This is a genomic window from Gordonia araii NBRC 100433 (assembly GCF_000241265.1).
GTDB lineage: Bacteria > Actinomycetota > Actinomycetes > Mycobacteriales > Mycobacteriaceae > Gordonia > Gordonia araii.
Genome location: NZ_BAEE01000064.1, coordinates 56,797 through 114,467, shown reverse-complemented (window position 1 = coordinate 114,467; position 57,671 = coordinate 56,797). Strand labels below are relative to the sequence as shown.

The window sequence follows — 57,671 nt, the reverse complement described above, 5'->3', positions numbered from 1 at the left end:
TCGGCGTGAGCCGGGTCGCGATCGTCGGCGCCGGTCTGTCGGGGCTGGTCGCGGCGCACGATCTTCGGCGCCTGCTGGGGGCCGACTCGGCAATCGACCTGTACGACAGCGCCGACCGTGTCGGCGGCCTGCTGCACGGGGTCGACGTGGCGGGCCGCACGACCGATGTGGGCGCCGAAGCGTTCGTGCTCCGCCGACCCGAAGCGCATGACCTCGTGGTCGAACTGGGCCTGGCCGACGAGCTGGTCGTTCCGACCGGGGCCCGGCCCGCGGTGTGGGCGGGAGGACGTCGTCATCGGCTGCCCGCGCCGGCGTGGATGGGGATCCCGGCCTCGGCGGAGGCGGTGCGCGGTCTTGCCGACGATGCCGATGTCGCGCGGATGGAATCCGAGCCGACCCGTCCACTGCACTGGACCCGGGGGAGCGATTGTTCGCTGGGGGAGTTGGTGGCCGATCGATTCGGGCCGTCAGTCGTCGCCCGCAGCGTCGATCCGATGATCGGCGGCGTGTACGCGTGCTTGGCGGCCGACACCGGCGTGCGCGCGGCGATGCCGGCGCTGGCCGCGCGGCTCGACGACGGGGCGCCCAGTCTCACCGCGGCGGTCGAGGCGCTGCTGCCGCCGGCGGGCGCCGAACAACCTCCGGTGTTCGGCGCGCTGCGCGGGGGCTACGGCCGTCTTGTGGCCGCACTCGTCGAATCGGGCGCGCCCACCCTCAACCTGAACACACCGGTGGGACCGATCGCCCGCATCGCCGGCGTCTGGGCGGTCGGCGCCGAGACCTACGACGCGGTCGTGGTGGCGACACCCGCACCGGTGGCCGCGACGCAGCTCGAGCAGATCGCGCCGGCCAGTGCGGAGTCGTTGGCGCAGATCGAGACCGCCTCGTCGGCCGTGGTGGCGCTCGCCGTCGATGCTTCCGTACCGGTGCCCGACCTCTCCGGTGTGCTCGCTGCCACCGGCGACGAGCTGGCCCGTGGCGTGTGCGCCAACCCCGCGAAGGCCATCACCCTCAGCTCGCGCAAGTGGCCCCACTACCGAGACTCCGCCGCGCTGAGAATGCGCGTGTCCTTCGGACGGCTCGGCGAGCCGGTAATCGCCTCAGATGAGGAGTTGGTGACCGCGGCCGTCGCAGCCGTCGGCCAGGTGTGCGGTGAAGAGATCGGCGAACGACTCATCGATGCCGCCGTCCAGCACTGGCCGGGCGGCCTGCCCTGCTATGCGCCCGGCCACCAAGCACGCGCCCGCGCCGTGATCGACGGGCTGCCGCCGGGGATCGTCGTCGCCGGGTCGGCCTACAACGGGGTCGGCGTTCCGGCGTGCATCGCCCAGGCGCGGTCGGCGGCTGCCGCCGTCGATGCGCGAATCGCGGCGCGGTAGGTTTGGAGCCATGGCACGCTTGAACTACGAGGAACTCAACGCCACCGTCCGCTATCTGATGTTCTCGGTGTTCACCGTGCGACCGGGAGAACTGTCCGACCGCGACGCCGCGGCGGCGGAGTTCGGCGCCTTCCTCGACGAGATCCAGCGCGACGGCCTCGTAGTGCGCGGCGTCTACGACGTCGCCGGGATGCGCGGCGACTCGGATTTCATGATTTGGTGGCACGCGGAGACGATCGAAGAACTCCAGGCCGCCTACCAGCGGTTCCGCCGCGAGACGGCGCTCGGACGCGGCAGCGACGCCTTTTGGAGCGCGGCCGCACTGCATCGACCGGCCGAGTTCAACAAGAGCCACATCCCCGCTTTCCTCGCGGGCGAGGACCCGGGTGCCTACGTGTGCGTGTACCCGTTCGTCCGGTCTCTCGACTGGTACCTGCTGCCGGATGAGGAACGGCGCACGATGCTCGCCGATCACGGCAAGGCCGCGCGCGGCTACAAGGATGTGCGCGCAAACACGGTCCCGGCGTTCGCGCTGGGCGACTACGAGTGGATCCTCGCCTTCGAGGCGCCGGAGCTGCACCGCATCGTCGACCTGATGCGCGACTTGCGGGCGACCGAAGCGCGCCGGCACGTGCGCGTCGAGATCCCGTTCTTCACCGGCCCGCGCGTCGAACCGGCCGCGCTCGTCGCGCGACTGCCCTGACGCCGCTACTCGTCGGGTTCGAGCGTGAGGCTGATCGAGTTGATGCAGTAGCGCAGATCGGTCGGGGTGTCGTACCCCTCGCCCGCGAAGACGTGGCCCAGGTGGCTGTGGCAGTTCGCGCACAGCACCTCGGTGCGGACCATACCTGCCGACGTGTCGCGGCGCTCGATGATCTTCTCGCCGGCCAAAGGTGAGAAGAACGACGGCCAGCCGCAATGCGAGTCGAACTTGGCGTCGCTGCGGAACAGCTCGGCGCCGCAGGCCCGACAGCGGTACACGCCCGTCGTCTTCGTATCGGTGTACTCGCCGACGAAAGGCGCTTCGGTGCCCGCGCGGCGCAGCACGCGGAACTCCGGCGGCGTGAGCCGCTGCGCCCACTCCTCGTCGGTGAGCTCGGAGAAATCGGTGTTGTCGTCGGTCACGCTTCCACAGTAGCCACGGTTGACCGCGGCAAGGCCGGTTCGCGCTGGGCGGCGCGCAGGTCGAGATAGCGCCACAGCAGGGAGAAGAACACCGCGATCATCAGCAGCGACCAGCCCCAGGTCACGGTGAGGTATTCCATGTTGCGGCCGAATCCCTCCCAGCCGAGAGGCAGATGCTCGAGGTTCGGATTGCGGATCGTGTAGTAGATGTCGAAGGTCATGCAGCCGTAGACACCCAGCCAGGCCGGCCAGTTGCGCATCGGCGAGCCCGGCCGGATCACCGTCAGCACCAGCGGGAACAACAGCATCGAGTAGTAGCCCTGGCCGAGCGGACCGACCAGGAAGGAGGTCGTGAGCAGGATGCCGGAGGACGCCGAGAGCCACAGCACCTCGTCGGAGTCGCGGTAGTAGCGCCACAGGAACCAGACGCCGAACGCCGCCATCCCGACGAACATCACGCGCAACGCGAGAATGAGCCAGGGCTCCAGTCCGTAGAAGGTGCCGAGACCGCTGATCGAGCTGTTGTAGTAGTCGCGCGTCTCCCGCAGGTACGGGAACGTGTTCTCCATGAAGTTGTCGGTGTCGACGATCATCCGCCACGCGACGACGTTGAGCAGCAGCGGAAGGCCCAGCGCCGGGACGAGTGCCCGCCACATGCCCTTCTTGAGCAGTGGCAGCAGCAGGACCGGCAGCAGCACCGGTTTGACCGCGATCGTCAGCCCGATCGCGATGCCCGCCAGCCACGGCCGGTTCCGGTGCAGCAACCAGAGGAAGACCACCAGGCTCAGCAGGACGAACGAGTTGAAGTTCGTGTAGACGAGGGTGTTGATCACCGACTCGCTGATGAAGAAGAAGAAAATGACCGTCGGAAACACCCAGGAAGACGCGGCATAGCCGAACAGACGGGTCAGCAGGTACGCCGACACGAGCAGTGCGATCACCGACAGAACGATGAAGATCCAGCGCGAGCGTTCTTCGTCGATATAGGCGATCGGCGACATCAGCAGGGTGCCCGACGGCGGGTAGAGGTAGTGGGGTTCCACCGTGAGGTAGCTCTCCCCGTACACCGTGTCACCCCGGACGAAGCGCAAAGCCGCGGCGTAGACGGGCTTGAAATCGTCGGTGCGGTCACCGTTGATGGCCAACACCACGCTGCGGTGGAAGATCATCATGATGTTGACCGGCCACAGGATCGCCTTGACGATCTGTTCGGTGGAGATGCGCGGGAATAGGTAACGGTCTGCAATCGTCACGAGCGAACCGTACTACATGCGGTCGTGCTAACCCGCAGGGCAGGCCCGGGTTCGGTCACCGCTCAGGGCTTCCGGATCCAGGTAGTCGTTGACGAGGTCGGCCGCGCAATCGCTGTGCGCTAGGACCGAGTAGCCGACGCCGTCCCAACTGACCGTTGTGGGGGAGGTCCGCGCTTCGAGGAACAGCTTGTTCAACGCCGCCGGGTCGCTGCCGTTGACCGGATCGGCCCCCGTGCCGAACACGAGCGGCGCCACCGCGAACCCGGTGGGCGCCGACACCGGTGACGCCGTGCTCCAGCCGCTGCAGCGCGCCAACGAGATGGCCGCCGTCTGGCCGGTCAGCGGATACTGCTTCGGCCAGGAGTCGACCAGGCCTTCGATCTCGTTGAGTCCGGCCGTGCCCGTGACGTTGTTGCAGCGGCTCACCTGCATGCCGTCCGAGTTCTGCACCGCGCTGTTGCGGCGCACCATCGCCGCCAGCGCGCCGGTGTTTCCCTTGTCGGCGGCCGCCAGGGCCGCGATGAGTTCCCGGCTCCGGGACGGGTCGGTCGCGAGTCCGATCTCGATCATCACCGTCTGGGTCAGCTCAGCGTCGTTGATGCCGCTGAGCGCGCCCGCGGAGGCCTTGCGCAGCACCGACGCCAGGACCGCACCGGGATCGGCCTCCCGGCCGCGGCAGGCGGGATTGGTGGTGCAGCGGCGCGTGAAGGTCTCCAGCGCCTGCTCGACGCCGCGGACGCGGGTGGTCGCCCGCTCTTTGGCGGTACCGGCGAACGGCGTGGGGGAATCGACGATGATCCGCCCGACGCGGTTGGCGTACTGCGCGGCGTAGGACAGCGCGACCTCCGCACCGCTCCCGGCGCCGAGAACGGCGACCTTCTCCACGCCCCATTTCGTTCGCAGCGCCTCGATATCGGTGGCGGCCAGCGCGTAGGTGAAGGCCAGCGAGTTGTCGTCGAGCGTGTCGTTGCAGGAGTCGGCCGCGCTGCGAGCCGCCCGCGCGACGCGGTCGACCCGCTCGACGGGATCGGAGTCGCGGCCGACGAGGCCGTTGTCGGCGATGACGGTTCGGTCGGCTCGTGTCATGCAGTCGATGTCGGCCAGTCCCCGTTGCTCGACGGCGACGATCGCGTGCTTGCTCAGCAGCGCCTTGCCCGACGGTCCGTTCGCCAGGGCGAGGGCGAACTGGCCGGCAGGCAGGTCGGCACCGGTCACCGTGACCAGGGGAGCGGCTCCGGGCGGCGTGTCGGCGCGACTGACGCGCATCAGGGGAACGGTGACCCGGTCGCCGCCGGGCGTCGCCGGATTGGCCCGGTTGACCATGGTCGCGCACTGCACCTTGATCGCGGCGTCGGGCCGAACGCCGTACTGCGCGGTCGTGGCGGGCGGGCAGTCGCGCCAGTCGAGATCCGATTTGACGCCGCCGAGCGCGGGAACCTCCGGCTTCGCGGATTCGCTGGTCGGAATCCCCTTCGAGCCGCCGTCGCGCACCACGCCCGGCCCGGTGTTGGGTCCGATGGCGCAACCGGCCGCCAGCATGCCGGCGAACGGGATGAGCAAAAGCCGGGCAGCGGTGCCCATGTGCGTGCCGTGCGAATGCATGAAACCGAGACTAGTCGGGCGTTGGGTAGTCGTCGTCGTGCGCGTCGCGCGTTCGGTCGAGCGATCGGGTCCAGCGCGCATAGAGGTATCCGTCGTCATCGGTGAGCAGGAGTTCGCACCGGAAGGCGTGTGCACGTTCCTCGTCGAGGTCGACCGGCCGAGCAGCCGAGCCGCCGAGGATCACCGGGCTGGTGGACAGACACAACTCGTCGAGCGCATCGGCGGCGAGAAACGATCCGAGAAGCCGCGGTCCACCCTCCAGCAGGATGCGGGGCCAGCCGCGAACAGCGCATTCGGCGACGACGCGTTCGGGCTCGACGGCGTCGGCACCGCAATCGACGACGGTCGCGCCGGCGGCGGTCAGGGCCGCCCGGCGGTCCGCGGGCGCGGCGGTACAGGTCAGCACGATCGTCCGGGGATCGGCCAGCGGCGGGTAGCCGTCGGGGAGATCGAGAGACCGGGACGCGATCATGAGGGCCGGGCCGTCGGGCTGCCGATAGCCTTCGGTGACGGCGGTATGGGCGCCCACGACGACCACGTCGGCGAGCGACCGCAGGACGCCGAAGATCGTCTTGTCCCCGTCTGCGGCTAGATCGCCCGATCGGCCCTGCAGCCCCGCGGCGCCGTCGATGCTCGCGATCATGTTCGCCCGCACGTAGGGCGCGGTGCCGGGATAGGCGTACAACGCGGTCAGGTCGTCGGATGTGACTTGGCTCGCTTTGCGGAGAATCTGCACCACACCATTGTGGCCCGGCCGGTTAGGCTGCGATGGTCATGACGCTGCATTTATGTGATCGCAACCCGATCGTCGCACCGGAGACCCTGATCGCCGAGATGGTTCCGCCGTCGACGTTCGACGACGTCAGCTTCGACACGTACATCCCCAGCCCGGACGAGCCCAGCCAGGCCGCGGCGCTCGCCAAGGCGCGGGATTTCGTGGAGCGGGCCCGCAAGGTGCGCGGCGGCAAGCGGGGCCTGTTCGCCCGAAAGAACGGAGCCGGCCAGGGCATCGGGCTCTACCTCGACGGCGGGTTCGGCGTCGGCAAGACCCACCTGCTGGCGTCGATCTATCACGCCATGCCGGGGCCGAAAGCGTTCGCGACCTTCGTCGAACTCACCCAGCTGGTCGGCGCGCTGGGCTTCATCAACACCGTCGAGCGACTCGGCGAGCACACGGTGATCTGCATCGACGAGTTCGAGCTCGACGACCCGGGCGACACGATGCTCGTTTCCCGCCTGCTGACCGAGTTGAGTGCGAAGGGCGTCTCGATCGCCACCACGTCCAACACGCTGCCCGGCCAGCTCGGCGAGGGCCGTTTCGCGGCCCAGGACTTCCTGCGCGAAATTCGCAAGCTCTCCTCGATCTTCGAATCGGTGCGCGTCGACGGCCCGGACTACCGGCACCGCGATCTTCCGCCCGCACCCGAGCCGCGCTCGGACGAGGCTCTCACGGAGCTGGCCGAATCGACGCCGACGGCCAGCCTCGACGATTTCACCGCCCTGTGCGAGCACCTGAGCACGCTGCACCCGTCGAAGTACAAAGCACTCGTCGACGGTGTCTCCCTCGTCTGCGTCTCGGACGTGTCTCCGGCGACCGATCAGTCGGTGGCCCTGCGCCTGGTGGTGCTGGCCGACCGGCTCTACGACGCCGGGATCCCGCTGACGACCTCCGGCTGCAAACTCGACGAGATCTTCACCGAGGAGATGCTCAACGGGGGTTACCGCAAGAAGTACCTGCGCGCGACGTCGCGACTACTGGCACTGTCACGCTTCGCCGAGGCCAACGCGGCCTGACGGCGGCGATCAACCGCGCAACCGCTTGACGAGCACGAAGTCGTGCTCCGTCCGGCCGTTGAGGTCGAAGGTCTTGGTTCCCACCCGGAGGAAGCCGGCCTTCTCGTAGAAGCGCTGGGCGCGGGCGTTCTCCTGGTTCACGCCCAGCCAGACGATCTCGCTGTGCCGTTCGGCGGCCGTGCCGACCGCAGCCGCGATGAGCGCGGCTGCCGGCGGGTCGTCGCGTCGTAGGCGGTGTGCGTGGTGGTCGGGCAGTACGTAGACCTTGGAGATCTCCGACGACGGACCGTCCGGGAGCAGTGCGGCGACTGCCGTATCCGCCGGTGGCCGGTGGTGGACGAGGCTGTAGCCGACAATCGCGCCGCCGGCGTGCGGGCGTGCGACGAGCACGTCGGACTCGGGATCGGCGATGTGCGCCGCGAAGCGCGTCGCCGAGAGGTGAGCGTCGATGTAGGCGGCGATATCGGCGGGCGCCGAATGCGGGGGACAGGCCAGCGGGAAGGTCGCGGCCGCTACCGCCGCGACATCGTCGGCCAGTGCCGGGTCGGTAACCCCTTCGACGACGGACATGACTCCATTTGTACCGGTGCCCTCGATGACGAGTGGACGCCCACCTCGTCGGGCGCCAGCGGCACCGTCGTGAATCCGATCGATGTGATTTGTTTGCGCTCCTTTGACCTGCTGATTTGGCAATGGCTCCGATGGTCGGCTAGTGTTTCCACTCGCACCGCAAGCACGAGGGAAACCGAGTGAGAGCGGGGCGAGAATGCGGATGTAGCGCAGCTGGTAGCGCATCACCTTGCCAAGGTGAGGGTCGCGGGTTCGAATCCCGTCATCCGCTCGAGGCGAGTTCCTCGCATGGTGGTGTGGCCGAGTGGTGAGGCAACGGCCTGCAAAGCCGTGTACACGGGTTCGATTCCCGTCGCCACCTCCAGTTCGGCGTTCCACCATCAATTCCATAGACTCGCGCGATTAGCTCAGCGGGAGAGCGCTTCCCTGACACGGAAGAGGTCACTGGTTCAATCCCAGTATCGCGCACCACGGCCACTCTGCGGCCTCGCCGGCGGCAGGGCCCGCGGTCCCATAGCTCAGCGGAAGAGCGCTCGCCTCACACGCGAGAGGTCGCTGGTTCGAACCCAGCTGGGACCACCGTGACATCCTTGCCGGCCTCCGGCCGGGGTGGGCCACTGAGTCCACAGCGGATATCGGAGGCCCACCACGCCTCACCTCCACGCACCACGGATACGATCTAGGGCGAACTGTCGCATCGCCGCCATCCGGCCCAACGCTCGAGGAGTCTGTCCGTGTCGTCGCAACCCCATGCCGCCGTGCCCGCCACCATTCGGGTGCCGGCTGGGACGACCGCCGGTGCGGCGTTGCGCGAGGTCGACGCCCCCAACAAGGGACCGCAGGCCATCGTCGTGGTGCGCGATCCGGACGGGCAGTTGCGCGACCTCGCCTGGGCGCCGGATATCGACACCGACGTCACGCCGGTCGCCGCCGACACCGAGGACGGGCGCAGCGTCATCCGGCACTCGGCCGCCCACGTGCTGGCGCAGGCGGTCCAGGAGCATTTCCCCGACGCCAAGCTGGGCATCGGCCCGCCGATCAAGGACGGCTTCTACTACGACTTCGACGTCAACGAGCCGTTCACGCCCGACGATCTCGCGACGCTCGAGCGCTCGATGCGCAAGATCATCAAGTCCGGCCAGCGCTTCTCGCGGCGGGTGTACTCGTCGCTCGACGAGGCAAAGGCCGAACTCGCCGACGAGCCGTTCAAGCTCGAACTCGTCGACGACAAGGGTGCCGGCGACGACCCGGAGGTCATGGAGGTCGGCGGCGGCGAGCTGACCGCCTACGACAACCTGAATCCCCGTACGGGAGAACGGATTTGGGGTGACCTGTGTCGCGGACCCCACGTTCCGACGACGAAGTACATCCCGGCCTTCAAGCTGACCCGCAGCTCCGCGGCGTACTGGCGGGGCAATCAGGACAACGCCGATCTGCAGCGCATCTACGGCACCGCCTGGGAGAGCACCGAGGCGATGGACCACTACCTCGATCTGCTCGCCGAGGCGGAGAAGCGCGACCACCGACGGCTGGGCGCCGAACTGGACCTGTTCAGCTTTCCCGACGAGCTCGGTTCCGGCCTGCCGGTCTTTCACCCGAAGGGCGGCATCATCCGGCGCGAGATGGAGGACTACTCGCGCGAACAGCACGCCGCCGCCGGCTACGAGTTCGTCAACACCCCCCATGTGACCAAGGGGCAGCTGTTCGAGACCTCCAAGCACCTCGAGTGGTACGCCGACGGCATGTTCCCGCCGATGCACCTCGACGCCGAGTACAACGACGACGGCACCGTGCGCAAACCCGGCCAGGACTACTACGTCAAGCCGATGAACTGCCCGATGCACAATCTGATCTTCAATTCGCGCGGGCGCAGCTACCGGGAGTTGCCGCTGCGGCTGTTCGAGTTCGGTTCGGTCTACCGGTACGAGAAGTCCGGTGTCATCCACGGCCTGACCCGCGCGCGCGGCTTCACCCAGGACGACGCGCACATCTACTGCGCGCAGGACCAGGTGGTCGAAGAGCTGGGCACGACGCTGAACTTCGTCCTGCAGCTCCTCAAGGACTATGGGCTCGACGACTTCTACCTGGAGCTTTCGACCAGGGATCCCGAGAAGTACGTCGGCACCGAGGAAGTCTGGGAGGAGGCGACGGAGACGCTGCGCACCGTCGCCGAGGCCTCCGGTCTGGAACTCGTCCCCGATCCCGGGGGAGCCGCCTTCTACGGCCCCAAGATCTCCGTCCAGGTCAAGGACGCGCTGGGCCGGACGTGGCAGATGTCGACGATCCAGCTGGACTTTTTCCTGCCGGAACTGTTCGACCTCTCCTACACCGCCCCCGACGGGACCAAACAGCGTCCGGTGATGATTCACCGCGCCCTGTTCGGCTCGATCGAGCGTTTCTTCGGCGTTCTCACCGAGCACTACGGCGGTGCGTTCCCCGTGTGGCTGGCGCCGGTGCAGGTGATGGGCATCCCCGTCGCCGATACGTTCGCGCCCCACCTGCAGACGGTGGTCAACCGGCTCAAGAATCGTCGCGTCCGGGCCGAGGTCGACCACTCCGACGACCGGATGCAGAGGAAGATCCGCACCCACACGACCGCGAAGGTGCCGTTCATGCTGCTCGCCGGGGAGCGTGACGTGGAGGCCGACGCGGTCAGCTTCCGCTTCCGCGACGGCACCCAGCTCAACGGCGTGCCGGTCGACGACGCCGTGGTGGCCATCGACGAGTGGGAGGAGTCGCGTCGCAACGACTCGCCCACCGCGGAGACGATGAGCGTCGTCCTCGAGGCGGCCAGGAAACGCCGATGAGCGACCATTTGCAGCGACTGTGGAGTCCGCACCGGATGTCCTACATCACCGCCGAACCGCGTCCGGCCGACGCGACCGGACACCCGTTTCTCGACATTCCGCGGATGTCGGACGAGGACGGTCTCATCATCGCGCGCGGTGACTCCGTGTACGCGGTGCTCAACCTGTACCCGTACAACCCCGGCCACACGATGATCGTGCCGTATCGGCAGGTCGCCGACCTGGAGGATCTCACCAATGCGGAAGCGGCCGAACTCATGGCTTTCACCCAGCGGACGATCCGCGTCATCAAAGACGTGTCGTCCCCGGATGCTTTCAACGTCGGGCTGAACTTGGGCGCGGCGGCGGGCGGTTCCCTCTCGGAACACATCCACCAGCACATCGTCCCGCGCTGGACCGGCGACGTGAACTTCATCACCGTCGTCGGCGACACCAAGGTGCTGCCTCAGCTGTTGCGCGATACCCGCAGTCTGTTGGCCGAGAAGTGGCAGGAGCTGTCATGATCAGCACGCCGGGTTTCCGACGGTTGCGGGGAGGCATCAGCCGGTGTTGAGCATCAAGGGCCGCGGGGCGGTCTCCAAGGTGACGCTGCCGATCGGTCGCGCGTTGTTGCGCACCGGGCTCACGCCGGACGCGATGACGCTGATCGGTACCGCGGCCACCGTTGCCGCGGCGCTCACCCTGTTCCCGCTGGGCCACCTGTTCGTCGGCACCCTGGTCATCTGGCTGTTCGTCATGTTCGACATGCTCGACGGTGCCATGGCGCGCGCACGCGGTGGCGGCAGCCGCTGGGGCGCGGTGCTCGACGCCACCTGCGATCGGGTCGCCGACGGGGCGATCTTCGCGGGTCTGGCCTGGTGGGCCATCGTCACCGAGCCCCACCGGTGGCTCTTCGCCGCCACGCTGATCTGTCTGGTGACCTCCCAGGTCATCTCGTATGCGAAGGCGCGCGCCGAAGCCAGCGGCCTCAACGGCGACGGCGGGCTCATCGAACGTCCCGACCGTCTGGTCATCGTGCTCGTCGGAGCCGGACTGACCGGGATGGGCCTGGCGTGGGCGATCCACATCGCGATGTGGGTGCTCGCGGTGGCCAGCGTCATCACCGTCGGTCAGCGCATGTGGTCGATCTCGCGCTCGCCGGGAGCCCGCGACCTGATCCCGACGGCGCCGGCCGAGGCCACCGAGCGCGCCGCCGACGAGGATTAGCACAGTGGTCAACCTCGCCGAACTGCGCTCGGGCATCATCGAGCGCGTTGCCGACGTCGGCTACGCGGCCGGTTGGACGGCCCTGCGGTATGCGCCGGATCCGGTCGCCCGTGGATTGTTCGACCAGATCGGGTCGGTCATCGGGCGCCGGGGCGGTGGGCCGGATCAACTGCGCGCCAACCTCGCCCGGGTGCTGGCCACCACGCCGGAGCAGGTCCCCGACGAGATCGTCGTCGACGCGATGACCTCCTACATGCGCTACTGGTGCGAAGCCTTTCGGCTACCGACGATGAATCCGGCCGACGTGGCCGAGAACTTCCTCCTGCCGGAGGCCGACCGCGGCCGGCTCGACGCCGCGGTCGACCGCGGCCGCGGCGTCGTGCTCGCTCTTCCGCACACCGGGAACTGGGATATGGCCGGAGCGTGGCTCGTGCAGCACTACGGCACGCTGTCGACCGTTGCCGAGCGCCTCAAGCCGGAGTCGCTGTTCCGGCGCTTCGTCGAGTACCGCGAATCGCTCGGATTCGAGATCTTTCCCCTGTCAGGCGGCGAACAGCCGCCGTTCGGGGAATTGGCCGCACGCCTGCGCGCCGGCGGGATCGTCTGCCTGCTGGGGGAGCGCGACCTGGCACGGCACGGTGTGCCGGTCACCTTCTTCGGCGAGCGGACGCGGATGCCCGCCGGTCCCGCGAAACTGGCGATCGAAACCGGCGCCGCTCTCATACCGGTGCACCACTGGTTCCTCGAGGAACCGCACTCGCAGGCGTCGTGTGGCGAGGAGATCGACGTCAGCGGGGGCGTCGCGGCGGCCACCCAGGCGCTGGCCACCGTCTTCGAGCGCAACATCGCCGCGCACCCCGCCGATTGGCACATGCTGCAACCGCTGTGGGAAGCCGACTGGAGCGAGGACCGGCGCCGGCGGCTGGAGGGAACGGCATGAGAATCGGCATGGTGTGCCCGTACTCCTTCGACGTCCCGGGCGGTGTGCAGGCGCACGTCGTCGAGCTGGCGCAGGTGTTCATCGAGCGCGGCCACGAGGTGAGCGTCCTCGCGCCGGCCGGCGACGGCGTCGAACTGCCCGACTACGTCGTCTCCGCCGGTTCGGCGCTGGCCATCCCGTACAACGGGTCCGTCTCACGCGTCACCTTCTCGCCGCACGCCTACCGCGAGATGCGCAGATGGCTCACCGCCGGCCGGTTCGACGTCTTGCACGTGCACGAGCCCAACGCGCCGTCGATCTCCATGCTTTCGCTGATGGTCGCCGACGGACCCATCGTCACGACCTTCCACACGTCGACGACGAAATCGTTGGTGCTGAGCATCTTCCAGGGCGTGTTGCGGCCCTACCACGAACGCATCAAAGGCAAGATCGCCGTCTCCGAGCTCGCGCGTCGCTGGCAGATGGAGTCGCTCGGCTCCGACGCCGTGGAGATTCCGAACGGCATCGACGTACCGTTCTTCGCGGAGGCCCAGCCGCTCGACGGGTATCCGCGCCCCGGGCGGACCGTCCTGTTCCTCGGCCGCTACGGCGAACCCCGCAAAGGGGTCGACATCCTGATGCGGGCGCTGCCGGCGATCGTCGAGGCGTTCCCCGACGTCACCGTGCTGATCGTCGGAGGCGGAAACGAGGCGGCCCTGCGGCGCCGGGCCGGCGACCTCGCCGATCACCTGGTCTTCCTCGGGCTGGTCGACGACGCGACCAAGGCGCGGGCCCTGAGGTCGGCGGACGTGTACTGCGCACCGAATCTCGGCGGCGAGAGTTTCGGCATCGTGCTGGTCGAGGCGATGGCCGCGGGTGCGGCCGTCATCGCGAGCGATCTCAACGCGTTTCGCCGTGTCCTGGACAACGGACGCGCCGGGCGGCTCGTGGAGGTCGGCTCGGCCGAGGATCTGGCAACCGGCGTCATCGAACTGCTGTCGGACGACGAAGCGCGCGCCGAGCAGGTGCGCATCGGGGCGGAACACGCGTGGCGCTACGACTGGTCGCGGGTCGCCGACGAGATCATGCGGGTCTACGAGACGGTCACGGTGGCATCCGGTCCGGTCGTCCTCGCCGACTGAGAGGAGTGACGCGGTGGAGTGGTTTACGATCACGCTGATTGTGGCCGGGGCGGTGCTCGCGCTGGCTCTGCTGTGGGCCTACCGCGTCGCGAATAGGCTCGACCGGCTGCACGTGCGGACCGACCTGGCACGCCAGGCGCTGACGGCGACGCTGGACCGTCGCGCCGTTGTCGCGCGGGCGATCGCCGCGGCCCTGCGGGCGCGTGGCGAGGACGACCTGGAGCGGATGGGCGCCGAGCTCGCCGCCGACGCCGACCGCGCCGAAGCTGCACCGTTCGCCGAGCGGGAGAACCCGGAGAACGAGATGTCGATTCTGCTGGGCAAGGTGGCCGCGGCCACCAAGGGGATCGAGCCGCATCCCACCGAGCTGATCTCCGAGATCGCCGACGCCCAGACCAGGGTGATGATGGCGCGCAGGTTCTACAACGACGCGGTGCGCGATACGCGGACGCTGGCGTTGCGGCGGCCGGTACGCTGGCTGCGGCTCGGCGGCCGGGCGCCGCTACCGGACTATTTCGAGATCATCGAGCGCGTGAGCGCCTGAACGGTCCGCCCGGGCGGTGGCCGGGGTGACCGCCCTGAACCGCTCGGTGACCTGCGCCTGGCCTAGACTGGTCGGGTACTGGCGAGAAAGAACTTTCAGGAGTGGGATTCAGTGAGTGAGAACGTCGGCACCGCGCGCGTGAAGCGCGGCATGGCCGAAATGCTCAAGGGTGGCGTGATCATGGACGTCGTCACCCCGGAGCAGGCGAAGATCGCCGAGGACGCCGGCGCCGTCGCGGTGATGGCGCTGGAGCGCGTGCCCGCCGATATCCGCGCGCAGGGCGGCGTTTCGCGGATGAGCGATCCGGACATGATCGACGGGATCATCAGCGCCGTCTCCATCCCGGTGATGGCCAAGGCTCGGATCGGTCATTTCGTGGAGGCCCAGATCCTGGAGAGCCTCGGCGTCGACTACGTCGACGAGTCCGAGGTGCTCACGCCGGCCGACTACGCCAACCACATCGACAAGTGGGCCTTCACGGTGCCGTTCGTCTGCGGTGCCACCAACCTCGGCGAGGCGCTGCGGCGGATCACCGAGGGTGCCGCGATGATCCGCTCGAAGGGCGAGGCGGGCACCGGCGACGTGTCCAACGCGACCACCCACATGCGCAAGATCCGCGACGAGATCCGCCGGCTGACCTCGCTGCCTGAGGACGAGCTCTACGTCGCGGCCAAGGAGCTGCAGGCACCGTACGAACTCGTCGTCGAGGTCGCCCGCGCCGGGAAACTGCCGGTGACCCTCTTCACCGCGGGCGGCATCGCCACCCCGGCCGACGCTGCCATGATGATGCAGCTCGGCGCGGAGGGCGTGTTCGTCGGGTCGGGCATCTTCAAGTCCGGCAACCCGGCGCAGCGCGCGGCCGCGATCGTGAAGGCGACCACTTTCCACGACGACCCCGGAATGCTTGCCAAGGTCTCGCGCGGCCTGGGGGAGGCGATGGTCGGCATCAACGTCGACGACATTCCCCAGCCTCACCGGCTCGCCGAGCGGGGCTGGTGATACCCCAGGTGGGAGCACCGGGGATCGTCCGCGACGATGTGGCCGCCGGCCACGACGACGTCGACAGTCTGCGCCTGGAGTGGGCGGCGGCCTGCAACGTCGGCAGCGTTCGCGAGGCGAACGAGGATGCGGCACTGGTCCGGCCGGGCCTGTTCCTGCTCGCCGACGGAATGGGCGGGCACGACTGCGGCGAGGTCGCCAGCGCGAAGGCACTCGACGTCCTCGCGCACATCGCCGTCGGCGGCGGCCAGGACGAAACCCGTGACGAGATCGACCGCCTGCTCGCTCAGGCGCAGGACGAGATCAGTGAGATCGATACCTCCAGCGAGCGCCGTGCCGGGACGACGGCCACCGGCGCCGTGCTGGTGAACCACGAGGACGCCCCGCACTGGCTGGTGTTCAACATCGGCGATTCCCGGACCTACTGTGTGCGCGACGGCGTGCTCGAGCAGGTGACAGTCGACCATTCCCAGGTCCAGGAATTCGTCGATGCCGGGATGATGACCGCGGAGGAAGCACGGGTCGATCCCCGCCGCAACGTGATCACGCGGGCCCTGGGCGCCGGGATGGTGACGCCGCGGGCCGACTACTTCGCTTTCGAGACACAGCCGGGTGATCAGCTGATGCTCTGCTCGGACGGTCTCACCGGCGAGCTGCCCGACGCCGAGATCGCCGCGATCCTCGCCGACACCGACAGCGCGCAGGACGCCGCCGACGCGCTGGTGGAGGGGGCGCTCGCGCTCGGAGCCCACGACAACGTGACGGTCGTCGTCGTGCGGGTCGGCTCGGGAGCCGGGGTCGACGACGAAGCGGCGACCGACGACGACTCTGACGCCGAGCCGGCCGACCAGGACGATGCCTGATTCGTCGGCCGACCTGTATGTCGAATACTGCGGCGAGCGGTTCGACATCGATCCCACCGACCGTTTCACCGTCGGGCGGGAAGGCGACCTCGCCCTCGACGACAATCTCTTCCTGCATCGCCGTTTTCTGCTGATCCATCGCGGCGCTCGCGACCTCTGGTACCTGTCGAACGTCGGATCGCATCTCTCGGCCAAGGTCGTCGCCCCCGAGGCCGGCTTCTCCGGGCAGATCGCCCCCGGGGCGACGCTGCCGCTCGTCTTCGGACGCAGCGTCGTCGTCTTCACCGCCGGCCCCACCACCTACGAGTTCGAGATCCACGCGTCGCCCGGCGAGGCGGCCGCCACGGTCACCGATGCCACCCAGACCGGCGACACCACCGTTGGCGTGCCGACGCTGACCGAGAGCCAGCGCCTGCTGATCGTCGTCCTGGCCGAACAGATCCTCCGTCGCGAGGGGAGTGGGACGAGCGCGATCCCGTCCTCCGCCCAAGCGGCCGCCCGGCTGGGGTGGTCGTTGACCAAGTTCAACCGCAAGCTCGACAACGTCTGCGACAAACTCGACCAGATGGGTGTGCCCGGCATGCGTGCGGGCGGTGGCAAGCTCGCCACCAACCGTCGGGCCCGCCTCGTCGAGTTCGCGCTCGCCTCCCAAATCGTCTCCCGGGCCGACCTGCCGCTGCTCGATGCGGAAGCCGAGCGCAACAAGCAACAGCACGACGGCAGCTAAATTGCGCTGACCTGCGCATACGGTATGGGTAGTTCTCCCCATTTCCCGATTGCCCGATCGGCCATACGGTCATTGTCAACACCGCGAGACAACCTCGTGAGTCACACGAGACAGGAGTTGACGATGACTGCAACCGCCCCGTGGAACCCGCAGTACCGCGCGCAGGAGGAGGCTCGCAGAGTCGAAGAGGCCGCACGCCGCCGCGCGGCCGAATCCGCCCGGCGCCGCCAGGAGGCGCTCGCCAATCTCGCCGCGCGCCGCATGGCCGTGCCCGGCCAGCACCGCGCGACCGCCGACCTCGAGTTCGCCGCCCGGCCGATCGGCCGTCTCCCCGGCGGTGTCGTCATCTTCGAGCGGCCGCAGACCGTCGAGGCCGATGTGATCGAGGCCGAAACCGCCCGCCTGGGCGAGTCCGCCGACCTGGAGCTGCCGCGCCCCTCGCTGACCGCTCGTGAGGTCGAGGTGCTGCGGACGTGGCTGCTGCTCGACTCCAAGCCGGCCGTCGCGGCGGATCTCGGCATCTCGTTGGGCACGGTGAACACCCACCTGACCCGGATCCGCGCGAAGTACGCGGACCTGGGCCGGCCGGCACCGACCAAAGCCGGACTGGTCGCCCGCGCCGTCCAGGACGAGCTGATTTCGCTCGAAGAACTCTAGAAAGCCGCCCCGGGGAACAACCGGCGGTCTCCTCCCAACGTGGGGGAGGCCGCCGGTTGACGTTGGGCGATCGGCGATAATCGAATTCATGCCGACCATCGACGAGATCTTGCGCGTAGAGCAGATCGAGACCGACATCTACCGAGGACCGTCGTACCCGAGCGTGCTGCGCCGCACTTTCGGCGGGCAGGTGGCCGGCCAGGCGCTGGTGTCGGCTACCAGGACGGTGCCCGCCGAGTATGGGGTTCACTCGCTGCACGGGTATTTTCTGCGGCCGGGCAACCCGGATATGCCGACGGTCTTTCTCGTCGACCGCATCCGCGACGGACGGTCGTTCGTCACCCGGCGCGTGACCGGGGTCCAGAACGGCGAGGCGATCTTCTCGATGTCGGCCTCGTTCCACGTGGGCAGCGACGCCGGGATCGAGCACCAGGACCGGATGCCGCCGGTCGTCGGGCCCGACGATCTGGCGGACCGGCGCGAGGCAGCCTCCGAATCCGACCGCAAACTCTTCGCCGAGTGGGACAACTTCGACATCCGGATCGTTCCGCGCGACCAGTTGAAGCTGTCCGAGTACATCGCAGCGCAACAGCGGGTCTGGTTCCGCTACCGGCATCGGCTCCCCGACGATCACGTGTCGCACGTCTGCGTGCTGGCCTACATGAGCGACATGACGCTGCTCGGTTCGGCCTCGTCTATCCACCGCGACGAACGGGTCCAATCGGCTTCACTCGACCACGCCATGTGGTTCCTGCGCCCCTTCCGCGCCGACGAGTGGCTGCTCTACGACCAGACGTCCCCATCGGCCGGCCACGGCCGCGCGCTCACCCAGGGGCGGTTGTTCGACCAGCAGGGGAGGATGGTGGCCGCGGTGACCCAGGAGGGCCTCGCGCGGATCATCTCCGACCCGGACGTGCAGGGCATCCCCATGCGCGGCGACGAATCGTGAGCGCACCGACGATCGGTGTGCTCGCCGTCCAGGGCGACGTGCGCGAACACGCCGCGGCACTCACCGCGGTCGGCGCCCGCCCCCGGCCGGTGCGCCGGACCGCCGAACTCGACGGGCTCGACGGGATCGTGCTCCCGGGAGGCGAGTCGACCACCATCTCGAAGCTTCTCGACGTCTTCGAACTCTTCGATCCGCTGCGCGAAGCGCTCGCGCAGGGCCTTCCGGCGTACGGATCCTGCGCCGGGATGATCATGCTCGCCAACCGCATCCTCGACACCAGGCCGGACGCGCGGCACCTCGACGCCCTCGACATCACCGTGCGTCGCAACGCCTTCGGCCGTCAGGTCGAGTCCTTCGAGGCCGACCTCGAGTTCGCGGGAATCACCGACGCACCCGGTGCGGCCCCGGTGCGCGGGGTCTTCATCCGGGCGCCGTGGGTGGAGGAGGTCGGCGACGGGGTGACCGTACTGGCCACGGTGCCCCCCGGCGCGGCAGCCGATCCGCGCGCGGACGGGCGGGTCGTCGCCGTGGCGCAAGGCTCGGTGGTCGCGACATCGTTCCATCCCGAGGTCACCGGCGACCTGCGGGTGCACGAGTACTTCGTCGATCTGGTGCGACGCTAGTCGCGCTCGGTGGGCAGCATTCTGGCCCGCTCGCCGAGTGGGCACCTCAACCCCGCCGAGTGGGCACCCCACCTGCACCGAGTGGGCACGCTCGCCGCGCGCCCGGCGCCCGGTAAACTGACCGGTCATGAGCGGACACTCCAAATGGGCGACCACCAAACACAAGAAGGCTGTCATCGATGCCAAGCGCGGCAAGATGTTCGCCAAGCTGATCAAGAACATCGAGGTCGCCGCGCGGACGGGCGGTGGTGACCCGGCGGGAAACCCGACGCTCTACGACGCCATCCAGAAGGCCAAGAAGTCGTCGGTGCCCAACGACAACATCGAGCGCGCCCGCAAGCGCGGAGCGGGTGAAGAGGCCGGCGGCGCGGACTGGCAGAACATCACCTACGAGGGCTACGGACCCAACGGTGTCGCGTTGCTGATCGAGTGCCTCACCGACAACCGCAATCGCGCGGCCGGCGAGGTGCGCACCGCGATGACCCGCAACGGCGGCAACATGGCCGACCCCGGCTCGGTGGCCTACCTGTTCACCCGCAAGGGCGTCGTCACGCTGGAGAAGAGTGGACAGAGCGAGGACGACATCCTGATGGCGGTCCTCGACGCCGGCGCCGAAGAGGTCAACGATCTCGGCGAGAGCTTCGAAGTGGTCAGCGAACCGACGGACCTGGTGGCGGTCCGCACCGCCCTGCAGGAGGCGGGCATCGACTACGACTCGGCCGAGGCCGACTTCCGCGCATCGGTGGAGGTGCCGGTCGACGCGGACGGCGCGCGCAAGGTGTTCAAGCTGATCGACGCGCTCGAGGATTCCGACGACGTCCAGAACGTCTACAGCAACGTCGACGTATCCGACGAGGTCCTCGCCCAGCTCGAGGACTGACGGCCGACCGCATCGCGCTCAGCGTGTCGGTGCGGGAAAGAGTCGTCCGACCCTCCTAGAATATCGAACAGTTGTTCGCGATAGCGGAGGGTGGGTCATGCGTGTGATGGGTGTCGACCCCGGGCTGACCCGGTGCGGCATCGCGCTGGTCGAGTCCGGCGCCGGCCGCGCGGTTGCTGCCCTGGACGTCGATGTGGTGCGCACCCCGGCGTCGATGGATCTCGCCGACCGCCTGCTCGCGGTGCATACCGCCGCAGTGCATTGGATCGTTACGCATCGGCCAGAGGTCGTCGCCATCGAGCGTGTCTTCGCCCAGCAGCAGGTGAGCACGGCGATGGGCACCGCACAGGCCGCCGGCGTCGTGGCGCTGGCCGCCGCCCAGCACGACATCCCGGTCCGCTTCCACACGCCCAGCGAGGTCAAGGCCGCGGTGACCGGATCCGGCCGGGCCGACAAGGCGCAGGTCACCTCCATGGTCACGCGCATCCTCGGGATGCAGACGCGCCCGAAGCCCGCCGACGCCGCCGACGCGCTCGCGCTGGCGATCTGCCAGTGCTGGCGGGGCCCGATGGGCGACCGGCTCGTCGCGGCGCAGGCCAAGGCGGAGGAACTCGCCAAGACGCACCGCGCCCGGTTGAAGGCGGCCCACGCCGCCGCCGTGAAGGCCCGACGATGATCGCCTCGGTGCGGGGACCGGTCCTCGACATCGCCCTCGACCACGTCGTCGTCGACTGCGCCGGGGTGGGATACCGGGTATTGGTGACGCCCGCGACGATCTCGGCGCTGTCACGTGGATCCGAGGCGACGCTGCTCACGACGATGATCGTGCGGGAGGACTCGATGACCCTCTACGGGTTCACCGACGGCGCCGCCCGGGACCTGTTCGTTCTCTTGCAGACCGTCACCGGGGTCGGTCCGCGCCTGGCCATGGCGGCACTGGCCGTCCACGAGCCGGCCCAGCTGGCGGCCGCGCTCGCCTCGTCGAACACCAAGGCCCTGACCAGCGTTCCCGGTATCGGCAAGCGGGTGGCCGAACGGCTCGTCGTCGAGCTGCGTGACAAGGTCGGAACCGTCACCGCGGGAGCGGGTCCAGCCGTGGCCGGCACGAGCGGTGTCGCCGACGAGGTCACCGAGGCTCTGGTCGGCCTCGGGTTCCCGACCGCGTCGGCGGAGAAGGCCGTCGCCTCGGTCCTGACGGCGGAGCCGGAGGCCGACTCCGCCGCCGCGCTGCGCGCCAGTCTGGCTCTGTTGGGGAGGAAATAGCCGATGGATGACGAGGACCGCACGCTCAGTTCCGGCCGTCTGGCCGCCGACGGCGAACTCGACGCGAACCTGCGGCCGCGCTCGCTGGGCGACTTCATCGGGCAGGCGAAGGTGCGCGAGCAACTCGAGCTGGTGCTCAGCGGCGCGAAGGGGCGCGGCGGCACCCCCGACCACATTCTGCTCTCGGGTCCGCCGGGGCTGGGGAAGACATCGCTGGCGATGATCATCGCCAGCGAGCTCGGCTCGGCCATCCGAGTGACGTCGGGGCCCGCACTCGAACGGGCCGGGGACCTGGCCGCGATGCTGTCGAATCTGATCGAAGGCGATGTCCTGTTCATCGACGAGATCCACCGCATCGCGCGGCCTGCCGAAGAAATGCTGTATCTGGCGATGGAGGACTTCCGGGTCGACGTCGTCGTCGGCAAGGGGCCCGGTGCGACGTCGATCCCGCTCGACGTCGCACCGTTCACGCTGGTCGGCGCGACGACGCGGTCGGGAGCACTCACGGGTCCGCTGCGCGACCGCTTCGGCTTCACCGCGCACATGGAGTTCTACGAAACCGAGGAACTCGTCGCCGTGCTCACCCGATCGGCCGGCATCCTCGGCGTCGACCTGGCCCTGGACGCCGCCGTCGAGGTCGCCGGGCGGTCGCGGGGGACGCCCCGCATCGCCAACCGGCTGCTCCGTCGCGTGCGCGACTATGCCGAAGTCCGGGGCGACGGCGCGGTGACGCTGCCGATCGCGCGCGCGGCCCTGACCGTCTATGACGTGGACGAACGCGGCCTGGACCGGTTGGACCGGGCGGTGCTATCGGCCCTGGTGCAGGGGTTCGGCGGGGGCCCGGTCGGTGTGTCGACCCTCGCGGTGGCGGTGGGCGAGGAGCCGGCGACCGTCGAAGAGGTATGTGAGCCGTTCCTGGTCCGCGCCGGGCTCATCGCCCGCACGCCGCGGGGACGGGTGGCGACCGCCGCCGCCTGGCACCACCTCGGGCTCGTTCCGCCCGCGGGCGCCCTCAACGCCACGTGGGGCGTGCGCGCCCGCGGCGACGAACCGAACCTGTTCGACGAGCTTGACTAGCCGGTCTGGCAGACTGGTCGGCATGGAGCTTTTGATCCCAGCGATGCTGGTACTGATGGGCGTGATGCTGTTCATGGGCACGCGCAAGCAGAAGCGGCAGATGGTCGAGATGGAGGAGATGCGCGCCTCGATCACCACGGGCAGCCGTGTCCAGCTGCTGTCGGGCCTGTTCGGCACCGTGATCGACGCGAACAGCGAGTTCATCGATCTGGAGATCGCCCCCGGTGTCGTCACCCGCTGGAACAAGCTGGCGGTGCGCGGCGTAGTCCCCGTCGACGAGGCGGCCGACACCTACGTGGGCGCCCAGTTGAGCACCGATGAGCCGACCGATCCGGTCGTCGATGCGGACGCCGACAAGTCCGACGATATCGCCGACGACAAGTAATCCCAGGAGACCCGACCACCGTGACCACTCCGCGTCGTCCCGCGGCGAAGCGATCCTCCTCGACGCGGGAAACCCCGCCGTGGCAGCCGCTGCTCGCGTTCCTCATCCTGCTCGGTACCGTCTTCGGCCTGGTGTTCTTCACCGGTGACCGGGTGCCTGAGCCCAAACTCGGCATCGATCTGCAGGGTGGCACGCGCGTCACCCTGACCGCTCGGACCCCCGACGGGAAGCGTCCCGAGGCCGATCAGCTCGACAAGGCGAAGCAGATCATCCAGCAGCGCGTCGACGGCCTCGGTGTCGCGGGCTCGGAAGTCGTCGTCAGCGGCGACAACCTGATCATCACGGTGCCTGGCGACGACGGGCGGCAGGCGCGCAACCTCGGCCAGACTGCTCGGTTGTACATCCGCCCGGTCGCCAAGGGACCGAATGGCCAGGACATGGTTATCGGCGCCCAGAACCAGCAGACCGGCGGTGACAAGGAAGGCGACCAGAAGGACGCCGAGGATGAGGACAAGGCGCCCCAGACCCCCGAGGAGCAGCGCGCGGCGGTCGAGGAGCAGCGCAGGTTGCGCCAGGCGCCGAAGAATGCGACCCCGCAGCAGATCGCCCAGCTCCAGGCGCACATGCCCAAGATGGAATGCGGCGAGACGGCCAGCGACCCGCTGCTGGGCAATGACGATCCGAACGCGTATCTGGTCGCCTGCAGCACCGACGGCAAGACCGTTTACCTCCTCGAGCCGATGATCATTGACGGCCGCGACATCGCGAAGGCGTCGGCGAACCTGTCACCGCAAACCAATCAGTGGACGGTCGCGCTCGACTTCAAGGGCGCCGCGCAGGACCTGTGGCCCAAATACACCTCGCAGCACATCGGCACCGCGACGGCGATGACCTTGGACTCGCGAGTCGTCTCGGCGCCGGTGATCCAGTCGACGATCACCGGTTCGACCGAGATCTCCGGCGGCCAGAACGGCTTCACCGAGGAGGAGGCCCGCGACCTGGCCAACGTGCTGAAGTACGGATCGCTACCGCTGTCCTTCGAGGCTTCCGACGCCGAGACCGTGTCGTCCACGCTTGGCCTGTCGGCGCTGCGTGCCGGTCTTGTGGCCGGGCTCGTCGGCATCATCGCGGTGCTCTTCTACGCCTTGGCGTACTACCGCATGCTGGGCGTGCTCACCTTCGCCTCCCTGGTGCTGGCCGGAGCGATGTCCTACGGCATCATCGTCCTGCTGGGCCGATGGATCGGCTTCACCCTGGACCTCGCGGGCGTGGCCGGCTTCATCATCGGCATCGGTATGACGGCCGACTCGTTCGTCGTCTACTTCGAGCGCATCAAGGACGAGATGCGCGAAGGCAGATCGTTCCGCTCTGCCGTACCCCGCGGCTGGGCCAGCGCGCGTCGCACGGTGTGGACCGGAAACGCGGTCAGCCTGCTCGCGGCCGTGGTGATCTACATCCTCGCCGTCGGTTCGGTGCGCGGCTTCGCGTTCACCCTCGGTCTGACGACCATTCTCGACGTCATGGTCGTGTTCATGGTCACCCATCCGCTGGTGGTCTACGCGACTCGGTCGAAGTTCCTGTCCAAGCCGTCGGTCAACGGGCTCGGCGCGGTCAGCGAGGTCGCCCGCGAACGGCGTGAGGCGGCCCGCGCAGCGGTGGGCCTGGGCGCGGACGAGGTCGACGCGGAGAAGACGGCGGCGCAAGGAGGCCAGCGATGAGTTTCAGCAGAGGAGGCCTCGGCAGCGACAGCGTCGACGGCCTGTCCAAGCGGGCGACCGGCGACGGCGACGACCCGCTGCTGCCCCCCGGGTTCCGCCTCAACAAAGAGCAGCGCAAGCAGGCCGTCCAGGTGGCCGACACGATGGTCGCCGACGCCGACTACGAGGCCGACACCAACCGGTCCTTCCTGTCCCGGCTGTACACGGGTACCGGCGCCTTCGAGGTCGTCGGCCACCGCAAGCGCTGGTACATGGTCACCGGGGTGATCCTGGCCATCTGCATCCTGTCGATGGCGGTCCGGGGCTTCACCTTCGGCATCGACTTCCAGGGTGGAACGCAAGTCTCGCTGCCGGCCACGAGCGCCTCGGTGACCGTCGACCAGGTCGAGAAGGTGTTCACCGACGCGCTGGGCGATGCACCGGAAATGGTTCAGACCGCCGGCTCGGGACCGTCGAAGACCATCCAGGTGCGCACCGAGCACCTCGACGAGGCGCAGGCGAACCGGGTCATCGACGCCCTTGCGGCCGAGTTCAGCCCGGATCTGACCCGCGCCGACGTGTCGTCGTCGGACGTCAGTTCGACGTGGGGCGCCGAGATCACGCGGAAGATGCTGATCGCCCTCGTGGTGTTCCTGGTGATCGTGACGATCTACATCGCGATCCGCTTCGACAAAGAGATGTCGATAGCGTCGCTGGCGACCTTGTTCTTCGACGTCGCGGTGACGGCGGGCATCTATTCGCTGGTCGGTTTCGAAGTGACCCCCGCGACGGTGATCGGCCTGCTCACGATCCTGGGTTTCTCGATCTACGACACCGTGGTCGTCTTCGACAAGGTCGAGGAGAACACGCGATCGTTCATGAAGACGTCTCGCCGAACGTATGCCGAACAGGCGAACCTGGCGGTCAACCAGACGATGATGCGATCGATCAACACGACGGTCATCTCGGCGCTGCCGATCGTCGCGCTGATGATCATCGCGGTGTGGATGCTCGGCGTCGGCACCCTGCAGGATCTGGCGCTTATTCAGCTCGTCGGCATCGTCGTCGGAACGTTCTCGTCGGTCTTCCTGGCGACGCCGTTGCTGGTGACCCTCAAAGAGCGCAATCCCGACATCGCCGCGCACACCCGCAAGGTGCTGGCCCGGCGGGCACGTGTCGACGCCGGGGAGCCGGTGTCGACCGGCCGACATGCCGCCAGGCACACGGCTGACGCCGGGGTCGCAACGGAATCCGGCGCGGGTGACGCGCGTCCGACCGGGAAACGGCGGCGTTCGCGCTAGTCTTGCGACCGTGCGAAACACGATGCGCCACCGCAGGGCGCTGGCCCTGATCGTCGGAACGGTCATCCTGGTGGCACCGTTGGCGGCGGGGTGCGGAACGGACAAGAACGCTCCGGTGCACTACCGGACGGACGCACGGCTGAGTACGTACAACCCGGCCAGCATCACCGGCAGCGCCGATGGCGTGCTGATGGCACTCACCCGTGTCCTCGGGGGGTTCAGCGTGCTGGGCCCGCAAGGCCAGGTCATCTCGGATCGCGATGTCGGCGACGTCGAGCTGGCGCCCGGTCCGACGCTGACCGTTCGCTACACGTTCTCGCCCGACGCCGTGTACTCGGACGGGGCGAAGCCGGCCTGCGACGACCTCGTGCTCGCGTGGGCGGCACAAAGCGGCAAGTTCCGCGGATTCACTCCGGCCACCACTGCCGGGTATCGAGACATTGAGCGGATCGATTGCGAACCGGGCTCATCGACGGCGATCGCACGGTTTCACAAGGGCCGCTCCTACCGGGACTGGCGGGGATTGTTCGGCGCCGGCTCGATGATGCCGGCCCACATCGTCGCCCGCGACGCCGGCGTCCCGAACGTCGTGGAACCCATCCGTAAGCGGAACCAAGCGGCGATCGCCGCGCTGGCCAAGTCCTGGAACACCGGCTTCGACCTTCCCAACGGCCAGTTGGATCCGGCTCGCTTCGTCTCCTCCGGCCCGTACCGCGCGGAGTCGTTCGACGCAGAGAACGGTCTGCGCCTCGTCCGCAACGAGAAGTGGTGGGGCGAACCGGCGCGGGTGCCGACGGTGTTCGTCTTCGGCCGCAATACCGAGACGTCCGCACGTGCCGCCGCTGGTGGCTTCGACGTCGTCGATGCGACCGTGGGGATCGAGGCAGCACCGGAGGGCGCCGAGCCCGCCAAGCCGCAGGTATCCCCGGCGAACGCCTCCCTCTCGACCGAGCAACTGGTCCTCGCACAGCGCGGTGTGCTCGGCTCGTCACCGGCGCGCCAGGCGTTCGGGGCGTGCGTTCCGCGCGACGAGCTCGCCCGGAGCTTCGGCTACGGTTCGCAACCCTGGAACCTGCACGTTCTCACTCCGGCGAACGATCTCGCCGACCCGATCAACGGCCAGTTCGGTTTGCGCTACGCCCGCCCGGATATCGCGCGTGCCCGCGAGCTGGCCGGTCAGCGGCCGCAGGGACGTCCGGGCCAGCTACGGGTGCGCGTCGGCTACCTCGGACCCGACCAGCGGCGACAACAGATGGTGGCGGCGATCACCGCCTCGTGCCGGCGAGCGGGAATCGACGTGGTCGACGCCGGAGGGCCGGACATCGCGGTCGCCGGTCTGGGATCGCGCTTCGATGTGCTCCTGCTCAACACCGGCGCGAGTTTCGCCGCCGCGGGAGCGGCCGACGTCGCACGGGACGCTTTCGCGCTATTCGGCGGGGACCCGCTGAACATCGGTGACTTCCGCGACCGGGCGGCCACCGACAGCGTCGCGAAACTCTCGGTCACCACGGTCGCCGGCGACCAACTGGCGGTTTCCCGCACCATGGAAACGGCGACGTGGCGGGAGCTGGCGGCCATCCCGTTGTTCGCCACGCCGCGCGAGCAAACGTGGTCGGACAAACTCTCGGGTGTCATCGCCGGCCGTGCTCGCAACGGCACCGGGTGGAATATGGATCGCTGGTCGCGCTCGTGACACCGGTCGAGCGAAGCGAGGGGGATCAAGCGCTAGTCGAGGAGGCCCGGGCGGCGATCGCGGCGTTGACGCGGTCGGTGCCGGATTTCCCCACCCGCGGCGTCGTCTTCAAGGACTTGACGCCGGTGCTGGCCGATGCCACGGCGTTCGCGGCCGTCATCGCGGCGCTGAGTGCTGACGCGGCCGGCGTCGACGTGGTGGCCGGAATCGACGCGCGGGGATTCCTCCTGGGCGGTGCGGTGGCGCATCGGCTCGGGGTGGGTGTGGTCGCCGTTCGGAAGCAAGGCAAGCTGCCACCGCCGGTGCTGTCGCGTTCCTACGAGCTGGAGTACGGCACGTCCGCGTTGGAGATTCCCGCCGAAGCACTCGAGTTGAGCGGCAAGCGCGTCCTCGTCGTCGACGATGTGCTGGCCACCGGCGGAACGATCGGCGCCGCCGCGGCTTTGCTGAGCCAGGCGGGTGCGTCGGTGGCGGCCGTGGCGGTGGTGCTGGAGCTGTCCGCTCTCGGCGGCAGAGGCTTTCTCTCGGATGCGAGCCCCGCGCCGATACCGGTCCGAGCGCTCGCCACCGGGTAACCCCGGGCGCGCCCGTCTAGACTGGAAAACCACTCGGACCACCGGAAGGAGGGCTCATGGACGAAGCATCGCGGACCGAGGACGCATCGGCATCGATCGACGTCGCTCCTGGCGACGAGCCCGCCCGGCCGGCTCCGACCGACGCCCCGCCGGATCAGGAGGCGCCCGGGGCGGAAGGTTCCGATCAGTCCGCCGCTCAGCAGGGTCCGGTGGCTCCCACTCCGGTGACGGCACCGGCCTCGGGCGGGCAATCGTCGTCGGCGACGCGGCGCGTCCGGGCGCGGCTGGCACGGCGGATGACGTCGACCAGGTCGTCGGTGCGTCCGGTGCTGGAGCCGTTGGCGACGCTGCACCGCGAGGTGTATCCCAAGGCCGACGTTTCGCTGCTGCAGCGCGCCTACGACATCGCCGAGGCCCAGCACGAGGGCCAGTACCGCAAGTCGGGGGATTCCTACATCACCCACCCGCTGGCCGTTGCGACGATCTTGGCCGACTTGGGGATGGACACGACGACGCTGGTCGCCGCCCTGCTGCACGACACGGTCGAGGACACCGGGTACTCGCTGGAGCAGATCACCGGCGACTTCGGGCCGGAGGTGGCTCATCTCGTCGACGGCGTCACCAAGCTGGACAAGGTGGCGCTGGGCACCGCGGCGGAGGCCGAGACCATCCGCAAGATGATCATCGCCATGGCCCGCGATCCGCGTGTCTTAGTCATCAAGGTCGCCGACCGGCTGCACAACATGCGCACCATGCGGTTCCTTCCGCCGGAGAAGCAGGCGCGCAAGGCCCGCGAGACCCTCGAAGTGATCGCCCCGCTGGCCCACCGGCTGGGAATGGCCACGGTCAAATGGGAACTCGAAGACCTCGCCTTCGCGATTCTGCACCCCAAGCGCTACGAGGAGATCGTGCGTCTCGTCGCCGACCGTGCTCCGTCGCGCGACACCTATCTGGCACGGGTCCGCGACGACATCGGTCAGGCGTTGGCCGGGGCCAGGCTGTCCGCCATCGTGGAGGGGCGCCCGAAGCACTACTGGTCGATCTATCAGAAGATGATCGTCAAAGGACGCGACTTCGACGATATCCACGATCTGGTCGGGGTGCGGATTCTCTGCGAGGACGTGCGCGACTGCTACGCGGCGGTCGGCGTGGTCCACTCGCTGTGGCAGCCGATGGCGGGACGTTTCAAGGACTACATCGCCCAGCCGCGCTACGGCGTCTACCAGTCGTTGCACACCACCGTCATCGGGCCCGAGGGCAAACCGCTGGAGGTGCAGATCCGCACGCAGGACATGCACCGCACGGCGGAGTTCGGCATCGCGGCGCACTGGCGCTACAAGGAGAGCGGGTATCGCGACCGCAAGGGGCAGAAGAGGGCCGAGCTCGCCGAGATCGACGACATGGCGTGGATGCGCCAGCTACTCGACTGGCAGCGGGAAGCTGCCGATCCGGGGGAGTTTCTCGAGTCGCTGCGCTACGACCTCGCCGTCAAGGAGATCTTCGTCTTCACCCCGAAGGGCGACGTCGTCACGCTGCCCACCGGGTCGACCCCGGTCGACTTCGCGTATGCCGTGCACACCGAGGTGGGGCACCGCTGCATCGGCGCCCGTGTGAACGGGCGGCTGGTCGCGTTGGAGCGCAAGCTCGACAACGGCGAAGTCGTCGAGGTGTTCACCTCCAAGGCGCCCAACGCCGGGCCGTCGCGCGACTGGCAGAACTTCGTGGTATCCCCGCGCGCCAAATCCAAGATCCGGCAGTGGTTCGCCAAAGAGCGCCGCGAAGAGGCGCTCGACACGGGCAAGGAAGCCATCGCCAAGGAGGTCAGGCGAGGCGGCCTGCCGCTGCAGCGCCTATTGACCAGCGAGAACATGAGTGCCGTCGCGGCTGAGCTACGATACCCGGACGTCACCGCGCTCTACACGGCCGTCGGCGAGAATCAGGTTTCGGCCCACCGCGTCGTCAGCAGACTGGTGGCGCAGCTGGGCGGACTCGACAGCGCGGAGGAAGAACTCGCCGAGATCACCACCCCGTCGACCATGCCGCCGCGCCGGCGGACCGGCGGTGATGCCGGTGTGGTCGTCGAAGGCGTCGACAACGTGCTGATCAAATTGGCCAAGTGCTGTACGCCGGTGCCCGGAGACGAGATCCTCGGGTTCGTGACGCGCGGGGGAGGCGTGAGCGTGCACCGCGCCGACTGCCCGAACTCGGGTTCGCTGCGGCAGCAGTCCGAGCGCCTCATCGATGTGGTGTGGGCGCCGTCGGACTCGTCGGTATTCCTGGTCGCCATCCAGGTCGAGGCCCTGGACCGGCATCGCTTGCTCTCCGACGTGACGAAGGCGCTCGCCGACGAGAAGCTCAACATCCTGTCGGCGTCGGTGACGACCAACAACGATCGGGTGGCCGTCAGCCGGTTCACCTTCGAGATGGGCGACCCCACACATCTCGGCCACGTGCTGAACGTCGTCCGCAACATCGAGGGCGTCTACGACGTGTACCGGGTCACCTCGGCCGCATAATTCGGCCTGGAGTGCGGTGGTTTGTGACCGCTATATGGTCACGAACCACCGCACTTCTGCGTTTCTGTTAGCCGACCGCCGCGTTCTTGATGGTGATCGGATCCTTGGGCTTGTCCTCGTTGCCGCCCTGGCCCTTCTCGACCGGGGTCTTGGCGATCTGGTCGAGAACCTTGAAGCCGCCCTCGTCGAGGTGTCCGACGATCGCGAAGTCCGGGCTCAGCTGCGAGTCCGCATAGACGATGAAGAACTGCGCGCCGCCGGTGTTGGCGCGCCCCATCATCGGACGGTTCGAGTTCGCGATCGCGACCGTGCCCCGCGGGTAGATGACGGGGCCGGCGCCCATCATCGAATCCTGGCTTCCCGGAGCCTTCTTCAGATCGGTCGGCGGCTCATCCGGGCTGGTCCAGCCGGGGCTGCCCAACAGGGTTCCGGTCGGGTCGCCGCACTGGAGCACCTTGAGATTCTCGCTGTTGGTGAGGCGGTGGCAGTCGACGCCGTTGTAGTAGCCGTTCTTAGCCAGCGACTCGATGGCCGCGGTGTTGCACGGTGCCGACGTGGAGTCGAGGGTGATCGGCAGGTTGCCGCGGTTGGTCTCCAGCGTCAGCGGGCGCTGGGCGCTGGCGAACCACGAACCGGTCTTGATGAACCGCTCCGAGCTGCCGGGGAAGGGCAGCGGCACGTTCGACGTGGGCTGGGGCGCCGTCCGCTCCTTGGGCAGCGCCGCGGCCAGCTCGTCGAGGTACTTGTTGGCCTCGGCGCGGCGCTCCGGGGGCTGCTGGCCGACGATGTTCGCGCGGTTCTTGACCGTGTCCGCCAGCGTGTCCTGAGCCTTGCCCCATTCGCAGGTCACCGTGCCGAGGAAGTTCTGGGTGACCCAGACGATCGTCAGCGCGGTCGCCAACGCGATCACGGAGACGATCGAGATGACGATGTTGCGACTGCGGCGCTTGCGGTCGCGCTCGGCGGCCAGTCGGGCCTCGAGCTTGCGTTTGGCGGCCAGCCGGCGATCCTCGTTGCTGGTCACTTGCTCGTCGTTGCTGGTCACGTGCGGCAACTCTCCTCAGAGTGGTCGAAGTTCACTGCCATACTGCCAGTTCGCCGTCCACGGCGGTGACACCGGGTGCACGCGCGTCGGCGGGTCAGCCGGAGTTTCTGCGAGAATGGCGGCCATGCTGATCACCGGATTCCCCGCGGGCATGTTCCAGACGAACTGCTACATCGTCTCTGGCGACGCCTCGCCCGGCGGGCCAGGAGGCGAGGCGGTCATCATCGATCCCGGTCAGGATGCGGCCGACCAGGTGGAGAAGCTGTGTTCGGAGAACGGGCTGACCCCGGTCGCGGTGCTGCTCACGCACGGTCATCTCGATCACACGTGGAACGCGGCCAAGGTCTGCGAGCGGTACGGCATCCCGTGCTACATCCACCCCGCGGACCGTCCGATGCTGACCGACCCCGCGAAGGGGATCGGGCGCACGCTGGGAGCGATGATCGGCGTCCTGAAATTCCACGAGCCGGAGAAGGTGGTGGAGTTCTCCGACGAGGAGGAGGTCGAGTTGGCCGGCCTGCGATTCACCGTCGATCTCGCCCCCGGCCACACCCAGGGCTCGGTGTTGCTCGGGCTGGACGTGCCGGTCGAGGATGAGGCCGACCCCGACGCCGAGATGCGGGTGTGTTTCGCCGGAGACGTATTGTTCCAGGGGTCGATCGGCCGCACGGACCTCCCGGGCGGCGATCACCAGCAGCTGCTGGACTCGATCGCCGCGAAGCTGCTGCCGTTGCCCGACGACACGCTGGTGCTGCCGGGCCACGGTCCGCAGACGACGATCGGCGCCGAGCGCGCGAGCAATCCCTTTCTCGCCGGAATCGGCGGTTCGGGCGGTCCAGCGGGTGACGATGCGAAAGGACGATACGGACTGTGAGCGACTTCCAGGCGCCGCGCGGCATCCCGGACTACTACCCGCCGCGCTCGGCGGACTTCGTGAGGGTGCGGGACACCCTGACCACCGCGGCGCGCCTCGCCGGCTACGGCCACATCGAACTGCCGGTGTTCGAGGACACCGCCTTGTTCGCCCGGGGCGTGGGGGAGTCGACCGACGTCGTGTCGAAGGAGATGTACACCTTTGCCGACCGCGGCGACCGCAGTGTGACTCTTCGCCCCGAGGGCACCGCCGGCGTGATGCGGGCGGTGATCCAGCACGGTCTCGACCGCGGCCAGCTCCCGGTGAAGCTCTGCTACTCCGGGCCGTTCTTCCGCTACGAGAAGCCGCAGGAGGGGCGCTACCGTCAACTGCAGCAGGTCGGTGTCGAGGCGATCGGCGTCGACGATCCCGCGCTCGACGCCGAGGTCATCGCCATCGCCGACGAGGGCTATCGGCGGTTGGGCCTGACCGGCTATCGGCTCGAGCTGGCCTCGCTGGGGACGGCGACCGACCGGCCGGCCTATCGCGACGCACTGCTCGAATTCCTGATGGGCCTCGACCTCGACGACGCCACCCGCGCCCGCGCGCAGATCAATCCGCTGCGGGTCCTCGACGACAAGAGGCCCGAGGTGCGCGAACTCACCGCTGACGCCCCGTTGCTGCTCGACCACCTGTCGGAGGAGTCGGCCGAGCACTTCGCGGCGGTACGGGGCCACTTGGACCGCCTCGGCGTCGCGTACGAGATCAACCCCCGTCTGGTCCGCGGTCTGGACTATTACACGAAGACGACCTTCGAGTTCGTACACGACGGTCTGGGCGCGCAGTCCGGGATCGGCGGGGGCGGGCGCTATGACGGGTTGATGCGCCAGCTCGGAGGCAAGCAGGACCTCTCCGGTATCGGCTTCGGGATCGGCGTCGACCGGACGGTCCTGGCGCTGCGCGCCGAGGGCGTCGCCCAGGAGGAGCCGCCGCGCTGCCGCGTGTACGGCGTCGGCATGGGCGAGGCGGCCAGGGCGGAATTGGTCGTCATCGCGTCCCAGCTGCGCGCGGCGGGCATCGCCGTCGACCTGGCCTACGGGGACCGCGGTCTCAAAGGCGCTATGAAGGCCGCGGACCGTTCCGGCGCCGCCTTCGCTCTGGTACTCGGCGAACGGGAGTTGGCCGAGCGCGCCATCGAACTCAAGAAGCTCGCGACCGGAGAGCAGGAACGGGTGTCCCTCTCCAACATCGTCGAGGAGGTTCGCCTGCTCAGCGCCGAACTTGACGCCGAGCGCCCGTTCTGACCGGAACGACCGTCACAGGTCGTTGGTCGCGAAGGTGTCGCAACGGCGCGGGTCACCGGATTCGTAGCCGATGGTGAACCAGCGCGAGCGCTGCGCGGCCGAGCCGTGCGTCCAGCCTTCCGGGTTGGAATTCGAGCCCTGGATGGTGTCGTCGCCGATGGCCTTGGCGGTCTGGATGACCGACGCGATCTGGTCCTGGGTCAGCGGAGCGAGCATCGCGTCGGGTCCCTTGTCGGCGTTGGCCGCCCACACACCGGCCAGGCAGTCGGCCTGCAACTCGACGCGCACTGAGCCGGCGTTGCCCATCCGGTTGCCCTTCTGCAGGGCGCCGGTGAGATTCTGCACGTGGTGGCCGTATTCGTGGGCGACGACGTACATCTGGGCCAGCGGACCGTTGCTGCCGCCCATCCGCTTGAGGGTGTCGAAGAAGGACGGGTCGAAATACGCCGTGCGGTCGGCGGGGCAGTAGAAGGGCCCCATCGACGAGGAGGCGGGCCCGCACGCGGTGTTCACCGCACCGGAGAAGACTTTGGTCCGCGGTTCGGTGTAGCCGGGCAACAGCTTCGGCCACACCTTGTTGAGGCTGTCCACGGTGCCGACGATGCGGCAGATGGTGTCGGTGTTGGCCTTCTCGATCGTGCACTGCTGGATGTGCTGGGCGATCGCGTCGTTCGTCGACGCCTGATTCTGCGCCGGCGATCCGGCCTCGCCCAGCAGGTTGCCGGGATTCACACCGAGGAAAAGCGCGACGAGCGTGAGGATCAAGCCCATGGTGCCTCCCATGGCGATGCGTCCGCCCCCGAGGCCGCCACCGCCTCCGAGACCACCGCCGAGCCCGCCACCCGAACCGCCGCTGGAGACCGTCGACGTGTCGAGCGGGCCGCTGCCTTGGAAAGTCATTGTTCTCCTGTCATCGCAGTCAGTGAATTTCAGCATATTCGCGCATGCGGTGCGCGGGCGACGTTTCCCCGCGCTGATCGGGTGACCCGATGGGGTCACCCGACCGGGTCATTCATCAGGGTGGGTCCGTAGACTGGACCATCGAGCCGGACTCGGCCCCACACCGATCACCCAATCCCTTGGAGGACTTTCCAGTGCTGCGCACCCATCTCGCAGGCTCGCTGCGCCGTGAATCGGCCGGCGAGACCGTCACCGTCGCCGGATGGGTGGCCCGGCGCCGCGATCACGGCGGCGTCGTGTTCATCGATCTCCGCGATGCCTCGGGTCTTGTGCAGGTGGTCTTCCGCGAGGACGCGGTGGCCGAAGCCGCGCACCGCCTGCGGGCGGAGTTCTGCGTGGCGATCACCGGCGTCGTCGAGGTGCGCCCGGAGGGGTCGGAGAACCCGAACCTCGCCTCGGGGGCGATCGAGATCAGTGCGGCCGAGCTGGAAGTGCTGAACGAATCGGCCCCGCTCCCGTTCCAGCTCGACGAGCAGCCGGGTGAAGAGGTGCGGCTGCGATACCGCTACCTGGATCTGCGGCGCGAGGACCCCGCGGCGGCGATCCGCCTCCGGTCGAAGGCCAACGCCGCGGCCCGCGGCGTGCTGGCCGCCCATGACTTCGTCGAGATCGAGACGCCCACCCTGACCCGGTCGACGCCCGAAGGCGCACGCGACTTCCTGGTCCCGGCCCGCCTCCAGCCGGGCAGCTTCTACGCGCTGCCGCAGAGCCCGCAGCTGTTCAAGCAGCTGTTGATGGTGGCCGGGATGGAACGGTACTACCAGATCGCCCGGTGCTACCGGGACGAGGACTTCCGCGCCGACCGGCAGCCGGAGTTCACCCAGCTCGACTTGGAGATGAGCTTCGTCGACGAGGACGACGTGATCGCCCTCGCCGAGGAGATCCTCGTCGCGCTGTGGCAGTTGATCGGCCACGACGTCTCCACGCCGATCCCGCGGATCACCTATGCGGAGGCGATGCGCCGATACGGCACCGACAAGCCCGACCTGCGGTTCGACCTCGAACTCGTCGAGTGCACCGAGTTCTTCGCGGACACCCCGTTCCGCGTGTTCCAGGCTCCCTACGTCGGAGCGGTGGTCATGCCCGGCGGTGCCGACCAGCCGCGCCGCACGCTCGACGCCTGGCAGGAGTGGGCCAAGCAGCGCGGCGCCAAAGGATTGGCCTACGTGCTCGTCGGCGAGGACGGCACCCTCGGCGGCCCGGTCGCCAAGAACCTGTCCGACGCCGAGCGCGCCGGATTGGCCGCCCACGTCGGCGCACGGCCCGGGGATTGTGTCTTCTTCGCCGCCGGCCCGGCCAAGGCCCAGCGCGCGCTGCTCGGTGCCGCACGGGTGGAGATCGCCGAGCGCCTGGGACTGATCGGCCCGGACAACCGCGACTGGTCGTTCGTCTGGGTGGTCGACGCGCCGCTGTTCGAGCCGGTGGACGACGCTGCTGCGGCGGGCGACGTCGCCGTGGGTTCGGGTGCGTGGACGGCCGTGCACCACGCGTTCACGTCGCCCAAACCGGAGTCCCTTGCCGGCCTGGAGAGCGATCCGGGCGCCGCGCTCGCATACGCCTACGACATCGTCTGCAACGGCAACGAGATCGGCGGCGGATCGATTCGCATCCACCGCCGCGACATCCAGGAGCGTGTCTTCGCGATCATGGGCATCGACGGCGAGGAAGCGCAGGAGAAGTTCGGCTTCCTGCTGGACGCCTTCGCCTACGGCGCCCCGCCCCACGGCGGCATCGCGTTCGGCTGGGACCGGATCACCGCACTGCTGGCGGGTGAGCCGTCGATTCGCGAGGTCATCGCCTTCCCCAAGTCCGGCGGCGGTGTCGACCCGCTGACCGCGGCGCCGGCGCCGATCACGGCGGCCCAGCGCAAGGAGTCGGGAATCGACTCGAAGCCGAAGGCGGCGGAACCCGGGAAGACGGCGGGACAGCCGTCCGCCGCGGCCGGCCAGTCCGCGGCGCCGTCTCAATCCGGCCAGTGACGCGGCTTACATTGTTGGGTAGGTTGGACTAATCATGACCGCCATCGTTGAGAGCCGGATCGAGGGCGCGTTGACCACGGCCGAGGCCGTGTTGTCGGCGCGAGCCGGTACACCGGTCTCGCTGTCGGACCCCGAGGATCTCGGCGGCTCCGGACGCAGCATCGTCGTGCGGGCCAGGGTGACCAAGAACCCGGTGTCGACGCATCGCACCCTGGTCATCAAAGCCCTTGGCGCGGAAGACAATCCGGAGTCCTTCCACCGCGAGATCGCCGCCTACCAGTACGCCACTGCGCTGCCCAGCGCCAGTCGTCCCGGACCGCAGCTGATCGCCCACGACCCCGACAAGCGGGTGATCGTGCTCTCCGACCTCGGTACCGGGCGCGCGATGACGGATCTGCTCGCCGGCCACGACGTCGAGGAGGCCTCGCGCGCGATCAGCGCCTGGGGACAGGCGCTGGGACGGATGCACGCGGCGACCATCGGCGGCGAGGAAGACTTCAACGCACTCGTCCGCCGATCGCAGGCACGTCCGGTGGAGGGCGTACCGACGCGGTGGGCGGCCCGGGTCGTCGCCGAGCTGCCGTCGGTGGCCGACGCGCTGCGCGTGGAGGTGCCCGCCTTGGTGACGGAACGGCTCGACGACGCGGTGCGGCTCTTCGGCGAGGGCGATTTCCGTGCGTTCAGCACGTCCGACGTCGGCCCGGAGAACATCCTGATCAATTCCGACGGCGTGCGCTTCATGGACTACGAGTGGGGCGGGTTCCGCGATGCCACGCTGGACGTGGCGTACGGCCTGGTGACTTTCCCCGAGCACCTCGGTTCGAGGTCGGCGGCGGTGCGGGCCGACCTGGAGACGGCACTGGTCGACGCGTGGCGTTCCGAGGCGCAGCCGATGTGGCCGGCCCTCGGCGACGATCGGGCCGTGCAGGATCTGATCATCTCGGCCCGCCTGCTCTGGGTCTGGCTGTCGACGGTGGTGTTCGTCGGCTCCGGCGACGACCGGCCCACCGACAGCGTCGAGGAAGTCCTGCTGGCCCACGACTGGGCGATCACGACCGGAGACCCCGGGGTGGCGCGCGATCGCTGGCTCGAGTTGGCGGAGGCGGCGCAGCGGGGAGCCGCCGCCAACCCCGAGCTCACCGAACTCGCCGAATTCAGCACGGAGTTCGCGGCCGCCCTGCGGCGGGACTGGTTGTCCTAACCCGTCCATGGACACCCTGTTCGACCCCGAGCCTGACGAGTCGTCCGCGTCGTCCTCGGCGCGGGCGGGTGCACCGCTCGCGGTTCGCATGAGGCCGCAGAGCCTGGCCGAGGTCGTCGGCCAGGAGCATCTGCTCAAGCCCGGTTCACCGCTGCACCGACTGGTCGAGGGATCCGGTGCGGCGTCCGTGCTGCTGTACGGGCCGCCCGGTACGGGCAAGACCACCATGGCGTCGCTGATCTCCCGGGCAACGGGCGGCCGTTTCGAGGCGCTCTCGGCCCTGTCCGCCGGCGTCAAAGAAGTACGTGCGGTCATCGACCTGGCCCGGCGCAGGCTGGTGGCCGGCGAACAGACCGTGCTGTTCATCGACGAGGTGCACCGCTTCTCCAAGAACCAGCAGGACGCGCTGCTCGACGCCGTGGAGAACCGGATCATCCTGCTGGTCGCCGCCACCACCGAGAATCCGTCCTTCTCGGTGGTCGCCCCGTTGATGTCTCGTTCGCTGGTGCTGGCGCTGCAGCCGTTGTCCGACGACGACATCGGCGTGGTGCTCGACCGCGCGGTCGAAGCCGAGCGGGGCCTCGCGGGCACCGTCGTACTCACCGACGAGGCGCGAACGCACCTGATCGCGGTCGCCGGCGGCGACGCTCGGCGGGCGCTCACCGCTCTCGAGGCAGCGGCGTCGGCCGTTCTCGGCGCCGACGTCGACGAAGGCGAAGCGGTCGAGGTCGGCCTGGCCGACGTCGAAGCGGCCATCGACCAGGCCGCCGTGCGATATGACCGCAACGGCGACCAGCACTACGACGTCATCAGCGCGTTCATCAAGTCGATCCGGGGATCGGACGTGGACGCGGCACTGCACTACCTGGCGCGGATGATCACTGCGGGCGAGGACCCGCGGTTCATCGCGCGACGGCTGATGATCCACGCCAGCGAGGACATCGGCATGGCTGACCCGACAGCGTTGACGGCCGCCGTCAACGCCGCCCAGGTGGTGGCCATGGTGGGCATGCCGGAGGCGAAACTGGCGTTGACGCAGGCGACGATCCACTTGGCGACGGCACCGAAATCCGACGGGGTGGTGTCGGCGATCGGCGCCGCGATGGCCGATATCTCGGCCGGAAAGATCGGGTCGGTTCCCGCGCACCTGCGAGACGGCCACTACGCCGGAGCCAAAGAACTCGGCAGCGCGGTGGGCTATCGGTATCCGCACGACGACCCCGACGGAGTCGTCGCGCAGCAGTACCCGCCGGACGAATTGGTCGGGGTGGACTACTACGCCCCGACCGAACGCGGCGCGGAGCGGGAGCTCGCGGCACGGGTTCCCCGCCTGCGTGCGATCATCCGCCGCCTGCGTCGGTGAGCACCGCCGCTAGACTGGAGCTTTGGTGCTCGCCGCACCCGAGCCGAACCAGTTCCCCTCGACGAAGGACAGTCACGCAGTGCAGACGCACGAGATCCGCAAGCGATTCCTGGACCACTTCATCCGGTCCGGCCACACCGAGGTCCCGAGCGCTCCACTGATCCTCGACGATCCGAACCTGATGTTCGTCAACGCCGGAATGGTGCCCTTCAAGCCGTACTTTCTCGGCGAGCAGACCCCACCCTACGACCGGGCGACGAGCGTGCAGAAATGCGTCCGCACCCTCGACATCGAAGAAGTCGGGATCACCACCAGGCACAACACCTTCTTCCAGATGGCCGGCAACTTCTCCTTCGGCGATTACTTCAAGCGCGAGGCCATCCAGTTCGCCTGGTCGCTGCTGACGAACCCCGTCGACGACGGCGGCTATGGGATCGACCCGACCAGGCTCTGGCCGACGGTCTATCTCGACGACGACGAGGCCGAGGCGATCTGGCGCAAGGAGATCGGCGTCCCGGCGGAGCGGATCCAGCGCCGCGGAATGAAGGACAACTACTGGTCGATGGGGGTCCCCGGCCCGTGCGGCCCGTGTTCGGAGATCTTCTACGACCGCGGCCCCGACTACGGGGTGGAGGGCGGCCCCGAGGTCGACGAAGACCGCTACATCGAGATCTGGAACCTGGTGTTCATGCAGAACATCCGGGGCGAGGGCGGCGCGAAGGACGGCTACGAGATCCTCGGGCCGCTGCCCAAGCGCAACATCGACACCGGTATGGGCATCGAGCGCGTCGCCTGCATCCTGCAGGGCGTCGACAACGTCTACGAGACGGATCTGCTCAAGCCGATCATCGACCAGGCGGTCGAGCTCACTGATCGGCGCTATGGCGCCGGTGGTGAAACGGGCGCCGCCGACGACGTCAAGTTCCGCGTGATCGCCGACCACACCCGGACCGCCGCCATGTTGATCGGCGACGGTGTACTGCCCGGCAACGAAGGCCGCGGGTACGTGCTGCGCCGTCTGCTGCGCCGCATCGTCCGCTCGGCCCGTCTGCTCGGCGCCACCGGGCCGACGATGGCCGCGTTCATCGGCACGGCGATCGACGTGATGGCACCCTCGTATCCCGAGCTCGCGGCGGCCCGCGACCGGATCCTCACCGTCGCGGTAGGCGAGGAGGACACGTTCTCCAAGACCTTGTCGGCCGGCTCGACACTGTTCGCCGAGGCCGCCGCCGAGACCAAAGCGGCGGGCAGCGGGCAGATCAGCGGTGACGCCGCGTTCACCCTGCACGACACCTACGGGTTCCCGATCGACTTGACCCTGGAGATGGCGTCCGAGGCAGGACTGACCGTCGATGCCGACGGATTCGCCGCCCTCATGGCCGAGCAGCGGCAACGAGCGAAAGCCGACGCCAACGCCCGCAAGAGCGGACACGCCGACTTGAGCGTGTACCGCGAATTCGTCGACTCGCATCCCACGGTCTTCGTCGGATTCGACGAGTTGGTCAGCGAAGCGCGGGTGCTGGCCGTCGTCGGCGACGGCCAGCGGCTGGGCCGCGCGGGCACCGGCGCCGAGGTCGACATCATCCTGGATCGCACCCCGTTCTACGCGGAGGGCGGCGGTCAGCTCGCCGACGTCGGCACCATCACCACCAGTTCCGGGGTACGAGTGGCCGTCTCCGACGTGCAGAAGGTCGGCAAGGCGGTCTGGTTGCACCGGGGGACCGTCGAGGCAGGCGAGATCGCCGAAGGCGACGAGGTGATCGTCGCGGTCGATCCGACGTGGCGGCACGGCGCAACGCAGGGGCATTCGGGTACGCACATGGTCCACGCGGCGCTGCGCCAGGTGCTCGGTCCGACGGCGACGCAGGCCGGCTCGCTGAACAAACCGGGGTACCTGCGCTTCGACTTCCACGCCAGCGGCCCGCTCACCGATGCGCAACGACGGGAGATCGAAGAGATCTCCAACACCGCCGTCGAGGCGAACTACCCGGTCCACACGTTCGAAACGGGTTTCGACGAGGCCAAGGCGATGGGCGCGATGGCGTTGTTCGGGGAGAACTACGGCGACGTGGTCCGCGTCGTCGAGATCGGCGGCCCGTTCTCCATGGAACTGTGCGGCGGCACCCACGTCGCGACCTCGTCGCAGATCGGCCCGATCACGGTGATCGGCGAATCCTCCGTCGGATCGGGCATCCGTCGGGTCGAGGCATTCGTCGGCATGGACTCCTTCCGGCATCTGTCCACCGAGCGGGCCCTGCTGGCCGGCGTCGCCTCGTCGCTCAAGGTGCCCAGCGCCGAGGTCCCGGCTCGCGTCGAGCAGTTGGTCAGCCGATTGCGCGACGCGGAGCGCGAAGTCGCCCGCCTGCGCGCCGAGCAAGCCCGTGCTGCCGCGGCGAATTTGCTCGACTCGGCCGAGCGCGTCGGCGACGTCGACGTGATCGGTGGGCGCCTGGCTGACGGGCTCACCGGCAACGACCTGCGCGACCTGGCCGCGGACCTGCGCAACCGGGCCCGTTCGGACAAGGCGGTCGTCGTCGTCTTCTCGGCGACCCCGGGCAGTGGCGGCGAGGCGGCCAAGGTGCCGTTCGTGGTCGCCACGACGCCGGGAGCGCGAGACGCCGGGCTGGCCGCCGGGGCGATCGTCAAGGAGATCGCGCCGCTGGTCAGCGGGCGCGGCGGCGGCAAGCCCGATCTGGCACAGGGATCGGGCAGCGAGGCCGACGGGATCCCGGGAGCCATGGCAAGACTGCGCGAGCTGGTCGGGAAACAGTAGTGCTGGACCCTCGTGGTCGCCGCTTGGCCGTAGACGTCGGCACCGTCCGGATCGGGGTCGCGGTCTGCGACCCGGACGGGATCTTGGCCACCCCGGTCGAGACGGTCCCTCGGGCCGGAAAGGGCGGAACGCCGACGGCGGCGCACGACACCGCGGCGATCGAGCGGCTGGTGGCGTTGGTCGCCGAATACGAGGCGGTCGAAGTGATCGTCGGGCTTCCCCGGGACCTGCGAGGCGAGGAAGCGCTGGCCGCGCAGGCGGTCCGACGGTTCGGCGACCAACTCGCGCGGGCGATCGAACCGGTGCCGGTGATCTACACCGACGAGCGCATGAGCACGGCCAGCGCGGCACGGGCGCTGCGCGACGCCGGCCGCGATTCGCGAAAAGCGCGCGGAGTGATCGATCAGGCTGCCGCTGTCGCTATTCTTCAAGGATGGTTGGATAGCCGCGCATAGCGACCCCGCGCAATCGGCGGGTATGAGCGTTTCCGTGCGGGCGCGACGATAGAGTCGACAGACCCGCGAATCGGACAAGACGAAGGGATCAGTGCGTGACTGATGAGGTGAGCCCATCCAACGGCTCCGATGACCAGAACGGCCAACCGACGTCCTCCACGCGTCACCGCACCCGCCGCGGCGAGTCGAAGGGTCTTTCCGGTGCCCCGGCATGGATGACCGGCGAGATCCCTCGCGTCGACGATCGATCCGCGCAGGCGAAGCCTGCGGGACAAGCCGACGACGACGTCAGGCCCAACATCGTGCGTCACGTCGATCGTCCGGCACCGCAAACCGGTCGTCCCGCGGCGCAGACTCAGCGCCCGATGCCGGCCGAGCGACCGGCCAACCGGCCGGCTCCCCGCGTGCCCGGCGATCAGCCCACAGCGCAGTTCAAGCCGGCGACGACCAACGACGACACCGTTGCTGCCGGGGCGACCAACGCTGCCGGGGCGACGAACGAGGAGGACGACAAGGCCGCCTCGGTCAAGGCGCGCGCCGTACCCGCGTGGCACACGGACCTCGACGAGGCCGATGCGGCGAAACGGGCCAGCGCAGCGTCCGAAGACTCCGAACGGATGCCGCGTCGTCGCAGCCGCCAGCGCAGTTGGGCGCTGATCGCCGCCGCGGTCTTCGTGGTGGCGGCACTCGGCGCCGGTGGCTACCTCGTGGCTGACCGCTTCGGCCTGCTCGCCTCCTCGAAGGACTTCAGCAGCCAGACCGGGGACGCCGACGTCCTCGTCACGATCCCGGACAATTCGACGCTCACCGACTTCGGCCGGATCCTGTCCGACGCGGGCGTCGTCGGGTCGTCCAAGGCATTCATTTCGGCCGCCGACAACCAGCCGCTGGCGGGCGGGATCTACAAACTCCGCACAGGTATCTCGGCTGCGACCGCTGTAGAGATGATGTCGGGGGAGACCCATCGCGTCGGGCGGCTCGTCGTTCCCGAAGGGGTCCAGCTCGAGGCGAAGCGCGGTGTCGATCGCAAGACGGTGCCCGGGGTCTTCGACCGCATCGAGACCGTGACCAGCGTGGACTTGAACGGCGAGAAGATCGGCATCACCGTCGAGCAGCTGGAGAACGCGGCCAAGACCGCGTCCGCCGAGGAACTGGGCATTCCGGCGTGGGCTCGGGAAGCCTTCGCCGACCTGGCGGGCGACTACCGGCGGATCGAGGGACTCGTGGCTCCCGGCACGTGGGAGGCGATCGATCCGAAGGCGACGCCGGTAGAGGTCCTGCACCACCTCATCACCGACAGCACCCGCCGGTACGAGTCGTGGGGGCTGCTCAGCGCCAACAACAGCGGACTGAAGCCGTACGAGGTGCTGGTGGCGGCATCGGTCGCCGAGCGCGAGGTCAACAGCGTCGACGATCTGCCGAAGGTCGCCCGCGTCATCCTGAACCGGCTGGACAAGAAGCAGCGGCTGGAGATGGATTCGACGACCAACTACACCGCGGCGGAGACGAATATCGACGTCCACGGTGAGAACTACAAGGCCGACACCCGGTGGAACACCTACCGGGTCTTCGGTCTGCCGCCGACGCCGATAGCGACGGTCGGGGAGAAGGCGATGAAGGCGATGCTCGACCCGCCGGAGGGAAACTGGCTCTACTTCATCACCGTCGACAAACAGGGCACGACGAAGTTCTCCGCGACGTTCAAAGAACACCTGCGCAACCGCAAGATCGCCTGTGACAACAAGTTCCTCCGCACCGGCTGCTGAGGCCGGGGCCGGTCAGGGCCGCAGGGCCGCGGTCCTGGGCTACCCGATCGAGCATTCCCGCTCGCCCGACCTGCACCGGGCCGCTTACCGTGCGCTGGGGCTGACCGGCTGGACCTACGAACGGATCGAGTGCCGCGCAGGGGAGCTGGCCGGCGTGGTCGACGGGCTCGACGACTCCTACGTCGGCGTGTCGGTGACGATGCCGGGCAAAGCCGAGGCACTGGCGTATGCGGATGAGGCGACCGAGCGGGCTCGTCTCGTCGGGTCGGCCAACACCCTGGTCCGGGACGACGGCAAGTCAGACCGGCCGGACGGCTGGCTCGCCGACTGCACCGACATCGACGGCGTCGCGGGGGCGCTGACCGCCGTCGGCGCCGACTTTGTCGCGAACCCCCGGGCCGTGCTGCTGGGAGCCGGCGGTACAGCGCGGCCCACCCTCGCCGCGCTGGCCGACGCCGGAGCGCGCGAGGTCGCCGTCGTGGTGCGCGACGCGTCCCGAGCATCGGCTGCGCTGGACTTGGCCGAACAACTGTCGTTGGCCGCACGCGTCGTAGGTTTCGGCGACGAACCGGCCCTGACCGAGGCATTCGCCGCATCCGGCGTCGTCGTCTCGACCGTCCCGGCCGACGCCGCCGCGGCGGTCACCGGCGCGGTCAACACCCCGCTCAGACTCGTCGACGCCATCTACAGTCCGTGGCCGACCCCGTTGGCCGCCCGCGTGGCGGAGACCGGCGGAACGGTCATCGGAGGCTTGGTGATGCTGCTGAACCAGGCGTTCCGGCAGGTCGAGTTGTTCACCGGGCAGCCGGCACCGCGCGAGGCGATGGCGGCGGCGCTTTCCACAGATGCCGCGGATCCCCAGGAGCGCTGACGGCGACGGGTTGCGCCAGCCCAGCTGGCCGCAACGGCGCGGATGATCGAGGCGTGGAGCCGGTCGTCGCTGGGTGGTTGCTGGTCGCCGGCGAGATCGACCGGCGGACCGGGCGGCTGCCGCTGGTCGTGCTCTGGCCCGGCATCGCGGCGGTCATAACCTGCGGGGTCGCGGGCGCCCTCGCCGGTGAGCCGGCGGTGCTGTCATCCGCGGCCGCGGCCGCGCTGCCGTACGTCGGCGCACACGCTGCGGGGCAGGCCGGCGGAGGCGATGTGAAGCTCGGGTTCATCGTCGGCGGACTCGTCGCCGATCCGCTTGTCGCACTGGCCGCGGTGGGCGTCGCTCAGCTGGTCGGGCTAGCGGGCTTCGTCCTCGACCGTCGCACCCGACGACCGCACGGTCCGGCGTTGGCCGGGGTCGCGGCCCTCGCCGTGCTCGCGGCGTGACGCTGGATTCGGGCGGCGAGGCCGCGCATGGAAGAATTGGGAACCGTGCTGCGCTGGATCACCGCTGGAGAATCACACGGACGTGCCCTCGTGGCACTCGTCGAGGGAATGGTCGCCGGGGTCCAAGTGACCTCGGCCGATATCGCCGAACAATTGGCACGTCGCCGCCTGGGCTATGGCCGCGGTGCCCGGATGAAGTTCGAGGCCGACGAGGTGACCCTCCTCGCCGGTCTGCGCCACGGCGTCACGTTGGGCAGCCCCATCGCCATCGAGATCGGCAACACCGAGTGGCCCAAGTGGGAACAGGTGATGGCGCCGGACCCGGTCGACGACGCCGAGTTGGAATCCAGCGCGCGCAACGCGCCGCTGACCCGTCCCCGGCCGGGGCATGCCGACTACTCGGGAATGCTCAAGTACGGCTTCGACGACGCTCGGCCGATCCTGGAACGCGCGAGCGCCCGGGAGACAGCCGCGCGCGTCGCCGCCGGGACCGTGGCGCGACGCTTCTTGAGCCAGGTCGCCGGAATCGAGATCGTCTCCCATGTGATCTCGATCGGTGCCAGTGACCCGTACGACGGCCCGGCGCCCGGTCCGGCCGATCTCGCCGCGATCGACGAGAGCCCGGTGCGTGCCTTCGGGGAAGCGGCCGAGGCATCCATGATCGCCGAGATCGAGGCGGCGAAGAAGGACGGCGACACGCTGGGCGGCGTGGTCGAGGTGGTCGCCACGAACGTCCCCATCGGCCTGGGTTCCCACATCAGCGGTGAGACCAGGCTCGACGCCCGCCTAGCAGCGGCACTGATGGGCATTCAGGCGATCAAGGGGGTCGAGGTCGGCGACGGCTTCCGAACCGCGCGTCGCCGCGGCAGTCAGGCGCACGACGAGATGGTGCCCGGCCCGGACGGTGTCACGCGGTCGACCAATCGTGCCGGCGGCCTGGAGGGCGGGATGACCAACGGGCAGGATCTGCGGGTTCGCGCCGCGATGAAGCCGATTTCCACCGTTCCGCGTGCGCTGTCCACCGTCGACATGGCGACCGGGGAGACGGCCAGCGCCATCCATCAGCGCTCCGACGTGTGCGCGGTGCCGGCGGCCGGTGTCGTCGCCGAGGCGATGGTCTCGCTGGTGGTCGCCCAAGCGCTGCTGGAGAAGTTCGGCGGCGACTCCATCGGCGAAACCGCCTCCAATCTCCGTACGTACCTCGAGCGGATCGCGGCCCGACCGCCTCGCCCATGAGCGCTCGGACCGCGCCGGCCGTCGTACTCACCGGGTTCATGGGTGCCGGCAAGTCCACGGTCGGCCGCGCGGTGGCGGAGCGTCTCGGCGTCCGGTTCCTCGACACCGATGCCGAACTCGAGCGCAGCACCGGCCGCACCATCGCATCGATCTTCACCGAGGACGGCGAAGCCGCCTTCCGTGAACTCGAACTGGCCACCGTGACCCGCGTGCTGGCGGACTTCGACGGAGTCGTCGCGCTGGGCGGCGGCTCGGTCACGGTGCCGGCCATCCGCGCCGCCCTGACCGGCGGGCCGGTCGTACACCTGCGGATCACGGCCGAGAACGGCTTCCGCAGAGTCGAGGGCTCCGATCGGCCGCTGCTGGCCGGCCCCGAGCCACGCGACACGTACGCCCAGCTGCTCGCCGAACGCGCCGAGCTCTACGAGACGGTCGCCGCCGTCACCGTCGACGCCGACCAGCCGGTCGACACCGTCGTCGACGCGATCCTCACCGCACTCCGAAAGGACAACGAGTCATGACCGAGCCAGTCCGGATCGGTGTCAACGCCGCATCCCCCTACGAGGTCGTCATCGGCCGCGGATTGCTCGACGACGTTGCCCGCGCGGCGCAGGGAGCCGATTCGGTGGCCATCCTGTACCAGCCGACCCTCCAGTCCACCGCCGAACAGATCCGAGCCTTCCTCGCGGACAAGGGGTTCGACGCCCATCGCGTCGAGATCCCCGACGCGGAAGCCGGGAAGGACCTGCAGGTCGCGGCCTTCTGCTGGGATGTGTGCGGCCGCATCGGGCTGAAGCGCAACGACAAGATCATCAGCCTTGGCGGCGGCGCCGCCACCGACCTGGCGGGCTTCGTCGCCGCGACGTGGATGCGGGGGATCGGCGTCATCCACATTCCGACCACCCTGCTGGCCATGGTCGACGCAGCGGTGGGCGGCAAGACGGGAATCAACACCGACGCGGGTAAGAACCTGGTCGGATCGTTCCACGAGCCCGATGCCGTCCTCGTGGACATCGCCACGCTGGAGACCGTCCCCCCCAACGAGGTCATCGCCGGCATGGCGGAGGTCATCAAGACGGGATTCATCGCCGACCCGACGATTCTCGACCTGATCGAGGCCGATCCGACGGCGGCGCTCGACACTTCGGGGGAAGTGTTGCCCGAGTTGATCCGCCGGTCGGTACAGGTGAAGGCCGACGTCGTGTCGGCCGACCTGAAGGAATCCTCCTTGCGGGAGATCCTCAATTACGGGCACACGCTGGGCCACGCCATCGAGCGTCGCGAACGGTACCGCTGGCGCCACGGTGCCGCGGTCTCGGTGGGCCTCGTGTTCGCGGCTGAGCTGGCGCGACTGGCCGGGCGGCTCGATGACGACACCGCCGACCGGCACCGCAGCGTGCTCGAGTTGATCGGCCTACCCACCACGTACGACGCCGACGCGCTCGGCGATCTAATGGAGGGAATGGCGGGCGACAAGAAGAACCGCTCGGGCGTGCTGCGGTTCGTCGTACTGGACGGCTTGGCCAAGCCGGGACGACTCGAGGGGCCGGACCCGGCGTTGATCGCCGCGGCTTATTCGGCCGTGGCGGCCGCGGACTGAGCCGGCAGGTCGAGGTTGTCGGCCGTCTGCGCGCCCTTGCGGTCCTCGCGGCGCACCAGCCAACGGCCGATGGCGACGCCGGCGAAGGCCGGAACGTAGACGAACAGGGTGAGCGACGAAATTCCCGCGGTGAGCGCAATGAAGATGCTGCTCACGCCCATACCGGGGACGAACAGGGTGCCGACGACCCAGCCGACTACAACGGCGATGAAGGCCGCCAGGAAGCCCGCCTTGAGCCACACCATCGTGAGGTCGGCGTAGTCATCGGGGTCGGGGTTGGCGCGCGCATCACGAATGCCGTCGTAGCCACCCCAGATGATCGCGGTCAGCACGATGATCGCCAGTGCGATCACCTTCCACGCGGTGCCGATCGTCGGCGTCACGCCCATCAAGGCGCCCACGAGGACCCAACCAACAGTCACGACCGCGCCCATCAACAGGCCGCGCAGCATCCACGAACTCATGGTCAGCAAGGTTACCGGTCGACGGTCGTGAAACCAATCACAGGGTTGGGCTAGCGTGGCGAACGTGACTACTGCCGCGTCAAACACCAGGCCCGAAGGCACCCGCCGCGAGCGATTGCGCGCGGCGATGCTCGCCGTCGACGACGGTCTCGACGCCGTGCTGGTGACCGATCTGGTCAACGTCCGCTACCTCTCGGGGTTCACCGGCTCCAACGGTGCCGTGCTGGTGTGGGCGGATCCGTCGTCCGACCGTGCCGACCTGATCAGCACCGACGGCCGGTACACGGTGCAGGTGGGGGAGCAGGCCGGCGATCTGTCGCTGGTCACCGCCCGCGAGGTCGCCGGGGAGCTGATCGAACGCGCGGCTGCCGCCGGAGCACGCCGCGTCGGAATCGAAGCCGGCACCGTGACCGTGGCCCAGATGACCGATCTGCGCGAGGCAGCGGCAGAAGTGCTGGCGGTGCCGACGGCGGGGTTGGTAGAAGGTCTGCGGGAAGTCAAGGACGAGGACGAGATAGCGGCGATCGCCGCGGCTTGCGCGGTGGCCGACGACGCGCTCGCCCAGCTCATCGCGGACCGGCTGATCGTGCCGGGGCGGACCGAACGCGAGGTGGCGCGCGATCTCGAATGGGCGATGTACGCCCGGGGCGCGGACGCGATCGCTTTCGAAACGATCGTCGCGGCCGGGCCCAACTCCGCCGTTCCGCACCACCGGCCGACCACCGCCGTACTCGCCGAGGGCGACTTCGTGAAGCTCGATTTCGGGGCAGTCGTGCGCGGCTATCACTCCGATATGACGCGTACCTACGTGCTCGGCCGGGCCCGGCCGTGGCAGCGCGACGTATACGAGCTGGTCGCCGATGCCGCGGAAGCGGGCCGCACGGCCGCGCGTGCGGGCGCGGAAACGGCCGAGGTCGATGGTGCGGCGCGATCGGTGATTGCCGCGGCCGGGTACGAGGAGCAGTTCGTGCACGGGCTCGGTCACGGGGTCGGGCTGCAGATCCACGAAGCCCCGTCGGTGAACGCGAGGGCGACGGGTACACTGCTTGACGGCGCAGTCGTCACGGTGGAACCCGGGGTCTACCTGCCCGGACGCGGCGGAGTCCGTATCGAGGACACGATTGTCGTGTCCGACGGGCCCTGCCGGATACTGACTGCGACCGACCGGACATTCACCGTCCTGGATTGAGCGACCGCCGACGGACCGCTCAGGACGGACCAGCCAGCTCGATAGCACTACAGAAAGGCACGCCCATGGCGACGACTGCGGATTTCAAGAACGGCCTCGTGCTGAAGATTGACAACCAGCTGTGGCAGATCTTGGAGTTCCAGCACGTCAAGCCCGGCAAGGGCCCGGCCTTCGTGCGCACCAAGATCAAGAACGTCCTCTCCGGCAAGATCGTGGACAAGACCTTCAACGCCGGTGTGAAGGTGGAGACGGCTACCGTCGACCGCCGCGACATGACCTACCTCTACAACGACGGCACCGACTACGTCTTCATGGACACGACGGACTACGAGCAGTTCTCGATCCCGCCAGCCACCGTCGGCGACGGCGCTCGCTTTCTGCTGGAGAACATGACCGTCCAGGTGTCGCTCAACGAGGGCGTGCCGCTGTTCATCGAGCTGCCCGTCACCGTCGAAATGGTGGTCACCCACACCGACCCGGGGCTGCAGGGCGACCGCTCGACCGGCGGCACCAAGCCCGCCACCATGGAGAGCGGCGCCGAGATCAACGTGCCGCTGTTCATCAACACTGGTGACAAGCTGAAGGTCGACTCGCGCGACGGCAGCTACCTCGGTCGCGTCAACTCCTAGCCCGGATCGACACAGGCCGAAGTGAAACATTCCGGTACCCGCCACAAAGCGCGCAACCGCGCGGTGGATCTGCTGTTCGAAGCCGAGGCCAAGGGCGTCTCGCCGCTGGAACTGATCGACCAGCGACGTCGCATCTTCGTCGTCGACGACAGCGTCGGAACGATCCACGATTACACCGAGAGGGCGGTCAAGGGCGTCACCGGCGATGCCGCGCAGATCGATGCGGTCATCTCGTCGCACCTGGACAAATGGCAGCTCGACCGCCTGCCCGCCGTGGACCGGGCGATCTTGCGCCTCGCGGCGTGGGAGCTGTTCAACGCCGACGACGTCGACCCCGTCGTGATCGTCGACGAGGCCGTCCAACTCGCCAAAGAACTGTCGACGGACAACTCGCCGGCCTTCGTCAACGGTGTGCTGGCCAAGATCGCCGAACTCGCGCCGCAGGTGCGCGCGGCCGCCGCCGCCCAGCCGCAGGAGCCCGGCGACGAGGCGTGAAGATCGATCAAACACTCGCCGCGCCGGCGACGGCAGGGCGATTGCCTTGATGATGCCCATCTCCACTCACGCTCCTTCAGTACGACGGAGCCTTGCCGGTCTTGTCGCTTTGGTGGTGGCCTTGCTACCGAGCTGCGGCAAGGCGCCAGAGGTAGGTTCCTCGCCACGAACTGCGGCGGAGAACCTACGGGTAGGGATTCCTGCCAGCGCGCACGTTGTGGCCAGCGAAGTGTGCCGGGTTCGACGCTCGTGATGTGGATGGCTTCAGATCCATGACGCAGATCACCCACAGCGAAGTTAGGGTGCGCTAACCTTACTGTTACCCTCATGAAATGACACTGAGGGGGATCATGCAAAGCCGTTGCCTGCCACCTGTTCTCGTTGCCGGCCTGGTGCCGGTGCTCTCGCTTGTCGCGGCGTCACCGATGTCGGGCGCCGCGCCGGGCGGCGCGTACAACGTCGCGTCGATTCCGGCGGGGGTGACGGAGGGGGCCGAACTGGCGATCGATCCGGGCCGCCGGTCCGTGTTCATCGCCGACGGCGACGACTACAACCAAAAGGACGACACCGTCGGCGCCGTCGTGCCTTACCCGCACCAGCTCCGACCCAAGGTGGCGGTGGTCAACCTGGATTCCCGACGGGTGAAGCGCACGATCGACTACGCACCGTTGCCCAACGGCCGCACGACGATGGGCCCGTTGACGGTTCCGATGCCGCAGGTGCCGGTCGGTCTCGCGGTCGATCCCGCGCGTGGCCGGGTCCTGACCACCAGCGCCCGTGCCGGCGGCGCGGCCATCGTCGACATGGGTGCGACGCGGGCGCGACCGAGCGACATGATCCGTACGAGCATCCCGCTCAAACACGTGATGGGCGTCGCCGCCGACCCGGTGTCGGGGCGCGCGTACATCGCCAACAGCAACGCCGACGCGGTGATGGTCGTCGACACGGCGACGCGGGGCGAACTGGCCGTTATCCGGGGCGTCTACCGCCCATCGCTGTTGTCGGTGGATCCGGGGCGCGGCCGCGTCTACGTCGGCAACGCCGACACCAAGGCGAAGAAGACCAACTACGTCGCGGTCATCGACGCGAAGACCAACGCCGTCGTCAAGAAGATCGCGACCGCGCCGAACTCCCGGCCGTCGGTCGATCCCGCGACCGGCCGCGTCTACGCGGCCAGCTTCGCGACCGGTGAGATCGCGGTGATCGACCCGGACACGCTGACCGTGGCGAAGCGGATCAGGACCGGTACGACGCCGGTGAACGTGGCCATCGACGCGCAGCGCCGACTGGCCTACACGGCGAACCTGTTCAAGCGGTCCATCACGGTGATCGACCTGGACAGCGACCGGGTCGTCGCCACCGTACCGACCGCCCGGCGCCCGCACACGGTGGCCGTCGACCCACGCACCGGCCTCGTCCTCGCCACCGAGTTCCAGAGTCCCAACCTGACGGTGCTCACCGCGAAATCGGCCACTCGCGGACGAGGCTGAGCCGGCACCGTGTAGCCTCGTAGCCGACAGACATCCTTTAACGATCCGTCCCGTGAGGCGGAGAAGGAGGTCGGCTGCTTTGACCAGCGCTGCCCGCAGGGTTTTGCTCGACAGCTCGGACGTGAATCGGACGATCGCCCGGATCGCGCACCAGATCATCGAGAAGACCGCGCTCGACGACGACGGCGACAAGAACGTCGTCCTCCTCGGCATTCCGACTCGCGGCCCGATCCTGGCAAAGCGTTTCGCGGCGCGGATCGCCGAATACTCCGGCATCGAGATCCCCACCGGCTTCCTCGACATCACGCTGTACCGCGACGATCTGCGCGCGCAGCCGCATCGGCCGCTGGAGCGCACGGCCGTGCCCCCGGGCGGAATCGACAACGCCCACGTCATCCTGGTCGACGACGTGCTCTACTCCGGGCGCACGGTACGAGCGGCGCTCGACGGCCTGCGCGACCTCGGCCGGCCGGCAACCGTCCAGTTGGCCGTCCTCGTAGACCGCGGCCACCGCGAACTGCCGATCCGCGCCGACTATGTCGGGAAGAATCTTCCGACCGCCCGCGACGAGGACGTCGCCGTCCACTTCGCCGAGACCGACGGGGTCGACGAGGTCGTCTTGGCATCGGCCCGGTCGACGGGCGAGGGGAGCGCCTGATGCGGCATCTGCTGTCCACCGCCGACCTTTCCCGCGACGACGCGCTCGGGATCCTCGACGACGCCGACGGCTTCGCCCAAGCGCTGCTCGGCCGTGAGATCCGCAAGCTCCCCACGCTGCGCGGCCGCACCGTGATGACGGTCTTCTACGAGAACTCGACGCGCACCCGGGTGTCCTTCGAGGTCGCCGGGAAGTGGATGAGCGCCGACGTGATCAACGTCAGTGCCACCGGTTCGTCCGCGGGCAAGGGGGAGTCCCTGCGGGACACCGCCAAGACTTTGCACGCAGCGGGCGCCGACGCCCTGATCGTGCGGCACCCGAGCTCGGGCGCCGCGCATCAGATCGCGGAGTGGACCTCTGAACGCGACGAATCGGGAGCGCTGACGGGCCCGGCCGTCATCAACGCCGGCGACGGCACGCACGAGCACCCGACCCAGGCGTTGCTCGACGCGCTCACCCTGCGGCAGCGCCTCGGCGGGATCGACGGGCGGCGCGTCGTGATCGTCGGCGACATCGTGCACTCCCGGGTCGCCCGCTCCAACGCCCACCTGCTCTCGACGCTGGGGGCCGAGGTCGTCCTCGTCGCTCCGCCCACGCTGTTGCCCGCCGGGGTGGAGACCTGGCCGGTGACGATCGCCCACGAACTCGACGCGCAACTGCCCTCCGCCGACGCGGTCATGATGCTGCGCGTGCAAGCCGAGCGGATGAACGGCGCGTTCTTCCCGAGCCCGCGCGAATACTCCGTGCGCTACGGCCTGAACGACGACCGGCTGCGGCTGCTCGACGAGAACGCCGTCGTGCTGCACCCCGGCCCGATGCTGCGCGGCATGGAGATCGGCTACTCGGTCGCCGACGCGCCACAGGCGACGGTCCTCGAACAGGTGCGCAACGGCGTCCACGTCCGCATGGCGGTCCTGCTGCGGCTGCTCGTCGGCATCGATCCGGAACAACAGCGAGGAGACCAGCAGGTGGAGGCGAGTTCATGACGCTCGAGCGAAAGGGTGCGCCCGTGCTGTTGCGCCGCGTGCGGCCCTACGGCGGCGACGAGACCGACATCGCGATCGTCGACGGGGTGATCGGCGAGATCGGTGCCGGCCTGACAGCCCCGGAGAACGCCGAGGTGGTCGACGCCGGGGGCGCTATCGCGCTGCCCGGATTCGTCGACCTGCATACGCACCTGCGCGAGCCCGGGCGCGAAGACACCGAGACCATCGCCACCGGCTCGGCCGCCGCGGCGCGAGGCGGCTACACCGCAGTGTTCGCGATGGCCAACACCGACCCGGTCGCCGACAACGCCACGATCACCGACAACGTCTATCGCGCCGGGCAGGAGGTCGGGCTGGTCGACGTCCACCCGGTCGGCGCGGTCACTGTCGGCCTGGAAGGGCGCCAGCTCGCCGAGATGGGCATGATGGCCGCCGGAGTCGGCCGGGTGAAGATGTTCAGCGACGACGGCAAGTGCGTCGACGATCCGCTGGTCATGCGACGCGCCCTGGAATACGCGACCGGGCTGGGAGTGCTGATCGCCCAGCACGCCGAGGAGCCGAGGCTCACCGTCGGCGCCGTCGCCCACGAGGGTCCGACGGCCGCCAGGCTCGGCCTCACCGGCTGGCCGCGCGCCGCCGAAGAATCCATCGTCGCCCGCGACGCGCTGCTCGCCCGCGACGCCGGCGCCCGCGTCCACATCTGCCACGCCTCGACCGCCGGCACGGTCGAGCTGGTGAATTGGGCTCGCGCGCAGGGCATCTCGATCACCGCCGAGGTGACACCGCACCATCTGTTGCTCACCGACGAGCGGCTCGGCACCTACGACGGCCTCAACCGCGTGAACCCACCGCTGCGAGAGGCCAGCGACGCCGAGGCGCTGCGCGCTGCTCTCGCCGACGGGGTCATCGACTGCGTCGCCACCGATCACGCGCCACACGCGATGCAGGACAAGTGCTGCGAGTTCGCCGCGGCCCGACCGGGAATGCTCGGACTGGAGACGGCGCTGCCGATCCTCGTCGACACCATGGTCGAGCCCGGCCTGCTCGACTGGCGGGGTGTCGCGCGCGTGATGAGCGAACGGCCCGCCGAGATCGTGGGACTGCCCGACCAGGGGAGGCCCATCGCCGTCGGCGAGCCCGCCAACCTCGCGCTGATCGACCCGACCGCCTCGTGGGAGGTGGTGCCGACCGATCTCGCGAGTAAGTCGCAGAACACGCCGTACGGCGGCATGACCATGCCCGCGACCATCACCGCGACGCTGCTGCGCGGCCGCATCACCCAGCTCGGCGGGGAGGTGCGCTGGTGAGTACCGGGGCCCTCGTCTTCAACATCGTCTTCCTGGCGCTGGTCGCGCTGTTCCTGATCTTCATCGGGTGGCTGATCTGGCTTTTCTTCACCGGTCGGCAGCGCCGCGGACAACAGCAACTCGCCGAGTTCGGGTCCTTTCCCGCCCCGCCGGCGGATCCGGGTGAGTTCGTCGTCGGACCGACCGAGTGCCTGTATCTGGGGACGACCCGCGTCGAGAACTGGATCGACCGCGTCCAGGTCGACGACGTCGGCGACCGGGCACCGGCGACGGCCACGGGCTACACCCACGGGGTGGCGATCGAGCGGCGCGGCGCGGCGACGATTTGGATTCCGCGCGACGATCTGGTGGCCGTCCGGACCACCAACCGTGCCGCGAGCAAGGTCATGCACGCCGGAGGCATCCTCGCCTTCGACTGGACGCTGCCCTCCCGGGCGGGCGTGACCACCGCCATCCGCGCCGATGACAAGGCCGTCTACCCGCACTGGCTGGTGGCCTTCCCCGGCACCGCAGAACCCACCGACCCGAACGCAGCAGAGTGAGCAGATTGATGAGCAACACGGCAAAACTGGTACTGGAGAACGGCCAGGTGTTCACCGGCCTCGAGTTCGGTGACGTCGGCGAGACCCTCGGCGAGGCCGTCTTCTGCACGGCGATGACCGGCTACCAGGAAGCGCTCACGGACCCGAGCTACCACCGGCAGATCCTCGTCGCGACCGCACCGCAGATCGGGAACACCGGGTGGAACGACGAAGACGGCGAGAGCCGCCTGAACGTCGGCAACGGCCCGGATCCGGGCAAGATCTGGGTGGCGGGCTACGCCGTGCGCAATCCGACCAGGCGGGTGTCCAACTGGCGGGCCACCGGCAACCTCGACGACCAGCTGCGCGAACAGGGAATCGTCGGCATCGCCGGTATCGACACCCGTGCGGTGACCCGCGTCCTGCGCGACCACGGTTCGATGCGGGCCGGGGTCTTCTCCGGCACCGCGCTGGCCGACGACGAGGAGTTGCTGGCCCGGGTCGCCGCGCAGCCGCCGATGGCCGGCGCGAACCTGTCCGCCGAAGTCAGCACGGCGAGCCCGTATGTCGTCAAGCCGGACGGGCCGGTCCGTTTCCGGGTTGCGGCGCTCGATCTCGGCATCAAGGCGAATACGCCCCGGATGCTCGCTCAGCGCGGGATCGAAGTCCACGTCCTGCCGGTCGGCACCGGTCTGGACGCGATCGCCGACCTCAAGCCCGACGGAGTCTTCCTCTCCAACGGCCCGGGCGACCCCGCCACCGCCGACGCCGCCGTGCAACTCACCAGGTCGGTCATCGACGCCGGATACCCGCTGTTCGGCATCTGCTTCGGCAACCAGATCCTGGGCCGGGCCCTCGGGCGGAATACGTACAAGATGCGCTTCGGGCACCGCGGCATCAACATCCCGGTCCTCGACCTGGCCACGGGCCGAGCCGCGATCACCTCCCAGAACCACGGTTTCGCCCTCGAAGGCGAGGCGGGTGAGGAGTTCGACACCGACTTCGGTCGGGCCCGCGTCAGCCACGTGTGCGCCAACGACGGGACGGTCGAAGGCGTCGAACTGCTCGACGGCCGCGCCTTCTCGGTCCAGTACCACCCCGAGGCCGCCGCCGGCCCGCACGACGCCGCCGACCTCTTCGACAAGTTCGCCACCGCGATGGAGAAAGCCTGATGCCACGCCGTTCTGATCTCAACCACGTCCTGGTCATCGGGTCCGGCCCGATCGTGATCGGCCAGGCGTGCGAATTCGACTACTCGGGCACCCAGGCCTGTCGAGTGCTGAAGGCCGAGGGGCTGCGCGTCTCGCTGGTCAACTCGAACCCGGCGACGATCATGACGGACCCCGAGTTCGCCGACGCGACCTACGTCGAGCCGATCACCGCGGAGTTCGTCGAGAAGGTCATCGAGGCCGAGCGCGACGCGGGGCATCCGATCGACGCGGTGCTCGCCACCCTGGGCGGCCAGACCGCGCTCAACACCGCGGTCGCCCTGCACGAACGCGGCTCCCTGGAGCGCTACGGCATCGAGCTGATC

Annotated in this window: 57 protein-coding genes and 4 tRNA genes (2 of these 61 only partly in view); 53 read left to right on the top strand and 8 right to left on the bottom strand. The window is 68.9% G+C overall.

What is annotated here, in order from left to right; genetic code table 11:
- The 3 genes in view from hemE to hemQ are tightly spaced (at most 10 nt apart) and all read left to right on the top strand, a layout consistent with a single transcriptional unit that may run on beyond the window.
- Positions 1-9, top strand: partial view of a uroporphyrinogen decarboxylase gene (hemE, locus tag GOARA_RS14665; RefSeq protein ID WP_007323188.1) — the 3' portion only. Its footprint begins 1,038 nt before the window's first position; 9 of the gene's 1,047 nt are visible here — the last part of the coding sequence; the start codon falls outside the window, past its left edge; the stop codon is at positions 7-9.
- Positions 6-1,379: an FAD-dependent oxidoreductase gene (locus tag GOARA_RS14660; RefSeq protein ID WP_007323187.1), complete on the top strand. Its 1,374-nt coding sequence runs from the start codon at positions 6-8 to the stop codon at positions 1,377-1,379. The genes hemE and GOARA_RS14660 overlap by 4 nt, the downstream gene beginning before the upstream one ends.
- Before the next feature lie 10 nt (positions 1,380-1,389).
- Positions 1,390-2,082 (top strand): hydrogen peroxide-dependent heme synthase, encoded by a 693-nt coding sequence (hemQ, locus tag GOARA_RS14655; RefSeq protein WP_007323186.1) that lies wholly within the window; start codon positions 1,390-1,392, stop codon positions 2,080-2,082.
- Positions 2,083-2,087: 5 nt separating this feature from the next.
- Here the strand turns inward: hemQ and msrB are convergent, their stop codons facing one another.
- From msrB to GOARA_RS14635, 4 genes are read right to left on the bottom strand one after another with little or no spacing between them, the layout of a single operon-like run.
- Positions 2,088-2,504 (bottom strand): peptide-methionine (R)-S-oxide reductase MsrB, encoded by a 417-nt coding sequence (gene msrB / locus GOARA_RS14650; RefSeq protein ID WP_007323185.1) that lies wholly within the window; start codon positions 2,502-2,504, stop codon positions 2,088-2,090.
- A complete protein-coding gene (locus GOARA_RS14645; RefSeq protein WP_007323184.1) occupies positions 2,501-3,757 on the bottom strand; it encodes a glycosyltransferase family 87 protein in 1,257 nt (418 codons plus the stop codon). The genes msrB and GOARA_RS14645 overlap by 4 nt, the downstream gene beginning before the upstream one ends.
- 27 nt (positions 3,758-3,784) lie before the next feature.
- On the bottom strand, positions 3,785-5,359 hold the full coding sequence (locus GOARA_RS14640; RefSeq protein WP_007323183.1) for an alpha/beta hydrolase: 1,575 nt from the start codon (positions 5,357-5,359) through the stop codon (positions 3,785-3,787).
- Between the two features lie 10 nt (positions 5,360-5,369).
- Positions 5,370-6,095, bottom strand: coding sequence for a dihydrofolate reductase family protein (locus GOARA_RS14635; protein ID WP_007323182.1), 726 nt, complete (start codon positions 6,093-6,095; stop codon positions 5,370-5,372).
- A 38-nt stretch (positions 6,096-6,133) separates the two neighbouring features.
- Here GOARA_RS14635 and zapE point away from each other — a divergent pair, with 38 nt between their 5' ends.
- Positions 6,134-7,153 (top strand): cell division protein ZapE, encoded by a 1,020-nt coding sequence (zapE, locus tag GOARA_RS14630; RefSeq protein WP_040523540.1) that lies wholly within the window; start codon positions 6,134-6,136, stop codon positions 7,151-7,153.
- 9 nt (positions 7,154-7,162) lie between these two features.
- Here the strand turns inward: zapE and GOARA_RS14625 are convergent, their stop codons facing one another.
- The gene (locus tag GOARA_RS14625; RefSeq protein ID WP_007323180.1) at positions 7,163-7,723 is read right to left on the bottom strand and encodes a GNAT family N-acetyltransferase; all 561 of its coding nucleotides are present in this window, start codon (positions 7,721-7,723) and stop codon (positions 7,163-7,165) included.
- A 198-nt stretch (positions 7,724-7,921) separates the two neighbouring features.
- Between GOARA_RS14625 and GOARA_RS14620 the strand changes: the two genes are divergently transcribed.
- The 26 genes from GOARA_RS14620 to GOARA_RS14495 all read left to right on the top strand — a co-directional run bounded on the left by GOARA_RS14620 (position 7,922) and on the right by GOARA_RS14495 (position 30,546).
- Positions 7,922-7,994, top strand: a tRNA-Gly gene (locus tag GOARA_RS14620).
- A 19-nt stretch (positions 7,995-8,013) separates the two neighbouring features.
- Positions 8,014-8,087, top strand: a tRNA-Cys gene (locus GOARA_RS14615).
- Between the two features lie 32 nt (positions 8,088-8,119).
- Positions 8,120-8,194 (top strand) — tRNA-Val (locus GOARA_RS14610).
- Between the two features lie 36 nt (positions 8,195-8,230).
- Positions 8,231-8,302: transfer RNA gene (locus GOARA_RS14605), tRNA-Val, on the top strand.
- A 155-nt stretch (positions 8,303-8,457) separates the two neighbouring features.
- Positions 8,458-10,530, top strand: a complete 2,073-nt coding sequence (gene thrS / locus GOARA_RS14600) for a threonine--tRNA ligase (protein ID WP_007323178.1) — start codon at positions 8,458-8,460, stop codon at positions 10,528-10,530.
- Positions 10,527-11,033 (top strand): ATP adenylyltransferase, encoded by a 507-nt coding sequence (locus GOARA_RS14595; protein ID WP_007323177.1) that lies wholly within the window; start codon positions 10,527-10,529, stop codon positions 11,031-11,033. The genes thrS and GOARA_RS14595 overlap by 4 nt, the downstream gene beginning before the upstream one ends.
- Positions 11,034-11,076: 43 nt before the next feature.
- The gene (gene pgsA, locus GOARA_RS14590; protein WP_007323176.1) at positions 11,077-11,736 is read left to right on the top strand and encodes a phosphatidylinositol phosphate synthase; all 660 of its coding nucleotides are present in this window, start codon (positions 11,077-11,079) and stop codon (positions 11,734-11,736) included.
- Between the two features lie 4 nt (positions 11,737-11,740).
- Positions 11,741-12,676 (top strand): phosphatidylinositol mannoside acyltransferase, encoded by a 936-nt coding sequence (locus GOARA_RS14585; RefSeq protein WP_007323175.1) that lies wholly within the window; start codon positions 11,741-11,743, stop codon positions 12,674-12,676.
- Positions 12,673-13,797 (top strand): glycosyltransferase family 4 protein, encoded by a 1,125-nt coding sequence (locus GOARA_RS14580; RefSeq protein WP_007323174.1) that lies wholly within the window; start codon positions 12,673-12,675, stop codon positions 13,795-13,797. Before GOARA_RS14585 ends, GOARA_RS14580 begins: the two co-directional genes overlap by 4 nt.
- A 13-nt stretch (positions 13,798-13,810) precedes the next feature.
- On the top strand, positions 13,811-14,341 hold the full coding sequence (locus tag GOARA_RS14575; RefSeq protein WP_007323173.1) for a LemA family protein: 531 nt from the start codon (positions 13,811-13,813) through the stop codon (positions 14,339-14,341).
- 111 nt (positions 14,342-14,452) lie between these two features.
- On the top strand, positions 14,453-15,340 hold the full coding sequence (gene pdxS / locus GOARA_RS14570) for a pyridoxal 5'-phosphate synthase lyase subunit PdxS (protein ID WP_007323172.1): 888 nt from the start codon (positions 14,453-14,455) through the stop codon (positions 15,338-15,340).
- Positions 15,341-15,348: 8 nt separating this feature from the next.
- Positions 15,349-16,203, top strand: coding sequence for a PP2C family protein-serine/threonine phosphatase (locus GOARA_RS14565; RefSeq protein WP_007323171.1), 855 nt, complete (start codon positions 15,349-15,351; stop codon positions 16,201-16,203).
- Positions 16,196-16,930, top strand: coding sequence for a hypothetical protein (locus tag GOARA_RS14560; RefSeq protein ID WP_007323170.1), 735 nt, complete (start codon positions 16,196-16,198; stop codon positions 16,928-16,930). The genes GOARA_RS14565 and GOARA_RS14560 overlap by 8 nt, the downstream gene beginning before the upstream one ends.
- Before the next feature lie 123 nt (positions 16,931-17,053).
- Positions 17,054-17,587, top strand: coding sequence for a helix-turn-helix transcriptional regulator (locus GOARA_RS14555; protein ID WP_007323169.1), 534 nt, complete (start codon positions 17,054-17,056; stop codon positions 17,585-17,587).
- 88 nt (positions 17,588-17,675) lie between these two features.
- Positions 17,676-18,536 carry an acyl-CoA thioesterase gene (locus GOARA_RS14550; protein ID WP_007323168.1) on the top strand — a complete coding sequence of 287 codons (861 nt, stop codon included), beginning with the start codon at positions 17,676-17,678 and terminating at the stop codon, positions 18,534-18,536.
- Positions 18,533-19,159 (top strand): pyridoxal 5'-phosphate synthase glutaminase subunit PdxT, encoded by a 627-nt coding sequence (pdxT, locus tag GOARA_RS14545; RefSeq protein ID WP_007323167.1) that lies wholly within the window; start codon positions 18,533-18,535, stop codon positions 19,157-19,159. The genes GOARA_RS14550 and pdxT overlap by 4 nt, the downstream gene beginning before the upstream one ends.
- A gap of 127 nt (positions 19,160-19,286) precedes the next feature.
- Positions 19,287-20,039, top strand: coding sequence for a YebC/PmpR family DNA-binding transcriptional regulator (locus tag GOARA_RS14540; RefSeq protein ID WP_007323166.1), 753 nt, complete (start codon positions 19,287-19,289; stop codon positions 20,037-20,039).
- Between the two features lie 97 nt (positions 20,040-20,136).
- Positions 20,137-20,715: a crossover junction endodeoxyribonuclease RuvC gene (gene ruvC, locus GOARA_RS14535; protein WP_007323165.1), complete on the top strand. Its 579-nt coding sequence runs from the start codon at positions 20,137-20,139 to the stop codon at positions 20,713-20,715.
- Positions 20,712-21,302 (top strand): Holliday junction branch migration protein RuvA, encoded by a 591-nt coding sequence (ruvA, locus tag GOARA_RS14530; protein ID WP_007323164.1) that lies wholly within the window; start codon positions 20,712-20,714, stop codon positions 21,300-21,302. The genes ruvC and ruvA overlap by 4 nt, the downstream gene beginning before the upstream one ends.
- Positions 21,303-21,305: 3 nt before the next feature.
- A complete protein-coding gene (gene ruvB / locus GOARA_RS14525) occupies positions 21,306-22,379 on the top strand; it encodes a Holliday junction branch migration DNA helicase RuvB (RefSeq protein ID WP_007323163.1) in 1,074 nt (357 codons plus the stop codon).
- Positions 22,380-22,401: 22 nt separating this feature from the next.
- Positions 22,402-22,764, top strand: a complete 363-nt coding sequence (yajC, locus tag GOARA_RS14520) for a preprotein translocase subunit YajC (RefSeq protein WP_040523445.1) — start codon at positions 22,402-22,404, stop codon at positions 22,762-22,764.
- Between the two features lie 20 nt (positions 22,765-22,784).
- A complete protein-coding gene (secD, locus tag GOARA_RS14515) occupies positions 22,785-24,482 on the top strand; it encodes a protein translocase subunit SecD (RefSeq protein ID WP_007323161.1) in 1,698 nt (565 codons plus the stop codon).
- Positions 24,479-25,762 (top strand): protein translocase subunit SecF, encoded by a 1,284-nt coding sequence (gene secF, locus GOARA_RS14510; protein ID WP_007323160.1) that lies wholly within the window; start codon positions 24,479-24,481, stop codon positions 25,760-25,762. Before secD ends, secF begins: the two co-directional genes overlap by 4 nt.
- Positions 25,763-25,772: 10 nt before the next feature.
- Positions 25,773-27,455, top strand: a complete 1,683-nt coding sequence (locus GOARA_RS14505) for an ABC transporter substrate-binding protein (protein WP_306302181.1) — start codon at positions 25,773-25,775, stop codon at positions 27,453-27,455.
- Entirely contained in the window at positions 27,452-28,030 is a 579-nt protein-coding gene (locus tag GOARA_RS14500; protein WP_007323158.1) for an adenine phosphoribosyltransferase, read from the top strand. The genes GOARA_RS14505 and GOARA_RS14500 overlap by 4 nt, the downstream gene beginning before the upstream one ends.
- Positions 28,031-28,086: 56 nt before the next feature.
- Positions 28,087-30,546 (top strand): RelA/SpoT family protein, encoded by a 2,460-nt coding sequence (locus GOARA_RS14495; protein WP_007323157.1) that lies wholly within the window; start codon positions 28,087-28,089, stop codon positions 30,544-30,546.
- Between the two features lie 67 nt (positions 30,547-30,613).
- Here GOARA_RS14495 and GOARA_RS14490 read toward each other — a convergent pair whose 3' ends face one another.
- A complete protein-coding gene (locus GOARA_RS14490; RefSeq protein ID WP_007323156.1) occupies positions 30,614-31,591 on the bottom strand; it encodes a peptidylprolyl isomerase in 978 nt (325 codons plus the stop codon).
- 124 nt (positions 31,592-31,715) lie between these two features.
- On the opposite strand from GOARA_RS14490, the gene GOARA_RS14485 reads away from it, so the two are divergent.
- Both GOARA_RS14485 and hisS read left to right on the top strand, forming a co-directional pair.
- Positions 31,716-32,465 (top strand): MBL fold metallo-hydrolase, encoded by a 750-nt coding sequence (locus tag GOARA_RS14485; protein ID WP_040523521.1) that lies wholly within the window; start codon positions 31,716-31,718, stop codon positions 32,463-32,465.
- Entirely contained in the window at positions 32,462-33,748 is a 1,287-nt protein-coding gene (gene hisS / locus GOARA_RS14480; protein WP_007323154.1) for a histidine--tRNA ligase, read from the top strand. The genes GOARA_RS14485 and hisS overlap by 4 nt, the downstream gene beginning before the upstream one ends.
- A gap of 12 nt (positions 33,749-33,760) precedes the next feature.
- Here the strand turns inward: hisS and ypfJ are convergent, their stop codons facing one another.
- The gene (gene ypfJ / locus GOARA_RS14475; RefSeq protein WP_007323153.1) at positions 33,761-34,648 is read right to left on the bottom strand and encodes a KPN_02809 family neutral zinc metallopeptidase; all 888 of its coding nucleotides are present in this window, start codon (positions 34,646-34,648) and stop codon (positions 33,761-33,763) included.
- Positions 34,649-34,842: 194 nt separating this feature from the next.
- Between ypfJ and aspS the strand changes: the two genes are divergently transcribed.
- The 11 genes from aspS (at position 34,843) to aroB (ending at position 48,398) form a co-directional block, all read left to right on the top strand.
- Positions 34,843-36,687 (top strand): aspartate--tRNA ligase, encoded by a 1,845-nt coding sequence (gene aspS / locus GOARA_RS14470; RefSeq protein WP_007323152.1) that lies wholly within the window; start codon positions 34,843-34,845, stop codon positions 36,685-36,687.
- 34 nt (positions 36,688-36,721) lie between these two features.
- Positions 36,722-37,888 carry a phosphotransferase gene (locus tag GOARA_RS14465; protein WP_007323151.1) on the top strand — a complete coding sequence of 389 codons (1,167 nt, stop codon included), beginning with the start codon at positions 36,722-36,724 and terminating at the stop codon, positions 37,886-37,888.
- A gap of 7 nt (positions 37,889-37,895) precedes the next feature.
- Positions 37,896-39,251 (top strand): replication-associated recombination protein A, encoded by a 1,356-nt coding sequence (locus GOARA_RS14460; protein ID WP_007323150.1) that lies wholly within the window; start codon positions 37,896-37,898, stop codon positions 39,249-39,251.
- A 79-nt stretch (positions 39,252-39,330) separates the two neighbouring features.
- Positions 39,331-42,024, top strand: a complete 2,694-nt coding sequence (gene alaS / locus GOARA_RS14455) for an alanine--tRNA ligase (RefSeq protein WP_040523517.1) — start codon at positions 39,331-39,333, stop codon at positions 42,022-42,024.
- Positions 42,024-42,479: a Holliday junction resolvase RuvX gene (ruvX, locus tag GOARA_RS14450; protein WP_007323148.1), complete on the top strand. Its 456-nt coding sequence runs from the start codon at positions 42,024-42,026 to the stop codon at positions 42,477-42,479. Before alaS ends, ruvX begins: the two co-directional genes overlap by 1 nt.
- A 95-nt stretch (positions 42,480-42,574) precedes the next feature.
- On the top strand, positions 42,575-44,245 hold the full coding sequence (gene mltG / locus GOARA_RS14445) for an endolytic transglycosylase MltG (protein WP_007323147.1): 1,671 nt from the start codon (positions 42,575-42,577) through the stop codon (positions 44,243-44,245).
- Positions 44,214-45,116 (top strand): shikimate dehydrogenase, encoded by a 903-nt coding sequence (locus tag GOARA_RS14440; protein ID WP_007323146.1) that lies wholly within the window; start codon positions 44,214-44,216, stop codon positions 45,114-45,116. The genes mltG and GOARA_RS14440 overlap by 32 nt, the downstream gene beginning before the upstream one ends.
- Positions 45,117-45,169: 53 nt before the next feature.
- A complete protein-coding gene (locus tag GOARA_RS14435) occupies positions 45,170-45,562 on the top strand; it encodes a prepilin peptidase (protein WP_007323145.1) in 393 nt (130 codons plus the stop codon).
- A 27-nt stretch (positions 45,563-45,589) separates the two neighbouring features.
- Positions 45,590-46,798, top strand: a complete 1,209-nt coding sequence (gene aroC / locus GOARA_RS14430; protein ID WP_007323144.1) for a chorismate synthase — start codon at positions 45,590-45,592, stop codon at positions 46,796-46,798.
- Positions 46,795-47,319 carry a shikimate kinase gene (locus GOARA_RS14425; RefSeq protein ID WP_007323143.1) on the top strand — a complete coding sequence of 175 codons (525 nt, stop codon included), beginning with the start codon at positions 46,795-46,797 and terminating at the stop codon, positions 47,317-47,319. The genes aroC and GOARA_RS14425 overlap by 4 nt, the downstream gene beginning before the upstream one ends.
- Positions 47,316-48,398: a 3-dehydroquinate synthase gene (gene aroB, locus GOARA_RS14420; protein WP_007323142.1), complete on the top strand. Its 1,083-nt coding sequence runs from the start codon at positions 47,316-47,318 to the stop codon at positions 48,396-48,398. The genes GOARA_RS14425 and aroB overlap by 4 nt, the downstream gene beginning before the upstream one ends.
- Here aroB and GOARA_RS14415 read toward each other — a convergent pair.
- Positions 48,371-48,862 carry a B-4DMT family transporter gene (locus GOARA_RS14415; protein WP_050947298.1) on the bottom strand — a complete coding sequence of 164 codons (492 nt, stop codon included), beginning with the start codon at positions 48,860-48,862 and terminating at the stop codon, positions 48,371-48,373. The two genes, aroB and GOARA_RS14415, sit on opposite strands and share 28 nt — an antisense overlap.
- A 64-nt stretch (positions 48,863-48,926) precedes the next feature.
- Here GOARA_RS14415 and GOARA_RS14410 point away from each other — a divergent pair, with 64 nt between their 5' ends.
- The 10 genes from GOARA_RS14410 to carB all read left to right on the top strand — a co-directional run.
- The gene (locus GOARA_RS14410; RefSeq protein WP_040523502.1) at positions 48,927-50,051 is read left to right on the top strand and encodes an aminopeptidase P family protein; all 1,125 of its coding nucleotides are present in this window, start codon (positions 48,927-48,929) and stop codon (positions 50,049-50,051) included.
- A gap of 65 nt (positions 50,052-50,116) precedes the next feature.
- Positions 50,117-50,680, top strand: coding sequence for an elongation factor P (gene efp / locus GOARA_RS14405; protein ID WP_007323139.1), 564 nt, complete (start codon positions 50,117-50,119; stop codon positions 50,678-50,680).
- A gap of 21 nt (positions 50,681-50,701) precedes the next feature.
- Positions 50,702-51,175 (top strand): transcription antitermination factor NusB, encoded by a 474-nt coding sequence (gene nusB / locus GOARA_RS14400; RefSeq protein WP_007323138.1) that lies wholly within the window; start codon positions 50,702-50,704, stop codon positions 51,173-51,175.
- A 332-nt stretch (positions 51,176-51,507) separates the two neighbouring features.
- Positions 51,508-52,665: a YncE family protein gene (locus GOARA_RS14395; protein ID WP_007323137.1), complete on the top strand. Its 1,158-nt coding sequence runs from the start codon at positions 51,508-51,510 to the stop codon at positions 52,663-52,665.
- A 79-nt stretch (positions 52,666-52,744) separates the two neighbouring features.
- Positions 52,745-53,323: a bifunctional pyr operon transcriptional regulator/uracil phosphoribosyltransferase PyrR gene (gene pyrR, locus GOARA_RS14390; protein WP_007323136.1), complete on the top strand. Its 579-nt coding sequence runs from the start codon at positions 52,745-52,747 to the stop codon at positions 53,321-53,323.
- Positions 53,323-54,309 carry an aspartate carbamoyltransferase catalytic subunit gene (locus GOARA_RS14385; RefSeq protein ID WP_007323135.1) on the top strand — a complete coding sequence of 329 codons (987 nt, stop codon included), beginning with the start codon at positions 53,323-53,325 and terminating at the stop codon, positions 54,307-54,309. The genes pyrR and GOARA_RS14385 overlap by 1 nt, the downstream gene beginning before the upstream one ends.
- Positions 54,306-55,616, top strand: coding sequence for a dihydroorotase (locus GOARA_RS14380; protein ID WP_007323134.1), 1,311 nt, complete (start codon positions 54,306-54,308; stop codon positions 55,614-55,616). Before GOARA_RS14385 ends, GOARA_RS14380 begins: the two co-directional genes overlap by 4 nt.
- Positions 55,613-56,158, top strand: coding sequence for a PH-like domain-containing protein (locus GOARA_RS14375; protein WP_007323133.1), 546 nt, complete (start codon positions 55,613-55,615; stop codon positions 56,156-56,158). Before GOARA_RS14380 ends, GOARA_RS14375 begins: the two co-directional genes overlap by 4 nt.
- Before the next feature lie 8 nt (positions 56,159-56,166).
- Complete coding sequence (gene carA / locus GOARA_RS14370; RefSeq protein WP_007323132.1) at positions 56,167-57,309, top strand: glutamine-hydrolyzing carbamoyl-phosphate synthase small subunit; 1,143 nt, start codon at positions 56,167-56,169, stop codon at positions 57,307-57,309.
- Positions 57,309-57,671, top strand: partial view of a carbamoyl-phosphate synthase large subunit gene (carB, locus tag GOARA_RS14365; RefSeq protein ID WP_007323131.1) — the beginning only. Its footprint extends 3,009 nt past the window's final position; 363 of the gene's 3,372 nt are visible here — the first part of the coding sequence; it begins with the start codon at positions 57,309-57,311; its stop codon lies off the right edge, out of view. Before carA ends, carB begins: the two co-directional genes overlap by 1 nt.

Bases quoted from the DNA above. Each gene is read 5' to 3' on its own strand.
- GOARA_RS14380 (WP_007323134.1), top strand. From the start codon at position 54,306: ATGACGCTCGAGCGAAAGGGTGCGCCCGTGCTGTTGCGCCGCGTGCGG.
- zapE (WP_040523540.1), top strand. From the start codon at position 6,134: ATGACGCTGCATTTATGTGATCGCAACCCGATCGTCGCACCGGAGACC.
- GOARA_RS14555 (WP_007323169.1), top strand. From the start codon at position 17,054: ATGACTGCAACCGCCCCGTGGAACCCGCAGTACCGCGCGCAGGAGGAG.
- carA (WP_007323132.1), top strand. From the start codon at position 56,167: ATGAGCAACACGGCAAAACTGGTACTGGAGAACGGCCAGGTGTTCACC.
- hemQ (WP_007323186.1), top strand. From the start codon at position 1,390: ATGGCACGCTTGAACTACGAGGAACTCAACGCCACCGTCCGCTATCTG.
- GOARA_RS14595 (WP_007323177.1), top strand. From the start codon at position 10,527: ATGAGCGACCATTTGCAGCGACTGTGGAGTCCGCACCGGATGTCCTAC.
- GOARA_RS14485 (WP_040523521.1), top strand. From the start codon at position 31,716: ATGCTGATCACCGGATTCCCCGCGGGCATGTTCCAGACGAACTGCTAC.
- GOARA_RS14625 (WP_007323180.1), bottom strand. From the start codon at position 7,723: ATGTCCGTCGTCGAAGGGGTTACCGACCCGGCACTGGCCGACGATGTC.
- GOARA_RS14385 (WP_007323135.1), top strand. From the start codon at position 53,323: ATGCGGCATCTGCTGTCCACCGCCGACCTTTCCCGCGACGACGCGCTC.
- GOARA_RS14550 (WP_007323168.1), top strand. From the start codon at position 17,676: ATGCCGACCATCGACGAGATCTTGCGCGTAGAGCAGATCGAGACCGAC.
- GOARA_RS14465 (WP_007323151.1), top strand. From the start codon at position 36,722: ATGACCGCCATCGTTGAGAGCCGGATCGAGGGCGCGTTGACCACGGCC.
- GOARA_RS14640 (WP_007323183.1), bottom strand. From the start codon at position 5,359: ATGCATTCGCACGGCACGCACATGGGCACCGCTGCCCGGCTTTTGCTC.
- GOARA_RS14425 (WP_007323143.1), top strand. From the start codon at position 46,795: ATGAGCGCTCGGACCGCGCCGGCCGTCGTACTCACCGGGTTCATGGGT.
- GOARA_RS14460 (WP_007323150.1), top strand. From the start codon at position 37,896: ATGGACACCCTGTTCGACCCCGAGCCTGACGAGTCGTCCGCGTCGTCC.
- efp (WP_007323139.1), top strand. From the start codon at position 50,117: ATGGCGACGACTGCGGATTTCAAGAACGGCCTCGTGCTGAAGATTGAC.
- yajC (WP_040523445.1), top strand. From the start codon at position 22,402: ATGGAGCTTTTGATCCCAGCGATGCTGGTACTGATGGGCGTGATGCTG.
- aroC (WP_007323144.1), top strand. From the start codon at position 45,590: ATGGAAGAATTGGGAACCGTGCTGCGCTGGATCACCGCTGGAGAATCA.
- ruvA (WP_007323164.1), top strand. From the start codon at position 20,712: ATGATCGCCTCGGTGCGGGGACCGGTCCTCGACATCGCCCTCGACCAC.
- GOARA_RS14495 (WP_007323157.1), top strand. From the start codon at position 28,087: ATGGACGAAGCATCGCGGACCGAGGACGCATCGGCATCGATCGACGTC.
- ruvB (WP_007323163.1), top strand. From the start codon at position 21,306: ATGGATGACGAGGACCGCACGCTCAGTTCCGGCCGTCTGGCCGCCGAC.
- GOARA_RS14415 (WP_050947298.1), bottom strand. From the start codon at position 48,862: ATGAGTTCGTGGATGCTGCGCGGCCTGTTGATGGGCGCGGTCGTGACT.
- ruvC (WP_007323165.1), top strand. From the start codon at position 20,137: ATGCGTGTGATGGGTGTCGACCCCGGGCTGACCCGGTGCGGCATCGCG.
- aroB (WP_007323142.1), top strand. From the start codon at position 47,316: ATGACCGAGCCAGTCCGGATCGGTGTCAACGCCGCATCCCCCTACGAG.
- secF (WP_007323160.1), top strand. From the start codon at position 24,479: ATGAGTTTCAGCAGAGGAGGCCTCGGCAGCGACAGCGTCGACGGCCTG.
- GOARA_RS14540 (WP_007323166.1), top strand. From the start codon at position 19,287: ATGAGCGGACACTCCAAATGGGCGACCACCAAACACAAGAAGGCTGTC.
- GOARA_RS14395 (WP_007323137.1), top strand. From the start codon at position 51,508: ATGACACTGAGGGGGATCATGCAAAGCCGTTGCCTGCCACCTGTTCTC.
- ypfJ (WP_007323153.1), bottom strand. From the start codon at position 34,648: ATGACTTTCCAAGGCAGCGGCCCGCTCGACACGTCGACGGTCTCCAGC.
- GOARA_RS14560 (WP_007323170.1), top strand. From the start codon at position 16,196: ATGCCTGATTCGTCGGCCGACCTGTATGTCGAATACTGCGGCGAGCGG.
- GOARA_RS14580 (WP_007323174.1), top strand. From the start codon at position 12,673: ATGAGAATCGGCATGGTGTGCCCGTACTCCTTCGACGTCCCGGGCGGT.